The organism is uncultured Aquabacterium sp. (genome assembly GCF_947366995.1).
Taxonomy (GTDB): Bacteria; Pseudomonadota; Gammaproteobacteria; order Burkholderiales; family Burkholderiaceae_C; genus Aquabacterium.
Genome location: NZ_CANBCC010000007.1, coordinates 1 through 55,617 on the forward strand (window position 1 = coordinate 1; position 55,617 = coordinate 55,617).

Annotated in this window: 57 protein-coding genes (1 of these 57 only partly in view); 20 read left to right on the top strand and 37 right to left on the bottom strand. The window is 66.8% G+C overall.

Features of this window, described 5'->3' with window-relative positions; genetic code table 11:
• The 12 genes from Q0Z44_RS03505 to uvrB all read right to left on the bottom strand — a co-directional run.
• The coding region (locus Q0Z44_RS03505) for an Hsp70 family protein (RefSeq protein ID WP_298010394.1) at window positions 1-793 on the bottom strand (793 nt) is incomplete at its 3' end.
• 22 nt (window positions 794-815) lie between these two features.
• Window positions 816-1,340, bottom strand: a complete 525-nt coding sequence (gene hscB, locus Q0Z44_RS03510) for a Fe-S protein assembly co-chaperone HscB (protein WP_298010399.1) — start codon at window positions 1,338-1,340, stop codon at window positions 816-818.
• A 136-nt stretch (window positions 1,341-1,476) separates the two neighbouring features.
• Window positions 1,477-1,800 carry an iron-sulfur cluster assembly protein IscA gene (gene iscA / locus Q0Z44_RS03515; RefSeq protein WP_298010602.1) on the bottom strand — a complete coding sequence of 108 codons (324 nt, stop codon included), beginning with the start codon at window positions 1,798-1,800 and terminating at the stop codon, window positions 1,477-1,479.
• 76 nt (window positions 1,801-1,876) lie between these two features.
• Window positions 1,877-2,263 carry a Fe-S cluster assembly scaffold IscU gene (iscU, locus tag Q0Z44_RS03520; protein ID WP_109035149.1) on the bottom strand — a complete coding sequence of 129 codons (387 nt, stop codon included), beginning with the start codon at window positions 2,261-2,263 and terminating at the stop codon, window positions 1,877-1,879.
• A gap of 18 nt (window positions 2,264-2,281) precedes the next feature.
• Complete coding sequence (locus tag Q0Z44_RS03525) at window positions 2,282-3,502, bottom strand: IscS subfamily cysteine desulfurase (RefSeq protein WP_298010405.1); 1,221 nt, start codon at window positions 3,500-3,502, stop codon at window positions 2,282-2,284.
• Between the two features lie 154 nt (window positions 3,503-3,656).
• Entirely contained in the window at window positions 3,657-4,190 is a 534-nt protein-coding gene (gene iscR / locus Q0Z44_RS03530) for a Fe-S cluster assembly transcriptional regulator IscR (RefSeq protein ID WP_109035146.1), read from the bottom strand.
• A 270-nt stretch (window positions 4,191-4,460) separates the two neighbouring features.
• Window positions 4,461-4,718, bottom strand: coding sequence for a hypothetical protein (locus Q0Z44_RS03535; RefSeq protein WP_109035144.1), 258 nt, complete (start codon window positions 4,716-4,718; stop codon window positions 4,461-4,463).
• 90 nt (window positions 4,719-4,808) lie between these two features.
• Window positions 4,809-5,927, bottom strand: coding sequence for a PepSY-associated TM helix domain-containing protein (locus Q0Z44_RS03540; protein WP_298010411.1), 1,119 nt, complete (start codon window positions 5,925-5,927; stop codon window positions 4,809-4,811).
• A gap of 53 nt (window positions 5,928-5,980) precedes the next feature.
• Window positions 5,981-8,041: a TonB-dependent receptor gene (locus tag Q0Z44_RS03545; protein WP_298010416.1), complete on the bottom strand. Its 2,061-nt coding sequence runs from the start codon at window positions 8,039-8,041 to the stop codon at window positions 5,981-5,983.
• 144 nt (window positions 8,042-8,185) lie between these two features.
• Window positions 8,186-8,599, bottom strand: a complete 414-nt coding sequence (locus tag Q0Z44_RS03550; protein WP_298010419.1) for a DUF2946 family protein — start codon at window positions 8,597-8,599, stop codon at window positions 8,186-8,188.
• A gap of 65 nt (window positions 8,600-8,664) precedes the next feature.
• Entirely contained in the window at window positions 8,665-10,890 is a 2,226-nt protein-coding gene (locus Q0Z44_RS03555) for a PhoX family phosphatase (protein WP_298010422.1), read from the bottom strand.
• Between the two features lie 109 nt (window positions 10,891-10,999).
• A complete protein-coding gene (gene uvrB, locus Q0Z44_RS03560) occupies window positions 11,000-13,063 on the bottom strand; it encodes an excinuclease ABC subunit UvrB (RefSeq protein WP_298010425.1) in 2,064 nt (687 codons plus the stop codon).
• A 208-nt stretch (window positions 13,064-13,271) separates the two neighbouring features.
• On the opposite strand from uvrB, the gene Q0Z44_RS03565 reads away from it, so the two are divergent.
• Window positions 13,272-14,471 (top strand): amino acid aminotransferase, encoded by a 1,200-nt coding sequence (locus tag Q0Z44_RS03565; protein ID WP_298010428.1) that lies wholly within the window; start codon window positions 13,272-13,274, stop codon window positions 14,469-14,471.
• Window positions 14,472-14,563: 92 nt separating this feature from the next.
• On the opposite strand, the gene Q0Z44_RS03570 is transcribed toward Q0Z44_RS03565, so the two are convergent.
• The 15 genes from Q0Z44_RS03570 to Q0Z44_RS03640 all read right to left on the bottom strand — a co-directional run bounded on the left by Q0Z44_RS03570 (window position 14,564) and on the right by Q0Z44_RS03640 (window position 24,837).
• A complete protein-coding gene (locus Q0Z44_RS03570) occupies window positions 14,564-14,734 on the bottom strand; it encodes a hypothetical protein (protein WP_298010431.1) in 171 nt (56 codons plus the stop codon).
• Between the two features lie 35 nt (window positions 14,735-14,769).
• Entirely contained in the window at window positions 14,770-15,183 is a 414-nt protein-coding gene (locus tag Q0Z44_RS03575) for a signal peptide prediction (RefSeq protein WP_298010436.1), read from the bottom strand.
• Between the two features lie 5 nt (window positions 15,184-15,188).
• Window positions 15,189-15,695: a hypothetical protein gene (locus tag Q0Z44_RS03580; protein ID WP_298010439.1), complete on the bottom strand. Its 507-nt coding sequence runs from the start codon at window positions 15,693-15,695 to the stop codon at window positions 15,189-15,191.
• 36 nt (window positions 15,696-15,731) lie between these two features.
• Window positions 15,732-16,787, bottom strand: coding sequence for a hypothetical protein (locus Q0Z44_RS03585; RefSeq protein WP_298010442.1), 1,056 nt, complete (start codon window positions 16,785-16,787; stop codon window positions 15,732-15,734).
• A gap of 153 nt (window positions 16,788-16,940) precedes the next feature.
• Entirely contained in the window at window positions 16,941-17,570 is a 630-nt protein-coding gene (yfcF, locus tag Q0Z44_RS03590; RefSeq protein WP_298010445.1) for a glutathione transferase, read from the bottom strand.
• 80 nt (window positions 17,571-17,650) lie between these two features.
• Window positions 17,651-17,893, bottom strand: coding sequence for a hypothetical protein (locus Q0Z44_RS03595; RefSeq protein ID WP_298010448.1), 243 nt, complete (start codon window positions 17,891-17,893; stop codon window positions 17,651-17,653).
• 130 nt (window positions 17,894-18,023) lie between these two features.
• Window positions 18,024-18,380: a DUF1304 domain-containing protein gene (locus Q0Z44_RS03600; RefSeq protein WP_298010451.1), complete on the bottom strand. Its 357-nt coding sequence runs from the start codon at window positions 18,378-18,380 to the stop codon at window positions 18,024-18,026.
• Between the two features lie 73 nt (window positions 18,381-18,453).
• Window positions 18,454-18,990: a DinB family protein gene (locus Q0Z44_RS03605; RefSeq protein ID WP_298010454.1), complete on the bottom strand. Its 537-nt coding sequence runs from the start codon at window positions 18,988-18,990 to the stop codon at window positions 18,454-18,456.
• A gap of 35 nt (window positions 18,991-19,025) precedes the next feature.
• Window positions 19,026-19,337 carry a cupin domain-containing protein gene (locus Q0Z44_RS03610; protein WP_298010458.1) on the bottom strand — a complete coding sequence of 104 codons (312 nt, stop codon included), beginning with the start codon at window positions 19,335-19,337 and terminating at the stop codon, window positions 19,026-19,028.
• Between the two features lie 3 nt (window positions 19,338-19,340).
• Window positions 19,341-19,874, bottom strand: a complete 534-nt coding sequence (locus tag Q0Z44_RS03615; protein WP_298010461.1) for a hypothetical protein — start codon at window positions 19,872-19,874, stop codon at window positions 19,341-19,343.
• A 57-nt stretch (window positions 19,875-19,931) separates the two neighbouring features.
• Window positions 19,932-20,966: an ATP-binding protein gene (locus tag Q0Z44_RS03620; protein ID WP_298010464.1), complete on the bottom strand. Its 1,035-nt coding sequence runs from the start codon at window positions 20,964-20,966 to the stop codon at window positions 19,932-19,934.
• Window positions 20,963-21,550 (bottom strand): hypothetical protein, encoded by a 588-nt coding sequence (locus Q0Z44_RS03625; protein WP_298010467.1) that lies wholly within the window; start codon window positions 21,548-21,550, stop codon window positions 20,963-20,965. Before Q0Z44_RS03625 ends, Q0Z44_RS03620 begins: the two co-directional genes overlap by 4 nt.
• A 164-nt stretch (window positions 21,551-21,714) precedes the next feature.
• Entirely contained in the window at window positions 21,715-22,614 is a 900-nt protein-coding gene (locus tag Q0Z44_RS03630; protein ID WP_298010470.1) for a hypothetical protein, read from the bottom strand.
• A gap of 236 nt (window positions 22,615-22,850) precedes the next feature.
• Entirely contained in the window at window positions 22,851-23,297 is a 447-nt protein-coding gene (locus Q0Z44_RS03635; protein WP_298010473.1) for a hypothetical protein, read from the bottom strand.
• On the bottom strand, window positions 23,281-24,837 hold the full coding sequence (locus tag Q0Z44_RS03640; RefSeq protein ID WP_298010476.1) for an alkaline phosphatase: 1,557 nt from the start codon (window positions 24,835-24,837) through the stop codon (window positions 23,281-23,283). Before Q0Z44_RS03640 ends, Q0Z44_RS03635 begins: the two co-directional genes overlap by 17 nt.
• A 164-nt stretch (window positions 24,838-25,001) precedes the next feature.
• Between Q0Z44_RS03640 and Q0Z44_RS03645 the strand changes: the two genes are divergently transcribed.
• Both Q0Z44_RS03645 and Q0Z44_RS03650 read left to right on the top strand, forming a co-directional pair.
• Window positions 25,002-27,209, top strand: coding sequence for a PhoX family phosphatase (locus Q0Z44_RS03645; RefSeq protein ID WP_298010479.1), 2,208 nt, complete (start codon window positions 25,002-25,004; stop codon window positions 27,207-27,209).
• Window positions 27,210-27,241: 32 nt separating this feature from the next.
• On the top strand, window positions 27,242-27,898 hold the full coding sequence (locus Q0Z44_RS03650) for a PEP-CTERM sorting domain-containing protein (RefSeq protein ID WP_298010482.1): 657 nt from the start codon (window positions 27,242-27,244) through the stop codon (window positions 27,896-27,898).
• 88 nt (window positions 27,899-27,986) lie between these two features.
• Here Q0Z44_RS03650 and Q0Z44_RS03655 read toward each other — a convergent pair whose 3' ends face one another.
• Window positions 27,987-29,489: a galactose oxidase early set domain-containing protein gene (locus tag Q0Z44_RS03655; protein WP_298010485.1), complete on the bottom strand. Its 1,503-nt coding sequence runs from the start codon at window positions 29,487-29,489 to the stop codon at window positions 27,987-27,989.
• A gap of 324 nt (window positions 29,490-29,813) precedes the next feature.
• Here Q0Z44_RS03655 and phaZ point away from each other — a divergent pair, with 324 nt between their 5' ends.
• The 9 genes from phaZ to nth all read left to right on the top strand — a co-directional run bounded on the left by phaZ (window position 29,814) and on the right by nth (window position 39,054).
• On the top strand, window positions 29,814-31,070 hold the full coding sequence (gene phaZ, locus Q0Z44_RS03660) for a polyhydroxyalkanoate depolymerase (RefSeq protein WP_298010488.1): 1,257 nt from the start codon (window positions 29,814-29,816) through the stop codon (window positions 31,068-31,070).
• Between the two features lie 59 nt (window positions 31,071-31,129).
• Window positions 31,130-31,786 carry an electron transport complex subunit RsxB gene (gene rsxB, locus Q0Z44_RS03665; RefSeq protein ID WP_298010490.1) on the top strand — a complete coding sequence of 219 codons (657 nt, stop codon included), beginning with the start codon at window positions 31,130-31,132 and terminating at the stop codon, window positions 31,784-31,786.
• Window positions 31,787-31,994: 208 nt separating this feature from the next.
• Window positions 31,995-34,865 carry an ExeM/NucH family extracellular endonuclease gene (locus Q0Z44_RS03670; RefSeq protein WP_298010495.1) on the top strand — a complete coding sequence of 957 codons (2,871 nt, stop codon included), beginning with the start codon at window positions 31,995-31,997 and terminating at the stop codon, window positions 34,863-34,865.
• A gap of 44 nt (window positions 34,866-34,909) precedes the next feature.
• Window positions 34,910-35,638 carry a PEP-CTERM sorting domain-containing protein gene (locus Q0Z44_RS03675; protein ID WP_298010498.1) on the top strand — a complete coding sequence of 243 codons (729 nt, stop codon included), beginning with the start codon at window positions 34,910-34,912 and terminating at the stop codon, window positions 35,636-35,638.
• 134 nt (window positions 35,639-35,772) lie between these two features.
• On the top strand, window positions 35,773-35,991 hold the full coding sequence (locus tag Q0Z44_RS03680; RefSeq protein WP_298010501.1) for a hypothetical protein: 219 nt from the start codon (window positions 35,773-35,775) through the stop codon (window positions 35,989-35,991).
• A gap of 196 nt (window positions 35,992-36,187) precedes the next feature.
• Window positions 36,188-36,748: a LemA family protein gene (locus Q0Z44_RS03685; RefSeq protein ID WP_298010605.1), complete on the top strand. Its 561-nt coding sequence runs from the start codon at window positions 36,188-36,190 to the stop codon at window positions 36,746-36,748.
• Between the two features lie 8 nt (window positions 36,749-36,756).
• On the top strand, window positions 36,757-37,740 hold the full coding sequence (locus Q0Z44_RS03690; protein ID WP_298010503.1) for a TPM domain-containing protein: 984 nt from the start codon (window positions 36,757-36,759) through the stop codon (window positions 37,738-37,740).
• Between the two features lie 45 nt (window positions 37,741-37,785).
• The gene (locus tag Q0Z44_RS03695; protein ID WP_298010506.1) at window positions 37,786-38,322 is read left to right on the top strand and encodes a TPM domain-containing protein; all 537 of its coding nucleotides are present in this window, start codon (window positions 37,786-37,788) and stop codon (window positions 38,320-38,322) included.
• Between the two features lie 81 nt (window positions 38,323-38,403).
• On the top strand, window positions 38,404-39,054 hold the full coding sequence (gene nth / locus Q0Z44_RS03700; RefSeq protein ID WP_298010608.1) for an endonuclease III: 651 nt from the start codon (window positions 38,404-38,406) through the stop codon (window positions 39,052-39,054).
• A gap of 25 nt (window positions 39,055-39,079) precedes the next feature.
• On the opposite strand, the gene Q0Z44_RS03705 is transcribed toward nth, so the two are convergent.
• A complete protein-coding gene (locus Q0Z44_RS03705; RefSeq protein ID WP_298010509.1) occupies window positions 39,080-40,123 on the bottom strand; it encodes an SGNH/GDSL hydrolase family protein in 1,044 nt (347 codons plus the stop codon).
• 106 nt (window positions 40,124-40,229) lie between these two features.
• Window positions 40,230-41,150, bottom strand: a complete 921-nt coding sequence (locus tag Q0Z44_RS03710; protein ID WP_298010512.1) for an NAD-dependent epimerase/dehydratase family protein — start codon at window positions 41,148-41,150, stop codon at window positions 40,230-40,232.
• Between the two features lie 79 nt (window positions 41,151-41,229).
• On the opposite strand from Q0Z44_RS03710, the gene Q0Z44_RS03715 reads away from it, so the two are divergent.
• Window positions 41,230-42,276 (top strand): CDP-6-deoxy-delta-3,4-glucoseen reductase, encoded by a 1,047-nt coding sequence (locus Q0Z44_RS03715; RefSeq protein WP_298010515.1) that lies wholly within the window; start codon window positions 41,230-41,232, stop codon window positions 42,274-42,276.
• 32 nt (window positions 42,277-42,308) lie between these two features.
• The gene (locus tag Q0Z44_RS03720; RefSeq protein WP_109035091.1) at window positions 42,309-42,728 is read left to right on the top strand and encodes an HIT family protein; all 420 of its coding nucleotides are present in this window, start codon (window positions 42,309-42,311) and stop codon (window positions 42,726-42,728) included.
• A 16-nt stretch (window positions 42,729-42,744) separates the two neighbouring features.
• Here the strand turns inward: Q0Z44_RS03720 and Q0Z44_RS03725 are convergent, their stop codons facing one another.
• The 4 genes from Q0Z44_RS03725 to Q0Z44_RS03740 are packed head-to-tail and all read right to left on the bottom strand — an operon-like array spanning window position 42,745 to window position 46,327.
• Window positions 42,745-43,467 carry an ABC transporter ATP-binding protein gene (locus tag Q0Z44_RS03725; RefSeq protein WP_298010611.1) on the bottom strand — a complete coding sequence of 241 codons (723 nt, stop codon included), beginning with the start codon at window positions 43,465-43,467 and terminating at the stop codon, window positions 42,745-42,747.
• A gap of 49 nt (window positions 43,468-43,516) precedes the next feature.
• Entirely contained in the window at window positions 43,517-44,293 is a 777-nt protein-coding gene (locus Q0Z44_RS03730) for an ABC transporter ATP-binding protein (RefSeq protein WP_298010520.1), read from the bottom strand.
• Window positions 44,290-45,393, bottom strand: a complete 1,104-nt coding sequence (locus tag Q0Z44_RS03735; protein ID WP_298010523.1) for an ABC transporter ATP-binding protein — start codon at window positions 45,391-45,393, stop codon at window positions 44,290-44,292. The genes Q0Z44_RS03730 and Q0Z44_RS03735 overlap by 4 nt, the downstream gene beginning before the upstream one ends.
• Window positions 45,394-45,403: 10 nt before the next feature.
• Entirely contained in the window at window positions 45,404-46,327 is a 924-nt protein-coding gene (locus Q0Z44_RS03740; protein ID WP_298010526.1) for a branched-chain amino acid ABC transporter permease, read from the bottom strand.
• Window positions 46,328-46,597: 270 nt separating this feature from the next.
• Between Q0Z44_RS03740 and Q0Z44_RS03745 the strand changes: the two genes are divergently transcribed.
• A complete protein-coding gene (locus Q0Z44_RS03745) occupies window positions 46,598-47,041 on the top strand; it encodes a regulator (RefSeq protein WP_298010529.1) in 444 nt (147 codons plus the stop codon).
• 14 nt (window positions 47,042-47,055) lie between these two features.
• Here Q0Z44_RS03745 and Q0Z44_RS03750 read toward each other — a convergent pair whose 3' ends face one another.
• Window positions 47,056-48,528, bottom strand: coding sequence for an aldehyde dehydrogenase family protein (locus Q0Z44_RS03750; protein WP_298010532.1), 1,473 nt, complete (start codon window positions 48,526-48,528; stop codon window positions 47,056-47,058).
• A gap of 17 nt (window positions 48,529-48,545) precedes the next feature.
• Window positions 48,546-48,827 (bottom strand): hypothetical protein, encoded by a 282-nt coding sequence (locus Q0Z44_RS03755; protein ID WP_298010535.1) that lies wholly within the window; start codon window positions 48,825-48,827, stop codon window positions 48,546-48,548.
• A gap of 171 nt (window positions 48,828-48,998) precedes the next feature.
• On the opposite strand from Q0Z44_RS03755, the gene Q0Z44_RS03760 reads away from it, so the two are divergent.
• Together Q0Z44_RS03760 and Q0Z44_RS03765 are read left to right on the top strand one after the other, a co-directional pair.
• Window positions 48,999-49,250 (top strand): RNA-binding S4 domain-containing protein, encoded by a 252-nt coding sequence (locus Q0Z44_RS03760; protein WP_298010539.1) that lies wholly within the window; start codon window positions 48,999-49,001, stop codon window positions 49,248-49,250.
• Between the two features lie 126 nt (window positions 49,251-49,376).
• Window positions 49,377-51,035 carry an acyl-CoA synthetase gene (locus tag Q0Z44_RS03765; RefSeq protein WP_298010542.1) on the top strand — a complete coding sequence of 553 codons (1,659 nt, stop codon included), beginning with the start codon at window positions 49,377-49,379 and terminating at the stop codon, window positions 51,033-51,035.
• 25 nt (window positions 51,036-51,060) lie between these two features.
• Here the strand turns inward: Q0Z44_RS03765 and Q0Z44_RS03770 are convergent, their stop codons facing one another.
• The gene (locus tag Q0Z44_RS03770; protein ID WP_298010545.1) at window positions 51,061-52,545 is read right to left on the bottom strand and encodes a serine hydrolase; all 1,485 of its coding nucleotides are present in this window, start codon (window positions 52,543-52,545) and stop codon (window positions 51,061-51,063) included.
• 82 nt (window positions 52,546-52,627) lie between these two features.
• Here Q0Z44_RS03770 and Q0Z44_RS03775 point away from each other — a divergent pair, with 82 nt between their 5' ends.
• The 3 genes in view from Q0Z44_RS03775 to Q0Z44_RS03785 are tightly spaced (at most 36 nt apart) and all read left to right on the top strand, a layout consistent with a single transcriptional unit that may run on beyond the window.
• Window positions 52,628-54,175, top strand: coding sequence for a malonyl-CoA synthase (locus Q0Z44_RS03775; RefSeq protein ID WP_298010548.1), 1,548 nt, complete (start codon window positions 52,628-52,630; stop codon window positions 54,173-54,175).
• A 36-nt stretch (window positions 54,176-54,211) separates the two neighbouring features.
• Window positions 54,212-54,994 carry a class II aldolase/adducin family protein gene (locus tag Q0Z44_RS03780; RefSeq protein WP_298010551.1) on the top strand — a complete coding sequence of 261 codons (783 nt, stop codon included), beginning with the start codon at window positions 54,212-54,214 and terminating at the stop codon, window positions 54,992-54,994.
• Window positions 54,991-55,617, top strand: partial view of a hypothetical protein gene (locus tag Q0Z44_RS03785; RefSeq protein ID WP_298010553.1) — the 5' portion only. The gene runs 117 nt beyond the window's last position; only the first 627 of its 744 coding nucleotides appear in the window; its start codon is at window positions 54,991-54,993; its stop codon lies off the right edge, out of view. Before Q0Z44_RS03780 ends, Q0Z44_RS03785 begins: the two co-directional genes overlap by 4 nt.

Genomic DNA, 55,617 nt, shown 5'->3' on the forward strand with positions numbered 1-55,617 from the left:
GTGGCGTCACCGCCTGCATCTGCGCCTGGGCCAGCGCATGGTCGGCCAGCACATGGTCGATGTCGTCACCGCCCAGGGCCGAATCGCCGCCGGTGGCCACCACCTCGAACACGCCGCGGCTGAGTTGCAGCAGCGAGATGTCGAAGGTGCCGCCGCCCAGGTCGTAGATCGCGTAGAGCCCTTCGGCGCTGTTGTCCAGGCCATAGGCGATGGCGGCGGCCGTGGGCTCGTTGAGCAGGCGCAGCACGTTGATGCCGGCCATCTGCGCGGCGTCCTTGGTGGCCTGGCGCTGGGCGTCGTCGAAGTAGGCTGGCACGGTGATGACCGCGCCGAACAGGTCGTCGTTGAAGGTGTCTTCGGCACGCTGGCGCAGGCTGGCCAGAATTTCGGCGGAGACCTCGACCGGGCTCTTGCTGCCGGCCACCGTGTTCACGTGCACCATGCCGGGTGCGTCTTCCAGCTGGTACGGCAGGCGGCTGGTGTCGCCCAGGTCGGCCAGCTTGCGGCCCATGAAGCGCTTGACCGACACCACCGTGTTCACCGGGTCTTCGGCCTGCGCGTGCAGCGCGTCGAAGCCGATCTGGCGGCGCACCTGGCCGTTGGCCGGGTCGGTGAAATAACGCACCGCCGAGGGCAGGATCACGCGGCCCTGTTCATCGGGCAGGCACTCGGCCGAGCCGTGGCGCACGGCGGCCACGAGCGAGTGGGTGGTGCCCAGGTCGATGCCCACCGCGATGCGGCGCTGGTGGGGGTCGGGCGATTGTCCGGGTTCGGAGATTTGCAGCAGGGCCATGGGGATGAGGCGGTTGCGGTGCTCACGCACCGTCTTCGTAACGTTCGAGGCGGGCGTCGATCTCGTCGGTCAGACGGTCGATGAACATGAGGGCGCGCACTTCCTGAGCAGCCTGGGCGGGGTTGCCGTCGACATCGAGCAGTTGGGTGACGCGGGCCAGACGCGCCTTGCGCTGAGCCGACACCTCGTCGGCCAGCGTCTGCACGGCGTCGACGTTGTCGGCCTCTTCCAGCGCTTCGCGCCACTGCATCTGCTGCATGAGGAAGTCGCCCGGCATGGCCGTGTTGCTCTCGGACTGCACCGGCACGCCGGCAAGCTCGCACAGATAGGCCGCCCGCTTGAGCGGGTCCTTCAAACGCTGGTGGGCCTCGTTCACGCGCACCGCCCACTGCATGGCGATGCGCTGCGACGCGGCGCCATCGGCCGCAAAGCGGTCGGGGTGCACCTGCGCCTGCAGGGCTTTCCAGGCAGCATCGAGTTGCGCCCGGTCGAGCTGAAAGGCCTTGTGCAGGCCCAGGAGGGTGAAGTCGTCGGCGTCGATGTTCATGGCCACAAACCTGTCCGGTCGAAAAAGCGAAACCCCACCACAGGGTGGGGCTTCATCCGACGCAAGGCACTGCCTTGCCGGTGCGGGCGGGCCATCCCGGCGCCACGCGCGCACGGGGAGCCCGGATGCCCTCACCTCAGATGCGGAAGGACTCCCCGCAGCCGCAACGATCGCGCTCGTTGGGGTTGTTGAACTTGAAGCCTTCGTTCAGGCCCTCGCGCACGAAGTCGAGCTGCGTGCCGTCGATGTAGGGCAGGCTCTTGGGGTCGACGATGATCTTGACGCCCAGTTGCTCGAACACCTGGTCTTCCGGGTTCACCTCGTCGGCGAACTCGATCTTGTAGGCCAGACCCGAGCAGCCGGTGGTCTTGACGCCCAGGCGCACGCCCACGCCCTTGCCGCGGCGGGCAATGTAGCGGGTGATGTGGCGTGCGGCCGCCTCGGTGAGACCGACGGACATGGTCTCGGAGACCGGGGCGATCTCGGCGAGCGGCCCGTTGCCCGGGCCACTGGTGCACGAAGCAGCGGTGGCAGTGTCAGCCTGCATTCTTGGCCTTGTAGTCGTTGACGGCGGCTTTGATCGCATCTTCCGCCAGGATGGAGCAGTGGATCTTGACCGGAGGCAAGGCCAGCTCTTCCGCGATGGCGGTGTTCTTGATCTCGAGCGCCTCGTCCAGCGTCTTGCCGCGCACCCATTCGGTGACCAGCGAGCTCGACGCGATGGCCGAACCGCAGCCGTAGGTCTTGAAACGGGCGTCTTCGATCACGCCGGTGGACGGGTTGACCTTGATCTGCAGCTTCATCACGTCGCCGCAGGCCGGGGCGCCGACCATGCCGGTGCCGACCGACTCGTCGCCCTTGTCGAACGAGCCCACGTTGCGGGGGTTTTCGTAGTGGTCAATGACCTTGTCGCTGTATGCCATGGTGATACTCCGGTTCGATCAGTGCGCCGACCACTGAATGGTGTTCAGGTCGATGCCATCCTTGTACATGTCCCACAGGGGCGAGAGCTCGCGCAGCTTGGCGACGCGCTCCTTCAGGGTCGTCACCACGAAGTCGATTTCTTCTTCGGTGGTGAAGCGGCCGATGGTCATGCGCAGGGAACTGTGGGCCAGCTCGTCGCTGCGGCCCAGGGCGCGCAGCACATAGCTGGGCTCGAGGCTGGCCGAGGTACAGGCCGAGCCCGACGACACGGCGATGCCCTTGATGCCCATGATCAGCGACTCGCCTTCGACGAAGTTGAACGAGACATTGAGGTTGTGGGGCACACGGCGCTCGAGGTCGCCATTCAGGAAGATCTGCTCGATTTCCTGCAGGCCATTCCACAGGCGCTGGCGCAGGGCCAGCACGCGGGCGTTCTCGGCCTGCATTTCTTCCTTTGCGATGCGGAAGGCTTCGCCCATGCCGACGATCTGGTGCGTGGGCAGGGTGCCCGAGCGCATGCCACGCTCGTGGCCGCCGCCGTGCATCTGCGCTTCGATGCGGATGCGCGGCTTGCGGCGCACGTACAGCGCACCGATGCCCTTGGGGCCGTAGGTCTTGTGCGAAGCCAGGCTCATCAGATCGACCGGCAGGGTGTTGAGGTCGATCTCGACCTTGCCGGTGGCCTGGGCGGCGTCCACGTGGAAGACGATGCCCTTCTCACGACACAGCGCGCCGATGGCCGGGATGTCCTGGATCACGCCGATCTCGTTGTTGACCATCATCACCGAGATGAGGATGGTGTCCGGGCGGATGGCGGCCTTCAGCACGTCGAAGTCCAGCAGGCCGTCTTCCTTGACGTCGAGGTAGGTGGCTTCGAAACCCTGGCGCTCGAGTTCACGCACGGTGTCGAGCACGGCCTTGTGCTCGGTCTTGACCGTGATGATGTGCTTGCCGCGGGTCTTGTAGAAGTGCGCGGCGCCCTTGATGGCCAGGTTGTTCGACTCGGTGGCACCCGAAGTCCAGACAATCTCGCGCGGGTCGGCACCGATCAGGTCGGCCACCTGGACGCGGGCCTTCTCGACGGCCTCTTCCGCTTCCCAGCCGTAGGCGTGGGTGCGGGACGCCGGATTGCCGAAGTGCTCACGCAGCCAGGGAATCATGGCGTCCACCACGCGCGGGTCGACCGGGGTCGTCGCGCCGTAGTCCATGTAGATCGGGAAGTGCGGGGTCATGTCCATGATGGGGACTCAAACAGGCTGGCGCCAGGGCACCTGCGGCCATCGGCCGACGGCGCACACGTCGCTGGTTCTTCTTGTGGGCTGTGGGGCAGCGTAAAACGTTCGATTATCGCGTCTGGCGTCCGCCGGCAGGCACCGGCGGCGGCCAAGGCCCTCATTTTGTGAGGGCCGCTCCGAGCGCAAAAACGGAATTCGGGGCGGTGACCTTGATCGGTTTGACCACCGGCTGCGTGGAAATCGCGCGCTTGATGGGCTGGGCTTCGACCGACACACCCTTGGCAATCTGGTCTTCCACCAGCTTCTTCAGGCTGATCGAGTCGAGGTATTCGATCATCTTGTTGTTGAGCGCCGTCCAGAGGTCGTGCGTCATGCAGCGGCCGCCGTCGTCGCCCATGCAGTTTTCCTTGCCGCCACAACCGGTGGCGTCGATGGGCTCGTCAACCGCGACGATGATGTCGGCCACGGTGATGTCTTCGGCCTTGCGGCCCAGCGAATAGCCGCCGCCGGGGCCCCGCGTGCTTTCCACCAGTTCATGGCGGCGCAGCTTGCCGAACAGTTGCTCGAGGTAGGACAGCGAAATCTGCTGGCGCTGGCTGATGGCCGCCAGGGCCACCGGGCCGGTGTGCTCGCGCAGGGCCAGGTCAATCATCGCGGTGACCGCAAAACGGCCTTTGGTCGTCAAACGCATGGCTAACTCCTTGGTCAGGAACTCGGAAAGGCGCGGGAGACGCCCAGGTGACCGTCGTGCGACCCAGCAGGATCACTGCCAGTTCCGGATAACCCTATTTCCGAGTGATTAGCTCGATTATAGAGATCCCCACTGTTTTTGTCAACTACACATGCGGGGTTACCCCTGCAATTGATGTCGATTGCGCCGATAGCCTGACTCAATGGTCGCGTCAGGCCCCCCCTGCATGCCAGCAAATGGCGATCCCGAGGGTGAAGTCGTCAGCCGAGGTCAGGCCGCCTGCTGTGCGCGCTCGACGCGCGTCAGACGCAGGTCGCGGCCGGGCGCCACAAACACGCCCTCTTCGGGCATGTCGAGCCGCTCTCCGTTGGCGAGCCGGAACTCGACCAGCCCGGTCGGCTCCCATTGCCCGAACGGGTCGGAGCCAACCGGCAGTCTGACGAGGTGTTCAAAGGCGTGCACAGTGTGCAGACGTCCTTGCGGGTCGCGGGCACACAGGGTGTCCAGGCGATGCAGTTGCTTGTCCATGATGGAACTCCTGCCTGAACGGCTGGCCCACCACCGCGACGGGCCATGACCGGAGGACGACTGTACGCCCGCGTGCGGGCCTGCACAACGTCAGTCAGTGTGCGCAGTGCGGCCATGTACGCGCCGCGCTGCCTGCACGCCCGCGGCACGGCGTTTGTGCCGCCACCGCCAGAATCCTGTCACGCCGAGCAACAGCGGCAGCACCCCGCTGAGCAGGATGAGGATGCGCCCCGGCCAGCCGGCCACTTCGCCGTTGTGCAGGGGGTGGAGCCAGGCAAACAACGTGTCGGCAGCACCGGCGCTCAAGCCGTCTCGCACGCCGATGACCTCGCCGGTGGCCGCATCCAGCCATACCTGGGTGCGCGGAAACCGCCGGCTGGGCTCGCCCGCCTGCCACAACTGCACCCGCAACAGCCCGCCCGCGCGGGGTGCCGACTCGACCCAGCGGGGCTGCGCGCCGGGAAAGATGCCTTGCGCCACGTTCACCGCCTGCGTCAGCGCCATCACCGGCAGACCGCTGACCTGCACCGGCGGCGGCTGGAACACCGGCGACACGTGGTTCAGCCAGGGCGTGATCTGACGCTGCCAGGTCAACAGCACCCCGGTCAGGCACAGCATCAGCAACAGCACGGCCCCGCCGGCCCCCGCCAGCTTGTGCAGGTCGTACACGCGGCGCTCCGGAGCGGCATCGCGCTTGAACGACCACGCCTGGGCCCATCGCCCCGAGCGGGGCCACCACAGCACCAGCCCGCTCACCAGCGACACCGTCATGAGCACGCCGAGCACACCGACGGCATGCCGCCCCGGCGTGTCGAGCAGCAGGCTGTAGTGCAGGTCGTAGAGCCAGGTCCACGGCTCCTGGCCCCAGAAGGCGGTGTGGTGCACGCGCTGCCCGGCGGTGTCCAGCCAAACCATGCGCGGCGCGAAGCTCTGGCCGCGGGTTTCAGCGGGGTGCAGGTAGCGGACCACCACGGGGTCGCCCGCATTCAGCGGCAACTCGATGCGCCAGGGGCCATCGCGCGTGGGCTCGCTGGCGTGCAGCGTCGTCAGCACGGCGTCGAGATCGACGGGTGCGGGCTGCCCGTGCGCTGCCGGCACCGGTCGACCTGCGTTGAGCAGCTCGCGGTACACCACGAGCACGCTGCCGCTCAAGCCCATCAGCACCCAGAACACCAGCAAGGCCAGCCCCAGCCAGCGATGGATCTGCATCCACCGCCCCCGCGCCCGATTGCCAGGCGCACCTTTGCGCATCCCGTGCATGGTCAGAAGCCCAGTTGCGCGGCCAGCGTCACGGCCCGGCCATCGGCCGGCGCATGCAAGCTCTGGCTGCCGTCCCACCACACGTATTCATGCCGACGATCGAACAGGTTCTTCACCTGCAGATCCAGGGTGAGCGTGGGTGACCAGCGATGACGCACCTGCAGGTCGGCCACCACGAACTGGCCATATCGGCCGTGGCTGTTGCTCTGTTCCAGGTGGTAGCTGCTCTGTGCCCGGGCAGCCAGTGTGCCTTCCCAGTCATCGCGCGGCTGCCAGCGCAAGCCCAGCGCTGCCAGCGCATGGGGCACGTGGTCCACCTCCTTGCCGCGGGTCAGGGGCGCGGAGGGGTCCGGGTCGACGATGCGGGCGCGCTGCAGCGTCAGGCTGGCCCAGGCACTGAGGCGCTCCTGCAAACGGGCGTTGAGCTGCAGGTCCTGACCGTCGCGCCGCGTGCGGCCCAGGTTGGCGGAGTCGTTGGAAGGGTCGTTCAAGCGGCGATAGACCTCGTCCGAGGCGATCTGCGTCCAGCTTGCCAGGCGCCCCTCCAGCCAGTCGGCCACGCGGAACTTCCAGCCCAGCTCCCACCCTTCGTTGATCGAGGGCGCGAGGTCCGTCGTGCGCGGGGGCACAAGGTAGCTCGCGGCGCCCACGCCGATCTGGAAAGTGCGACCCCAGTTGGCATACACGCTGTGCGCCTTCACGGGCGCATAGACCACGCTCAGTTTGGGCTGCCGGATGTTGCCGTAGTCGTTGATGCCCAGCGTGCGGCCGTTCAGGCCATCGCGCAGGCTGCCTGAGAAGCGATCGACTCGCCAGGCTGGCAAGACGGTCCATGCCGGATGAGGTTTGATCACGGCCTGGACATATGCCCCGGTGTTGTCGAGCGCGAAGGCCTGATCGCGCGTCTGGCTCTGGCGCTGCTGGCTTGCGGTGAGGTAGCGCAGGCTGGCGTTGTCCTGCCACTCACGCTGCACCCCGGCCTCAAGCTGCAGCAGGGGGTGAACCCGCCATGTGACGCTGCCCAGCATGCCGCGGTGGGTTTCCTGCACCCGCCTTTCCTGCTGGCTCACGCTGCCCGAGAAGGTCACGTAGCGGCGATCGTCGAGTTCGTTGCGCCAGGCGCGTGCCGACCAGGTGACACCGCCCGCGCCCTCTCCTTCTGCGTGCAGGCTCAGCTGGTTCATGCGCCGCAGGTCGTCATCGGTGGCGTTCCATGCGGCCGATTGCCGGCGGTCGGCAAGGCGCTGCGCCCGCGTCAGGTATCCGGGCTCGTCGGCATGGGCCTCATGGCTGCGTGCCACCAGCCCAGCCCGCCAACCGAGGCCTTGCGGCTCGTAGAACCACTTCCCTGCAAAGGTGCGCTTGTCGCTCTCTGCGTGGTCGCGGTAGCCCGCACTGCGGCGTACTCCGAGAAAGTAGTTCTGCTGCCAGCCGGTATCGGTCTGCAAGGCCTTGGCAACCTGCACCTCGCCGGCACCGAACTGCCCGACGCTGACACGGGCCGCGCCGTCGTTGCCCCCCTGCCGCGTGATGACCTGCGCATGGCCGGCGATGGCATGCAGCCCCCAGCGGGGATCGTTCGTGCCGCGCACCACCTCGATGCGCTCGATCTCCAGCGGCGACACCATGTCCAGATACGGCATGTTGCCGTCGTTGCTGTTGGACGGAATGCCATCGATCAGCAGCTTGACGGCATTGATGTTGCCTTCGCCGTTGAAGCCGCGGAAGGAGGGCTTGCCGGACGTGGTGCCCTGACGGAACTCGGTGAGCATGACGCCCGGCACGGCGCTGAACAACTCCCATGACTGGTCGACGCTGCGCGCCTGGATCACGTCGGCGTTGACGAGGTCGACCGACGCGGCCAGTCGCCGGCTGGCCAGCAGACTGGGTCGGCTGGCCGTGACGCCGACTTGGCCCAGGGTGAGCGAGCCGGCGTCACCCGGGGCCAGGTCGGCAGAAGGCGAGGAAGGCGTTGCCGGGTCGGCGGCAGACGCCCGAATGGGCTGGATGGAGAGCAGCGCGGCGGCCCACAGGGCCGTGATGCGGCAAGAGGCAATGGACATGGTGGTAGCAAGCTGAATGGCCACGGACCGGGGGCGGCCTCGTGGGCCGGCGGTCGCGTCGAGCGCGGTCATGCAGTCGGCAACAGCCGGCATGACGGCGAGCAGACGCCAGCGCCCAGGCACCCGCGCCCGGGGCGGCGCACATCAGGCTTGCAAGGGTGGGCCTGTGGACCAGGGCGCGGCCCACGCGAACAGCGGCCGCGGCGCCTGAAGGAACAAGGCAGGCAGGTGCCCGCCCGAACCGAGCCACACCGGAACCCGGGGCACCGCGGGCGGCGGGGCCCACCCCGCGTGCTGGAGCCCGCACAGCGGGCAATCGTCCTGGGCCGCATAGAGGGCCGCACGGGATTCGTCGCCGCCCCCATCGACCCGCATCAGGCGCACCGACTGGTGGGCTTCGCTGCTGCCACACACCACCTGCCACACAGGCACACCGGCCGCCGACTGCAGCAGCCGCGTCAGCGTGGGGGCGAGCACGGCCACGCACACCCAGGCCAGCACCAGCGGGGCGAGCCAGCGGGCGCGACGCAGCGGTGATGAAGGCGGGGCCAAACGCATGAGGGCAGTGTAGCGGGCTCACGCCCACCCACTGCCCTCTTCGCTCAAGACGCTAACCGCGTGGCTCAGCTGCCGATGCGGCCGCCGTCGTCCTTGGTGATCATCACCGTGGCCGAACGCGGACGCGCCGTGTTGCCACCTGCGCCGTAACCCGAGTTGCCGGGCCAGTGGCTGCCGTAGGTGCTGCGGTTGTTCACGTCGGTGGTGTCTTCGCCCGGGTGCTGCACGTTGATGAACATCACCTTGCCGTCCGGCGTTTCAGCCAGGCCGGTGATCTCGCACTGCGACGGCCCCACCAGGAAGCGCTTCAACGTCGACTCGGTCGGCTTCTTGCCCACCTTGGTCGTGACGGAGGTCGCGCCGTAGTTCAGCGTCACGTTGCTGCCGTCACCTACCGTGCCCGGCACGCCCGCCAGCATCATGCAGTTCGTGACGTCGGTGTAGGCGCCGTCGTCGGTCTGGATCCAGCAGATACCGGTGGCCTTGCTGAACACCAGGCCGTCCGGGCTGGAGAAGTCCTGGTCGTCGGTCAGGCTCGACAGGTTGATCAGCGTGGGCGAAGCGGCCGATTCGGCACCGAACAGGTACACGTCCCACGTGAAGGTGAGCGCGCCCGGCTCGCCGCCGGCTTCCTTGATGCGCACGATGTGGCCGTTGACGTTGCCCGACTGGGTGGTGCTCACGCCCTTGATGTCGGTGTAGCCGCGAGGGTTGGCGGCGTCCACACCCAGCTGGCTGCCGGTGGGGCTGACACGGCGGTTGCTGTTGTTCGTCATGGTGAAGTACACCTCGCCCGTGGTCGGGTGGGTGCCACACCATTCGGGGCGGTCCATCTTGGTCGCGCCCACGGCATCGGCTGCCAGGCGGCTGTGGATGGCGACATCGCCCTCGTCATCGAAGACGTAGGTGGTGTAGCCGGCCACGGTCGGGTTGTTCAGGCTCAGCTCGACCCAGTCGCCCGAACCATCGCTGTTGAACTTGGCGACGTACAGCTTGCCGCTGTCCAGGTACTTGTCGCCGGTGGCCACGCGGTTGGCGGGGTTGGCATCGGCAGCAGACCAGGTGGCCGTGCTCACGAACTTGTAGACATACTCGCCACGCGAATCGTCGCCCATGTAGACGGCCAGCGGCTTGCCCACCACCGGGTTGGAGAAGGCTGCGCTTTCGTGGGCGAAGCGGCCCAGGGCGGTGCGCTTCTTAATCACCGAGGTGGCGCTGTACGGATCGATTTCGGTCATGTAGCCCTGACCGTTGATCTCGAAGCGGTAGTCTTCGCTGCCATCGGCCGCCGCGGCCGGGTTCAGCGTCATGTCCCAGCGCGCGTACTTGTCGTCCGAGCCAGCGGTCTCCCAGTTGTAGCGGCTGGCACCTTCGCCACGGCCATAGCGGTTGAGTGCCACGTTGGCGTCTGCGCCCAGCACCGTGGCGCGGTTGGTGGCGTCGCCCGCGGTGCGCTTGAAGTAGCCCGCCCAGTTCTCTTCACCGGTCAGCAGCGTGCCCCACGGGGTCTTGCCGGTGCCGCAGTTGTTCAGCGTGCCACGGGTCTTGGTGCCGTCGGCCGAGAACTTCGTCACCAGCTTGGCGTTGCCACGGGCCGGGCCGGCGATCTCGATCTCGGTCAGGCCGGTGATGCGGCGGTTGAAGGCCGAATCCAGCACCAGGGCGAACTTGCCATTGGTCTTCTTGAACTCGGTGATGGCCACGCCATGGGCGTCGACCTCGATGTCGACTTCAGAAGCCACGCGGTTCGCGCCAGCGGTCGGCCCGTTGGCGTGCAGGAACAGCGGGGTGATGTACTCGTGGTTCATGCCCAGCAGGCAACGGTCGCTGCTGTTGGCGTCCGGCGTGCCGGTGGCCGACAGGCCAAAGTAGTCCATGCCGTCGTGGCAGTCGCCGCTGCGGCGGTCGTAACGGGTGTTCAGGCCGTCGTCGGTGTAGGCGGGCACATCCGAGAACAGGCGGTCGCCCGTGGCCAGCACCACGGTGGCGGTGTAGCCGGCCGGCACGGTCACGGTGTCGGCCAGCGTCTTGGCCACAGCACCGAAAGCCAGCAGGCGTTCCGTGGAGCCGGCCGGCGCGGTCGTCGCCGGGGTGTCATCGCCCCCACCGCCACCGCACGCGGTGAGCGACAGGCCACCGAAGGCCGCCGTCATCGCGGTGCCCAGGCTGCCACGCAGGATGCTGCGGCGGCTCAGGCGCGCCTGAAGCACGGCATCGAACGTCGGGTTGTTCGTGGTGTTGGAATCTTCGTTGTCGAAATCGGGGACGGACAGGTCGGTTCGTTTGTTCATGACTGCGTGGTTACTGCGGTGAGGAGCCCGCAGATTAGTAACCACACATGGGTGACACCTCGGTGATGGTTTCATGACACCACCGAGACAGCCCCGTCTTCCGGACAGATCACGCCCGTTTGGCTGCCTGAATGGGCACGATGTGGTCGCCGCCCGGGGCGCCAAACGCCTGCTCTTTCAGCAAGGCCAGCTGATCGCGCAGGCGCGCGGCCTTTTCGAACTCCAGATTCCGGGCTGCTTCCAGCATGTCCTTTTCCAGCTGCTTGATGCGCTTGCCCAGGTCCTTCTCCGACAGGGCGCCCGCGCCTTCCATCGACTTGGCCAGCGCCTCGGCCGCGCGCAGGTCGTCCTTGGCCGCGTTGGACATCACGCCGTCGATCAGCTCCTTGACCTTCTTGTTCACGGTGCGCGGCGTGATGCCCAGCGCTTCGTTGTGCGCGATCTGCTTGGCACGGCGCCGCTCGGTCTCGCCAATGGCCTTGCGCATCGACTCGGTGATCTTGTCGGCGTACAGGATGGCCATGCCGTTCTGGTTGCGCGCGGCCCGACCGATGGTCTGGATCAGGCTGCGCTCGGCCCGCAGGAAGCCTTCCTTGTCGGCATCCAGAATGGCCACCAGCGACACCTCGGGGATATCGAGCCCCTCGCGCAGCAGGTTGATGCCCACCAGCACGTCAAAGGTGCCCAGGCGCAGGTCGCGCAGGATCTCGACGCGCTCGACCGTGTCGATGTCGGAGTGCAGGTAGCGCACCTTCACGCCGTTCTCGGTCAGGTAGTCGGTCAGCTGCTCGGCCATGCGCTTGGTCAGCGTGGTGATCAGCACGCGCTCGTTCTTCTCGACGCGGATGCGGATTTCCTGCAGCACGTCGTCCACCTGGTGCGTGGCCGGGCGCACTTCCACAATCGGGTCGAGCAGGCCGGTGGGCCGCACCACCTGCTCGACCACATTGCCGGTGTGCGCCTTCTCCCAATCGCCCGGCGTGGCCGACACGAACACCACCTGCCGCATCTTGCGCTCGAACTCCTCGAACTTCAGCGGGCGGTTGTCGAGCGCCGAAGGCAGGCGGAAGCCGAACTCCACCAGCGTGGTCTTGCGCGCGCGGTCGCCGTTGTACATGCCGCCCAGCTGGCCGATCATCACGTGGCTCTCGTCCAGGAACATCAGCGAATCGCTGGGCATGTAGTCGACCAGCGTGGGCGGCGGATCACCCGGCTTGGCGCCCGACAGGTGCCGCGTGTAGTTCTCGATGCCCTTGCAATGGCCGACCTCCTGCAACATTTCGAGGTCAAAGCGGGTGCGCTGCTCGATCCGTTGCGCCTCTACCAGCTTGCCGGCGGCCACGAACTCCTTCACGCGGGTGTTCAGCTCGTGCTTGATGCCCTCAATGGCATTGAGCACCTGCTCGCGCGGCGTCACGTAGTGGCTGGAGGGGTAGACCACGAAGCGCGGGATCTTCTGGCGGATCTTGCCCGTCAGCGGGTCGAGCAGCGACAGTGCATCCACCTCGTCGTCGAACAACTCCACACGCAGCGCCAGCTCGCTGTGTTCGGCCGGGAAGATGTCGATCGTGTCGCCCCGCACGCGGAAGGTGCCGCGCGTAAAGTCCATGTCGTTGCGCTTGTACTGCATGCGGATCAGCTGGGCGATCACGTCCCGCTGGTCCATCTTGTCCCCCACCCGCACGATGAACCGCATCTGCGTGTAGTCCTCGGGCTTGCCGATGCCGTAGATGGCCGACACGGTGGCCACGATCACCACGTCGCGCCGCTCCAGCAGGCTCTTGGTGGCGCTCAGCCGCATCTGCTCGATGGCCTCGTTGATGGCGCTGTCCTTCTCGATGAAAAGGTCGCGCTGCGGCACGTAGGCTTCGGGCTGGTAGTAGTCGTAGTAGCTGACGAAATACTCGACCGCGTTCTTCGGAAAGAACTCGCGGAACTCGGCATACAGCTGCGCCGCCAGCGTCTTGTTGGGCGCGAACACGATGGCCGGCCGCCCCACACGGGCAATCACGTTGGCCATGGTGAAGGTCTTGCCCGAACCCGTCACCCCCAGCAGCGTCTGGTAGCTCAGTCCGTCTTCCACGCCTTCCACCAGCTGTGCGATGGCCGTGGGCTGGTCGCCCGCCGGTGGATAGGGCTGGAACAGCTCGAAGGGCGAGTCGGGGAAGGACACGAACTGCCCCGCCGGTGCCCCCGTCTCATCCCCCTGCGCCGTGGATTCCGCACCCCGTGTGCGGGCTTCGCGTTGACTTGGTTCTGACATGAGGGCCACAGTGGGAATAAAATAAAGGGTTTGCCCGATTCCTCTTTCGTTACAGAGGTGGCCACAAGCCTCGGGACAAGACCCTTCAGATTACCGCAACCGACCGGAGACTGCTTGCATGGCCTCGTTGTTCGCTTCCGTTGAAATGGCTCCCCGTGACCCCATCCTGGGCCTCAACGAACAATTCAATGCCGACACCAACCCCAACAAGGTGAACCTGGGCGTGGGCGTCTACACGGACGATCAGGGCAAGCTGCCCCTGCTGAAGTGCGTGGCCGCTGCTGAAAAGCAGATGTCCGAGACCCTGAAGCCCCGTGGCTACCTGCCCATCGACGGCATTGCCGCCTACGACAAGGCCGTGCAAGGCCTGGTCTTCGGTGCCGAGCACCCCGCCGTCAAGGGCGGCCGTATCGCCACGGCCCAGGCCATCGGCGGCACGGGCGGCCTGAAGCTGGGCGCCGACTTCCTCAAGCGCCTGCAACCCAATGCCACCGTCCTGATCTCGGACCCGAGCTGGGAAAACCACCGCGCCCTGTTCGAATCGGCCGGCTTCCCGGTTGACACCTACCCGTACTACGACGCAGCCAACCGCGGCATCAACTTCGAAGGCATGCTGGCCAAGCTGAAGGCTTCGCCCGCCGGCACCATCGTCGTGCTGCACGCCTGCTGCCACAACCCGACCGGCTACGACCTGACCGACGCCCAGTGGGACGAAGTCATCAACGTGGTCAAGGCCCAGGGCCTGGTCGCCTTCCTCGACATGGCCTACCAGGGCTTCGGCAACGGCATCGCCGAAGACGGCGCCGTGGTCCTGAAGTTCCTGGAAGCCGGCCTGAGCTTCTTCGTGTCCACCTCGTTCTCGAAGAGCTTCTCGCTGTACGGCGAGCGCGTGGGCGCCCTGAGCATCGTGAGCGAAACCGCCGAAGAGTGCGCCCGCGTGCTGAGCCAGCTCAAGCGCGTGATCCGCACCAACTACTCGAACCCGCCCACGCACGGCGCCCAGGTGGTGGCCACCGTGCTGAGCACGCCCGAGCTGCGCGCCATGTGGGAAGACGAGCTGGCCGGCATGCGCGACCGCATCAAGCTGATGCGCACCGCCCTGGTCAACGAACTGACCGCCGCTGGCGTGCAGGGCGACCTGAGCTACATCACCCGCCAGAAGGGCATGTTCAGCTACTCCGGCCTGAACGCCGCCCAGATGCAGCGCCTGCGTTCCGAATTCGGCATCTACGGTGTCGATTCGGGCCGCATCTGCGTGGCCGCGCTGAACACCGGCAACATCAAGGCCGTGGCCGCCGCCATCAAGGCCGTGATGTAAATCGGCTAACGGGGCGGCCTGACGAGGCTGCCTTCACAGCAAGACAAAGGGCTCCCGCGGGAGCCCTTTTTGTTGGCTTGCCGAGCGCCTGCTCAGCAGTTGCCCTTCTTGGCCTGCCCCGGTGGGCAATGCTGCCCCTGCCCTGCGGGCACCACGACCCCACGGGGGTCGACGACGACCGCTGCGTTCGGCGTATAGACGGCACAGCCGTTCAGGGCGACCACGGCGGCACACAGGGCGAAAACGATGCTGGCGTACTTCATGACGAGAGGCGATGGGGGGCTGCGATCGCCGGATTCTAAAGCGATGCATCTTTTCTGTCCGGGCGGCTTTCTGCCCGGTAGGCCTGCCGCTCGAAGGGGTTGTCGAGGTACATGCGCCGGCCACGCAGCCACTGCCACAGGCTGGCCAGCACATAGGCCGGCAGGAAGAACGGCCCCCACACCTCGGCCTGGCGCACGTGAACATGCTCGTGGCGGCGCACGCGGCGCAGTTCGGCGGCACTGACGCCCAGGATGACGTGGCCCAGCGTGATCGCGCTGAAGCTGAACGGCGCCGGCGCGCGGGCCACAAAACGCCCGAGCCGGCCACCATGCACCTCACAAGCGCCCTGCACCCATTGCACGCGGGCGCCAAACGCCACGCAGACAAGCGCCACCACCGCGCCCACCAGGGTGGTCGGCAGGGCCCAGAGGTAGGCAAGCAGGCGCATGGGGCTCAGGCGGCGGGCAGACTCCGCCAGCGAAAGAAAGCCACGATGTACCCCAGCAAGCCCAGCCCCAGGGGAAACAACCCCACCCACGGGTAGACGGCGGCGTTGGCCGAGGCGATGTCGGTGGCCAGCGCGCGGCGGGCATGCCCGTCCACCACCATGCCGTAGGCCCGCACCGGCAGCTCGGCGCCAGGCTCGCCCTCGGGCTGCAGCACGTAGAAGGACAGCGCCGTCTGCCCGGGCCGCCAGGAAGCGGCCTGCTCGGCGGCGCCCAGGTGGTTCAGCTCGAAGGTGCGTGCGTCGTTCGCGACGCGGAACTGAACCCAGTCGCCACGCCGTCCTGCGCTGGTGGCGGTGATTTCATGCAAGGTGCCGCCCACCGCGCGATAGGCCCTGGCTTCATCCGGCAGAGGCTGGGGCGGCCGCGCCAGAAAGAGCAAGCCCATGCCGAAGATGAGCGTGCAGATGACGAGGAAGAAGACCAGATCGCGGCGGGTACGGAGTTGGAACATGGCTTGGTGGGACAACCCGGCCCAAGCATAGCCGGATCACCGCCACCCAAGCGCAGGACGGCGACCGCGTTGCCTGCGCACCATGGCCGCCACGCACGCCAGCCCGCTGATCACAAGGGCCGTGCTGGCGGGTTCGGGCACCGGCACAACGCCATTGGGCCCCAGCACGTTGCCCACCGCGTCGGTGCCGGTGAAGTCGGTCACGCGGCCGCCCTGCCAATAGGCCTCGATGCCTGTCAGTGCCGCCGTCTGGCTGAAGTCCGACGTGATCGATGCACCCAGGCAGCACGGATACACGTCGGTGAACAGTGCCACCTCCACTTCGAAGGGCACGCCCCACTGCATCGCGAAATTGGCGGTGGTGGTGACCTCTGCTGAGCCAGAGAACGCGCCCGGTGCAGTCACGAAACCGCCCGGCAGGCCGGTGCTACCGCCGCGCAGGTAAGGCTCGCCGTCGTTCACCACCGTGCCCATGAAGGCATTCCAGGTGCCGGCCGGCGAGCCATTGACCCGGATGCCAAGGCGCACGTCGCCCTGCTGCGTATAGGGCGCGTTGGGCAGGCTGCCCATCAGGCCTTCGACCAGAAAGCGGAAGTTGACCTGCCCGGGCGAGCCGGTTGCAATGCCACTGCTCATCAACGTCACAGGCACGCTGAAGCGGGCAAAGGCAGATGACTGGTGGTAGGTGAAGGCCGATGTGCTGCCCGTCATGGTGCCCTCGGCCACTGCGCCGAGGTTCCAGTACCCCGCCCTGGCCATGGCGCTGCCGGTGTAGCTGCCCCCGCTGACCGACCCCGCCGCAGTCTGCGTGGCGGTGAGCGGGCCCGCAGTGCCCGTCTGGTTCTGGATGCCGCCCTGAAGGTTGCAGCCCGCAAAGCCCTCCGTCGGCATCCTGAGGCCGGCAAACCAGCCGTCGCCGATGGTGGGGCCGCTGGTGGCGCAGGCGAAGGGGCCGGTGCCCTGCGCCACGCCGGCTACGGCCCCGGCGTAGGCTTGCAGCGCCTGAGCGGAGGCCGCGCCGGAGGCGAGCACCCATGCGACCCCCACGATGAGGCCCGGCAAAAGGTTGACGCTGGAGAATGCTCTTGTCATCGCGTGCCCCTCGGCCGCCGGGATGGCGGCCCCTGCCGATCAAGTTTAGGAAGCGGGCGGGCGGGCGATATCCCTAGGCGTAGGGGCGCACATCGGAACGGCGCTTGCCCTGCGTTCCCAGCCCCGGCGCAGATCGGCAGTGGGGGGTGGCGATCAGCCGGTTGTGCGCGCGGCAGGCCGAGGCGTGTTGACCCATTCCTGCACGCTGGGGCGCTGCCACTGCTCGTTGGCGTAACGGGCCAGGTGCTCGGGCACCGGGTCGCCGGCCAGCACCAGGCGGTTCAGCATCAGCGCGAGGTCGGTGTCGGCAATGCACCATGTGCCGAACAGCGTGCTGCCGTGCTCGCGCAGCCAGCCATCGGCTGCCTTGAACAGCCGCTCGGCCGCCGCCCGCGCCTCATCAGACAGGGGCGGCACCGGCGTGCGCAGAAACACCACTTCGGTGGTGCGCTCGGAGCGGATGGGCATCAGGTCGCTGCGCAGCCAGGCCTGGATCTCGCGCGCCCGGGCCCGATCCTGCACGTTGGCCGGGTAGATGGGCGTGGCGGGAAACGCCTCTTCCAAGTACTCGCAGATGGCCGAAGACTCGGACAGGTTGAAGCCATCGTGGCTGAGCGTGGGCACCCGCAGCGTGCTGGAGACGCCGGCATAGCCCGCAGCCAGATGCTCGCCGCGCTGAAGATCGACCAGCGCCAATTCGAACGGGATGGCCTTTTCGCGCAGGGCGACGAACGCCGACATGGCGTAGGGAGACAGGTGGTTCGAATCGATGAAGAGTTTCATGGTGGTACGCGTGATTGCAGTAGCGAAATCGCCAGCGGAATGAAGCCGAGGCAGACCAGGCCATAAAGCAGATGGTTGCCTTAACGGGGTTTGAAGTCCAGCCAGATCTTCCGCCATGGCTTGCGCATCAGCAAGCGGCCCACGCCCACATCGAACGCTGCCATGAAGAGCGACAACCCCAGGCCCAACGCCAGGTGCGCCACGGGCGAGCGAAGGCCGATCCCGGGAACCTGCCACAGACACAAGGCAAAGGCCAGCATCGTTCCGGTGACGGCGCTGAGCTTGAGGGCCCGTTCCTTGCCGATGCGGGGTGTGATCCACACGGTTCTGACGATGCCATGCAAGGTCTCGGCTGACGCCAGCAAGACGCAGAGCGCGCCAACACGAAGAAGCGTTTCACCATCCATTCGCTGCCTTTGCCGCACTATCGGGACGGGCACTGAACGGACGGCTTCAGCTGAGCACGACCAGCGCGATGCCCACAGCAGCAGGCATGCCCTGAATGAAGAGAATCTTGCGACTGGCCGTCAGGGCGCCGTAGATGCCTGCAATCAGAACGCAGCCGAGGAAGAACAGCTTCACCGGCGTGCCTGCGCTACCCAGCGCAATGCCCCAGACCAGCCCAGCGGCCAGAAACCCGTTGTACAGCCCCTGGTTGGCAGCAAGCACCTTGGTGGCCTCCGCTTGCTCCGCACTGAGCCCGAAAGCCTTGCGGCCCGCCGGTTTTGTCCACAAGAACATTTCCAGCACGAGAAAGTAGAAATGGAGCAGCGCCACAAGCGCCGTCACGATGTTGGCTGCCATGGTCATGGTCGGTCATCCCTGATGGAATCTGGCACCGGGTCAGGCCCCGGCGCATTGGCACGGTGATGAAGAACCGGCTTCATGGCTGGTTCGGAATGAGGACGATGAGGTCGGTGGCGCCCACATCGATGCCCAGTTGCGAAAACAGCGTGGTCACCTGCCCCCGATGATGGGTCTGGTGATTAAAGAAGTGCAACAGCACCTCACCCAAGCGCTTCTTGCTCTGGATGCCCTTGGTCGAGGTGTATTCAAACGGCGCGTCCAGATCCTCTTGCGAGAGCGCCTTGCTCAGGTTGACGATCACGTCATCCAGGGATGCCCGCAGGTCTGTCAACGCGGCAAAGTCAGCGCAGATCGGTTGATCGAGCGCCGTGGGCTCGGGCATGTCTTGCAAGGGCGCCAGGGACGCAAGGCCGGGGAGGCGAAGGGCCATGCGCTTGAGCCACAGGATGTCAGCCACTGCGATGTGATTGAGGGTTCCCAGGATGGACCCGAAGAAGGCGCCGCGATCCTGTGCCAGTTGCTCATCGGACAGAACGGACGCCGCGGTGTACAGCTTCCGGTTCATCCATTGGTTATAGGCAGCCAGGTGAATGAAGTGGGATGTCCAGGTCATGGTGGGATGGGAAAGGCGCGCTGGCCCGGAGGCGATCAGACGCTGCCCTCGCGCTCGATGACCAGAACGTGAGCCGCGCCGACGGGGTGGGCCACGTGTTCACAGCCCGTTGAAGCATAAAAGACATCGCCGGTCTTGAGTCGGGCAACCTGCTCTGTGCCCGCGTTGCGGTGGTGCATGTCGACCTCACCAGACAGCACGACGAACACCTCTTCCCCATCGTTGACATGCCACTTGTACGGCTGGTCTGTCCAGTGCAGCCGCACCGTGGTGCCCTGGATGTTGGCGATGTCGAGCGCCTGCCAGGCGCGTTCCGGCAGGAAGTCCTTGGGGCGGATGACTTGCATGGATCAGTATCGCGGCTCAAAAGTTTCCCACCCGTATGCCTCGTCTCGCATCGGGGCGGCCAGCCATCCACAAACCGCGCCAGCGACCAGGGGAATGACGTAGAAGACCGGCGATCGGGGCAGTGGTGCTCCGGATACAGCCATTGAGAACATCGTCAGTGCGGCGACACCAGACACGCATCCGAGCAGCGCGCCGAACTCATTGATGCCAAGGCCCTTCAGGAAGGCTCTTGCGTTCCACATGAGCACGTAAATGACACCGCCCAAGGCTGCCGGAACGATCCCGATGCCATAACCGAACGCCAGCATAAGACCGATGGCGGTGGGCTGTGGAATGACACCGGTGCCGGAAAGCAAGAAGACCAGCGTGCCAATGCCCGGGCCAACGAGTGCGAACAGGACCACGGGCACGAGGTATGGCTTTATTCGCATGGTTGTCATTTCGAAGAGAGAGAAGAATCTAACACCCAGGTTAACCGGCGCCGGAGCGCGAAGCGCGCAGGGCACCAACACTGGCCATAAAAATGGCGAAGCCATGGCCAGTGTTGGCGTCCGCGTTGAACCGTCAGTTAGCCCATTCTCGAATAGAGAAAACTATGCTCGCGGAATTGAGAGTATGAACCGATTTCTGGCGTAATCGGGGTCCCGCAACTTTGGAATTCCAGCAATCACCGATAGCCGTCCGCCGTTTATACTGGCCAGTTGCCTTGCAATGTATAAGCCAATGCCTGACCCTTGTAGTCCGTCTCGCACGGACCTGAACCCGGAGTACCCTTCATAAAATATCTTTTCGGATTCGTCTTGATTTATTGCGAGGCTCTCCATTTCAAATATTATTTCTATGGAGTCCGGGGATGTTGATGTACTCACCGAAAATGCTCCGCCCTGGCGAATATATTTGGCAGAGTTTTCCGCAATGTGATAGATGCAAACATGGATTGATTCATAGTCGAAGACCGCTTTTGCCTGGGTAGCTTGAACATCCACTGTTACCCCTTTGTCTGTGAAATCCCCGAAAAACAGGTAAAAGACATTCATCAGCACCTTATGGATTGAATGACTTTCCTTCTTGATCTGGCCGACATCTCCGCTTAACTTGTTAAAGGCGGAAAATTCAGCATTCTGTGCGGCTTGATGCTTCAATATTGAAATGAAGGCCGAAGCTGCATCATCAGGGTTCCTTACTATTTCATCCTTTACATAGTCTTTTGCGCGCTTGCCATAGGAAAGCATGTTGTCCTGCCGCGCCACATAAAATATCTCCTGCATTGTCTTTGCAGTTAGACTCTTGAGGTTGTGTATAAGCCGCTTCGTGTGCGCTTCTTCTTTTTTCGCGGCAAGCATTGCTTTCTGCTCAAACTCTTCAGCGATGGCCATCAGCGTCGCGGCTTCAGTTGCAAGCATACGCTTGCTTTTTATTCGGTCTTCATCGAAGGCTAATGCAAATATGGTGTGCGAAGCGCTTTGAATTTTTGCAATTCTCGCTTGTTTTCCTGATATGTGAAATTTTGTATTGCCGCTTGAGCCGGGTATCGCCTTCTTTATCTCTGTTAGCCAATCTTCCGGTATTTCGTTGATGATCGCTTTTGGGCTCCCGTTTCTTTTGAGCCAGAAATGTGCATCTTTCATTTCTTCAGCACTTTGAGAATTGTTTCCTCGAAGCGAATTGGTTCTGCATTTTTGGGGAGGCTGTAGTCTGCCTCTTGCAGGGCCTCATCAAATCTCTTGCCCTCTTCTTGGGCTGAGTAGATGATCACTTTCTTGTCTCTATAGCGACGCTTGATTGCAAGAGCCAAGCCGAGACCTTCATCTTTCAGCTGCATCTGACGGCCAACTCCTTGTATATCGATGAACAGGACATTGGCCGAAAGAATGTTGGGGTCATCGATTGATTGAACGTCCTTGATAAGCTTTGTTTGTAGCCACCCCATTTTCTTTAGAATTCCCACAATTTTAAAGCCTTTGTCGTCGTCAATGAACAATATGCTCGTTTCATTCTTGATGGTCGCAATGTTTGCTTGATCGACTTTCGGCTCGTCAATTAGTCCCTGGCCTACGTTTAGTGTTATGTTTTGCGTATTTGTATTTGTTGGGTGAGGAAATGAGGCGTCGGACTTGTCGTTCCGCCACTTGTAAAAGATAAATCCACCGATGGCAATGGCGCTTGCTATAAGCGAGGCAATCTTTTCGCTGTTGTCCAGATCAAAGCCCATTGAGTTTCCTAATTCTTTGTTTGCGTGACGTGGCAAGGCGTGAGGCTAACGCCCAAGGTAAGCGGCGCCGGAAGGAGCGCAGCGACTGAAGGGCACCAACAAGGGCCAGGACAATAGCGAAGCCATGGCCCTTGTTGGCGTCCGCTTGACCGACCAGTTAGGCATCATTTTTTTAGCTCACGAAGGAATATTAGATTTGGGACCTTTGCCCCCGTGTCGTCGTAGCGGAAGATGACCGTTATGTCGCCGTTGATTGCTGTCTTTCCCAGCAAGTCGTGAACCTTGATGTGCGGATCAAGGTGCATTTTTGCTCGGCGGCCACTGATGCTTGGAACGACAGCAGCCCACCCTCTCTTGGTGCTATCGAGATCGATTGCGCGTATTTGAATTTCGACGTCATAGAAGTCATCGATGGCCTCTGGAGGCTCATCGTCTGGCGGGCTCGTCGGCATGGCCCTGATTGCAGAGTTGTCGATCGTGGTCTGCGGGTCTTGGTTGAGCACGATGAATGTTTCACCCTCGCGTTTAGCGGGCCGGACGACTTTGACGGCTTCCTTGGGAAGATGCTCATTCCTCGCGAGCGTTCCTTGGATGACTGAGCGAAATTGCTCTTCGTTTACGCCAGCAATGTTTGCTCCGTTGAGGATGAACACGTTTTGACTGCCTTGAAGCGCCTGTTTTTGCTCTTCTGGTCCTTTGAGCTTGTTAAGAAGGAGAATGCCTCCACCAGTGATCAGCGCACCAATGATTGCGCCAACTAGTTTTTTGTTGGAGATGAGTGAATCTACGCCAATGTCCTGCCGCAGCGATTGGAGGCTGTTGTCCAGCTTCTCTTGATTGCCAAAGAGAAACTTGACAACCAAGTCTTCCCAAAGGCTGCCGGCTTTGATTTCATTGACGAATACGTTGACCTTCTGAATGTGCAAGCCTGGTTGCAGCCGTTCAAGGACATCAGGCGTTGCTTCGATAATTGCTTTAAGCGCAAGCAACGACTCAGCTACATCTTCAAGAGGCAGATGATTTTTGTTGCTGTAGTAAACAGACTGACCGGTGACAAGTTCCACTTAGATGCTCCCTTTTTCTTGTGATGCCTACCTGCAAACTAGGCAACCTAGCGCCCACACCCGCGTTGGCCTAAGCCAAAAGCGCAGAACTGGCCCCACCGCGCCAAACGCCTCAAACACAACAACTTGGCCACCCTCATCCCCCTTCCCTCCCCCTCTTAGCCCACCTAACCCACACCCCAACTCCCCATCCTAAAAACCGCCACCCCACCTGTCCATCACCCAAACAGCCACCCTCACTCCCCGGGCCCCGCGTGTTCGTGCCCGTGTTCCACCCGCCACCCTGCCCCCACATCCAGCCGGCTGGCTTTGCGCACCACCGGGTCTTTCGGCATGTCGCCAAAATCGGCTGCATCCAATTGCCGGTACACGGCCACATCCCGCCACGGCGGCCCCTGCATATTCACCGGTGCCCCCTGCTTGCCCACCGCCTGCAGGCGCACCCAATCCACCTGCACACCCAGGGCACGCAATTCCCCGGCGGAGTAATGCACCACCGCCCGGTCGGCATGGAACACGCGCTCCAGCGTGACCTCGCCGCGCGCATCCCGCCGCCACACTTCGGCGGTGTCGCCGCGGCTCAGCACCACGGTGTCATCGGCCCACGCGGCGGGCGCGCCCAGCGCCCACGCCATGCACAGCGCCCAGGCCAGCCGGCGCACCGCGTCAGAACCCGAACGCATCGCGCATCACGTGAAAAACCCAGTTCTGCTCCATGCTGCCGCGCACCAGGTGGGCCCGCGGTCCGCGCGCCCAGATGGTCACGTCTTCGCCGCCATGGGTTTCCGATTGCAGCGGCACGGCGGCCTGCTGCAAAAAGGGCAGCGCGGTGGTGTCCACCCGGCTCAGGTCGGGCCGGGCGCCGGCGGCCAGCGTGGCCGGTGTCACACCGGGGCCGTTCTGGTAGCCCAGGGTGGTGTAGGGCTTGCCGTCGTCGGCCAGGGTCACGGTGGGGTGCTGGCCGTCTTCGTCGGGCACGCCTTTGACCAGGCCCAGGATGTCGTTGCCGCGGTGGGGGTAGCCGGCCATCGTGAAGGTGTGGCTGTGGTCGGCCGTGACGACGATGAGGGTGTCGGCCTCACGCGTGAGCGCCATCGCGCGGCGCACGGCGTCTGACAGGGCAATGGTGTCCTGCAGCGCGCGGCGGGCGTTGCCAGCGTGGTGAGCGTGGTCGATGCGGCCGGCTTCCACCATCAGGAAGTAGCCCCGGCGTTCACGCTGCAGCAGGCGGATGGCCTTCTCGGTCATCTCGGCCAGCGAGGGCTCGCCGGCCGGGTCGGTGGGGCGGTCGGCCTCGTACTGCATGTGCGAGGGCTCGAACAGGCCCAGCACAGGGCCTGTGTGCCGCACGTCCAGCGCGTCGAAGCCGGCGCGGTTCCAGATGTAGCGGGCGCCGGGGCCGCGGGTCTGCACCCATTCGGCGGTCAGGTCGCGGCCGTCCAGGCGGCGGCCGGTGCGCGCAGCGTATTCGGGGTCGGCCACGCCGCGGGGCATGAACATGCTGCGGCCGCCGCCCAGGGCCACCTTCAGGTTCTGGCGCACGGCGGGCGGCGCCTCGATCAGCTGGCGGGCAATGTCCTTCACCGGGGTGGCGTGGCCGGGGCAGGCGGCGGTCACTTCGGCATCGGATTCCCAGTCGCGCGCGGCGGTGTGGGCATAGGTGGCGCCCGGCGTGGCGTGCGTCAGGCGCGCGGTCGAGACAATGCCGGTGGCCTTGCCGCGCGCGGCCGCCATTTCAAGCAGGCTGGGCACGGCGTGGGCCGCCACCACGCGGGCGTCGCAGGCGTTGCGCGGCGTCAAGTGGTTGACGGACAGCATGCCTTCGCGCGTCTTGTAGCCGGTGATCAGCGCCGTCATGGTCGGGGCCGAATCGGGCGTTTGCTGGTCCCACGCATAGGTCTTGGACAAGGCCGAGTACGGGAAGGTCTCGAAGGCCAGGCGGTTTTCTTCGCCGGGCTGACCGCGTTGCTGGCCTTCCAGGATGCGCGCGGCGGTCTGGGTCGAGATGCCCATGCCATCGCCCACGAACAGGATGACGTTGCGGGCGCGGCCGGTGATGGGCTTCAGCCGGTGGCCTTGCTGGATGAAGCGGGCGCCGGCGGCATGCCAGTCGGCCACGGATTCAGGGCCCTGGACGACCGGGGGCGCGGCCATCGAGGATGCGGCAAGGGTGGTGGCCAGGCAGGCGGCCAGCGCGACAGGCAGGGTGCGGTTCGGGCTCATGCAGGCGATGTTAGCGGCGGGGTGCCCCCGGGATCGAGGGGTCGCATTCCGCATGGCATCCCGAATGGCCCGTTCGGATCACAGGCGGCCGTCAGGTGTAAGCGACCGTGTCACGGCCGCTGGGGATAGTGAGCTGCTTCTGCTCAACCCCACCGGAGATCCACATGAAGGGTGCTTCCCATCCGACGAACGACGTGACGCTGGCCGAGTCGGCCTCGCCGTCGATTCTTGACGTCATCGCCCACGTTGACACCAGCCGCCGCCAGTTCATCGTCAAGAGCGGCATGGGCGCCACCGCGCTGGCTTCGGCCGGCGGCCTGACCCTGGGCGGCCTGGTGTCGTCGGTACAGGCAGCCCCGGTACCGGCCAGCGTTGGCTTCCCGGGCATCGGCTTTGAATCGGTGCCGGCCAACACCCGCGCGGCCAACATGGCCCAGGGCGGCGTGGCCACCTCGGTGATCGACCGCATCACCGTGCCGGCGGGCTACAGCGCCCAGGTGTTCGTGGCCTGGGGCGACCCGATCATGCCCGGCGGCACCGCCTTCGCCGGTGACGCCCGCGAAACCGCCGCCCAGCAGCTCAAGCAGTTCGGCATGCACAACGACGGCATGCACTTCTTCCCGTTCACCGGCCCCAACGGCCTGCCTTCGAGCGATCGCGGCGTGCTGTGCGTGAACAACGAGTACACACACGAAGAAGTGCTGTTCCCCGACGGCCAGGTCGGCACCGGCTACAGCATCGCCAAGACCCGCAAATCGCAGGCCGCACACGGCGTGTCGGTGCTGGAAGCCCGCCGCGTGAACGGCAAGTGGAGCGTGGTGAAGAACTCGCCCTACGGCCGTCGCATCACCGCCAACACCAAGGCCCGCGTTTCGGGCCCGGCCGCCGGCCACCCGCTGATGCGCAGCAAGGAGTTCACGATCACCGATGGCGCCTCGGTGCCCACCGGCCGCATGCTGGACGGCTTCACGGCCTACGGCACGATCAACAACTGCGCCCACGGCATCACCCCGTGGGGCACCTACCTGACCTGTGAAGAGAACTGGAACGGCAACTTCGGCAGCACCACGGCCGTGGACACCAGCGCCACCACCGAGATCGGTAAGCTGAACCGCCGCTATGGCGTGAGCGCCGCCGGCTTCGGCTACCGTTGGCACGAGACCGACCCGCGCTTCGACGTCAACACCAACCCGAACGAGCCGCACCTGTTCGGCTGGGTGGTCGAGATCGATCCGTTCAACCCGACCGCCGCGCCCGTGAAGCGCACCGGCCTGGGCCGCTTCAAGCACGAGAGCGCCCAGTACGTGGTGGACGCCGACAACAACGTTGCCTTCTACATGGGTGACGACGAGCGCAACGAGTACATCTACAAGTTCGTGTGCGCGGGCAAGTTCAACCCGACGAACAAGGCCGCCAACCGCGACCTGCTGGACAGCGGCACGCTGTACGTGGCGCGCTTCGACAGCGACCTGAACGGCCAGTGGCTGGCCCTGACGCCCGACACCCTGGGCGTGGACGGCAAGGCCTTGCGCGACAACCCCAACTTCGCGGGCGCCAACGACGCCGAAGTGCAGGCCAAGATCCTGATCAAGACCCGCATGGCCGCCGATGCCGTGGGCGCCACGATGATGGACCGACCCGAGTGGACGGGCGCCCGTCCGCGCATCAACGGCTTCCAGGAAGTCGAGGTGTATTGCACGCTGACGAACAACAACCGTCGCGGCACCAACACCGCCTCGGTCAACGCCGCCGATGGCTCGACGGCCGCCGCCTCGGCCCGCCCGCCGGTGGACGCCGCCAACCCGCGCGCCGACAACGTCTACGGCCACATCATCCGCTGGCGCGAAGCCGGCCGCACCGTGCGCGCCACCCGCTTCAACTGGGACCTGTTCGCCCAGGCCGGCGACACGCAGACCACCAAGTCGAATGCCGCCAACTACGTCGGCAACATCGTCGACACCCCCAACGGCAGCGCCGACTACGGTGCACCGGACGGCCTGTGGTTCGACCCGTTCGGCCGCCTGTGGGTGCAGACCGACCAGATCGGCGATGGCTCGGGCGACTTCGCCCACATCGGCGGCAACATGATGGTGTGCTGTGACCCGAACACCGGCGAGACCCGCCGCTTCCTGACGGGCCCGAACAAGTGCGAAGTGACCGGCGTGACCATGACCCCGGACGGCAAGACCCTGTTCGTGGGCGTTCAGCACCCGGGCGAAGACAGCACCGCAGCCAACCCGACGCAGTTCTCGAACTGGCCGCAGAACCAGTGGACGGTCGAGGCCGATGGCGTGACCCCGCTGCCCGCTGGCCGCCCGCGTTCGTCCGTGGTGGTCATCACCAAGGACGACGGCGGCGTGATCGGCTCGTGATCCCTCCCTTGCACATCAACCGGAGTTTGCACATGACTTCCAAACTGCTTGCTGCGGCCGCCCTGCTGGCCGCCTCCCTGTCGACGCACGCTGCGTCCATCGTCGCCCCCACCGCCACGTTCGCCGGCACCGTGATCACGTTCAACGAGTTCGACGGCCTGGTGACCGCCGGCGCGCTGGACCTGGGCCACGGCGTGACGCTGACGGCCACGCCGAACGTGGTGGTCGGCCAGAACGCCTTCGACCTGGGCGACAACGGCCTGTGGACGGGCTTCGCGAGCACCCCCGACCACGACGGTCACTTCGTGTCGACCGCTTTCACCACCCCGCGTGGCGAAGTGGGCTTCAGCTTCGCCGCCCCGGTGTCGTCGGTGGGCGCCTTCGTGAACCAGTTCCAGGGCTATGGCAAGACCAACAACAGCATGCTGGTGGTGGCCTATGACATGGACGGCAACACCCTCGAGAGCTTCAGCGTCTCGCCCAACACCGCGGCCGATGGCTACGACGAAGGCGTGTTCGTGGGCTTCCACCGCGCCCAGGCCGACATCTACGGCTTTGGCCTGGTCAACGGCAGCTTCGTGGTCGACAACCTGACCATCGCGGCCGTGCCCGAGCCCACCACCACCGCGCTGGCCCTGGCCGGCCTGGGCGTGGCCGGTCTGGTCGCGCGCCGTCGTCGCACGGCTTGAACGGCCAGCAGGCTCATTCTCTGAGCCTGCCCTGACGTGACAAGGGGCCTGCTTGCAGGCCCCTTTCCTTTTGCGCGTCAGGACAACGTCAGCCCAGACGCAGCACCTTGGCCACAGACGGTACACCCGCGCTGTTGAACACGAACAGCATGTAGTACCCCGGTGGCGCCAGGTTCGGGTCGGACGGCATCGTCACGTTGACCGTCGTGCCGCTGGTGGTGTGCGAAACCGGCACGAGGCGCTGATCGAAATCCACCGTGTGGGTGGCCGAGCCGGTGCGCACGAGCGTGACCTTGCTGACGCCCGTGACGTTGGTGCCGACGGTCAGCGTGCTGCCGAAGGCCGCGGTGGCCGGCATGGCGGTGATGACCGGGCGCACGGCCAGGCGGCCACTGGTGTTGCGCTCGAACAGGTAGGGTGGGCTGTAGACCTCGGCATTGAGGTTGGTCTGCGGGCCCGGCGCGCCGCCGCCACCGGTGAGTACCCGCCCGTCGGGCAGCAGCATCGACACCGAGTGATACAGCCGCATGCGCTTGGCCGTGGCAGCCGTGGCCCACGCACGGGTGTCCGGGTTCCAGATCTTGGCGGCGTAGGCCACGCCCCAGGCCACGTTGGACACGAACGAGCCGCCGCTGACGAGCACCTTGCCGTCGGCCATCACCGTGGCCGAGCCATGGAAGCGGTCCTGGCCCACCCCGCGCAGGCTGGTCGCCTTCGGCGTGGCGGCGGTGAGGTCGATGTCGACCGCCTTGTTCAAGGTGCGGAGCGACAGGATGCGCCCCGGCCGGTACATCACCGCAGGCAGGTAGTAATCGGTGGCCGACAGCGTGAGCGGCGTGCGGCCGACCGAGCCGGTGCCGGCCGCGCTGAGGAAGAACGTGCCACCCCAGATGGTGTCGACGAACACCTTGCCGTTGGGCGCCTGCCAAGCCCGCGGGTAGCTCCAGTTGCGGGCGCCATAGGCGTCGTCGCTCACGGCGGTGCTGAGGGTGCGCCAGCCGCGGCCCTCGGTGTAGACCTCGGGCGTGGGCACGGGGGTGTTCGGGTCGGCCCGGCCGCCCAGCACCAGCACCTCGCCCTGTGCGGTGGTCAGCACCGTGGGATACCAGCGCAGAAAGGCCATGGGCTGGTTGGCCGAGTACAGGGTCGTGCGGGCCGGGTCGAACAGGTTGACATCGTTGACCGAGTAGTTGCGCACGCCGTTGACGGTCTTGTCGCCCCCGGTCAGCAGCACCGCGCCGCTGTACGGCAGCACCGACTGGCCGCTGCAGAAGGTGTCCGTGCCGGTGGTGTTGGGCAGCGTCAGGTGCGAGGCGGCGTCCGTGCCCTTGGCAGGGTCCCACACGTCGTAGATGAACTGGCCCGTCTGGTTGCCCTTGCCGTCGGTGCCGTAGCTCAACACCCGGCCATCCGGCAACAGAACCACGTGGATCGGGATGAGCGGCCAGTTCACGACCGGGTCGAAGCGGCCTTTGAGATAGGCGTCGTCGGCGTGGGCGCCCCCGGCGACGCTCGCCGCCGCCAGCGCCACGGCCAGCAGACGGTGCGCAGGGCGCGAAGTGCGACGAAAGACGGCTGAGGCTGCAGGCATGACGTGATTTCTCCCTTGGTTTTCCGATTTGCAACCCATGGTAGGGAGGCGAACGTGTCTTCACCACCGTCACGCCCTGTTGCACTGCCCGTCTGTGGGGGGCGTTCCCCTCACCCAGGGGAAGGAAACGCGACCAACCGATTCCGCGTTAAACCCGCGGCAAACCGAAAAATGCACGGTGAGGGGGGGCTTCCTGATCGGCTCAAGGGAATTGCACCCGTGTCACGATGGGGCGAAGTACGCTATGCTGCAGTGCACCAATTGAATCGCCCGGTGCCTGATGCGTCTCACAAAGATGCGCCGCCATCGACCAGAGGTAAGACCATGCTCTATCAGATCTACGAAACCCAGCGCGCCTGGATCAGCCCCTTCTCCGAATTCGCGAGCGCGGCGTCCAAGCTGTACAGCCACCCGCTGTCGCTGATGGCCCACTTGCCTGTCGCCCAGCGCGTGGCAGCCGGCTTCGATCTGGTGCACCGCCTGACCAAGGAATACGAGAAGCCCGAGTTCAACATCAACAAGGTGAACGTGCACGGCACCGATGTCGTGATCCAGGAGCAGGTGGTCGAGGCCAAGCCCTTCTGCCGCCTGCTGCGCTTCAAGCGTTTCACCGACAACGGCGCCCTGCTCGAGAAGCTGCGCGCCCAGCCTTCCGTGCTGGTAGTCGCGCCGCTTTCAGGCCACCACAGCACGCTGCTGCGCGACACGGTGCGCACGCTGCTGCAGGATCACAAGGTCTACATCACCGACTGGGTGGACGCCCGCATGGTGCCGATGGAAAGCGGCGAGTTCCACCTCGATGACTACATCAACTACGTGCAGGAGTTCATCCGCAAGATCGGGCCGGACGTGCACGTGATTTCGGTGTGCCAGCCGACCGTGCCCGTGCTGGCCGCCATTTCGCTGATGGCCAGCCGCGGTGAGACCACCCCGCGCACCATGACGATGATGGGTGGCCCGATCGACGCCCGCAAGTCGCCGACCGCGGTGAACAACCTGGCGATGAACAAGTCGTTCGAATGGTTCGAGAACAACGTGATCTACCGCGTGCCTCAGAACTACCCGGGCGCCGGCCGCCGCGTGTACCCGGGCTTCATGCAGCACACCGGCTTCGTGGCCATGAACCCCGACCGCCACGCCAACTCGCACTACGACTACTTTCTGGACCTGGTGCGTGGTGACGAAGAAAGCGCCGACGCGCACCGTGCCTTCTACGACGAGTACAACGCCGTGCTCGACATGCCGGCCGAGTACTACCTCGACACCATCAAGACGGTGTTCCAGGACTTTGCGCTGGTGAACGGCACGTGGATGGTGCGCAACCCGCAGGGCGTGCCCGAACTCGTCAAGCCGGCCGACATCAAGACCACGGCGCTGCTGACGGTGGAAGGCGAGCTGGACGACATCTCGGGCGCCGGCCAGACCCGCGCCGCGCACGAGCTGTGCACCGGCATCCCGTCCAGCAACCAGAAGCACTACGACGTGATTGGCGCCGGCCACTACGGCATCTTCTCGGGTCGCCGCTGGCGCGAGATGGCCTATCCGGAGATCCGCAGCTTCATCCTGGCCCACAACAAGTGAGGCCGGACGCCGCCGCCGACGCGCGGCGGTGGCCAGGGGCTGTAGACTGCGGCGCCACCATGGATGCCGACCGGATCAACGCCCTGTTGCCGCAGACGCAATGCACGCGCTGCGGCTACCCTGACTGTGCCAGTTACGCCCGGGCCATTGCCGCGGGCGAGGCCGACATCAACCAGTGCCCGCCCGGCGGGGCAGAGGGCGTGGCCCGACTGGCTGCGGCCACCGGCTTGCCGGCCAAGCCGCTGAACCCGGTGCACGGTGAAGAAGGCCCGCTGCGGCTGGCCGTCATCGACGAGGACTGGTGCATCGGCTGCACGCTGTGCATCAAGGCCTGCCCGGTCGATGCCGTGATCGGCACGAACAAGCACCTGCACACCGTGATCGAGGCCGACTGCACCGGCTGCGAGCTGTGCATTCCGGTGTGCCCGGTCGACTGCATCAGCCTGGAGCCTGCACACCCCGCCCCCGAACCCACTGGCTGGGCCGCCTGGACACCGCAGCAGGCCGACGCGGCGCGCACCCGGTATGAGCGGCGCACGGTGCGACTGCAACGAGAGAAGGTCGAGCACGATGCGCGGATGCTTGCCAAGGCGGAGCACAAGCTCGCCCATCTGGCCGAGGAGTCGCGCCTGACCGACCCGGTGGTGCTCGACACCAAACGTGCCGCGATCGAAGCGGCCCTGGCTCGCGCCCGGGCCCGCCGACAGGGGAACTGACCCCCGGACTGCAGGGTCGGACGCACGCCGCGTCCGGAATCCGGTGTGGATGGCGTGTGCCGTCACGCACCATGAGCCGAACGGACCACATCAAGGGCGACCGTGCCCCATGGCGGTGCCACAGTGCCCCGCCAGACTTCAGCCACTTTCCGTGCTGAGGTACAAGATGTTCCGTATTCCCTCCCTGCCCTGCTCCCCCCAGCGGCCCTTGAGCGCCGCAATTCTGCTCGGCCTGGCCGGCCTGGCTCACGCCTCGTCCAGCGGCCTGGTCATCAGCCAGGTGTACGGCGGTGGCGCAGCCACCAGCGGCACCCCCACCTTCCGCAACGACTACGTCGAGCTGTTCAACGCCGGCACCGCGCCCGTCAGCCTGGCCGGCCTGTCGCTGCAGTACGCCTCGGCCACCGGCACGGGCACCTTTGCCTCCAACAGCGTGCTGGCCCTGCCCGCCGTGTCGGTGCAACCCGGCCAGTACTACCTGGTCAGCCTGCCCACCAGCAGCACCCTGGGCGCCCCGCTGCCCGTGGCGGCGGACTTCTCGCCCACCAGCGGGCCGAACTTCAGCGCCTCGGGCGGCAAGGTGGCGCTGGTCAACAGCGCCAGCGGTCTGGCCTGCAACGGCGGCAGCGCCGCATGCAGCGCCGCCCAGCTGGCCCTGATCGAAGACCTGGTGGGCTATGGCTCGGCGAACTTCTACGAAGGCAGTGCCGCAGCCCCGTCGGCCAGCACCACCCTGGCGGTGCTGCGCGCCAACGATGGCTGCACCGACACCAACGCCAACGCCAGCGACTTCGCCACCGGCACGCCACAGCCCCGCCACAGCGGGAGCGCACTGAAGACCTGCAGCGGCGGCAGCACCGGCGGAGGGACAGGCGGTGGCACGGGCTCCGATTCCCAGTCGGTCACGATCCCGCAGATCCAGGGCAACGGCGCCACCAGCCCGCTGGTGGGCAAGAAGGTCAGCACGCGCGGCGTGGTCACCAAGCTGCTGAACAACGGCTTCTACCTGCAGGACCCGACCGGTGACGGGCTGCCCGACACCTCGGACGGCATCTTCGTGTTCACCAGCTCGGCGCCCACCGTGACCGCGGGCCAGGCCATCACGCTGACCGGCACCGTGGCCGAGTTCAACACCGGCGCAGCCGGCAACCCGGCCACCGCCACCCGCACGGTCACGCAGCTCACGAGCCCCTCGGCCATCACCGTGGTCGGCGAGAACCAGCAGGTCATGCCCACGGTGCTGACCCTGCCGGCCACCAGCGCCCAGCTCGAGGCCCACGAGGGCATGCTGGTCACGATCGACACGCAGCTCACGGCCTCGCAGAACTACTTCCAGGGCCGCTTTGGTCAGGTCACGCTGTCGGCCCAGGGCCGCTTGATCAAGCCCACGAACGTGCACCGCCCCGGCTCGGCCGACGCCCTGGCCATGGCCGCCAGCAACGCCCAGCGCCAGATCCTGCTGGACGACGGCACCAGTGCGCAGAACCCGGTGAAGACGCCCTACATCGGCGCCGACAACACGCTGCGCGCCGGCGACACGGTGGACAGCCTGACCGGCGTCATCGACTTCGGCTTGGCCACCAGCAGCAACACCGGCCTGGCCAGCTACAAGATCCACCCGACGCAGCCGGTGAACTTTACCCGTGCCAATGTGCGCACCACCGCCCCCGCTGCCGTGGGTGGCAACGTGAAGGTGGCCAGCTTCAACGTACTGAACTACTTCACCACCTTCACCAATGGCCAGACAGCATCCGGCCAGACCGGCCAGGGCTGTACGCTGGGCGGCGCGGTGTCGGCCAGCAACTGCCGCGGCGCAGACAACCTCGACGAGTTCCTGCGCCAGCGCACCAAGATCGTGAAGGCACTGGCCGCGCTGAACGCCGACGTGGTGGGCCTGATGGAGATCCAGAACAACGGCAACACCGCCGTGCAGAACCTGGTCGATGCGTTGAACGCCGAAGTGGGCGCCAACACCTACGCCAGCATCGCCCTGCCCACCGCGGGCACCGGCACCGACGCCATCCGTCTGGCCATGATCTACAAGCCCGCCGCCGTGACGCCCGCTGGCGCCCCTCTGAGCGACACCCACGAAGTCAACAGCCGCCCCACGCTGGCTCAGACCTTCGCCGCCCCCAATGGCGAGAAGTTCAGCGTGCTGGTCAATCACTTCAAGTCCAAGGGCAGCTGCCCGTCTTCCAGTGATGCCGACAACGCCGATGCTGGCGACGGCCAAGGCTGCTGGAACGGCAAGCGCGTGGAACAGGCCAGCCGCCTGCTCGCCTTCATGCAGACCGTGACCGCCACGGCCGGTGACAACGATGTGGTCGTGATCGGCGACCTCAACGCCTACGGCAAGGAAGACCCCGTGGAGGTGCTGACCGCCGCCGGTCTGGTCAACCTCAGCGAGGCCTTCGAGGGCAGCCAGCATTACTCGTACGTGTTCGATGGCGAAGCCGGCTCGCTCGACCACGCCCTGTCGAACGCTGCCCACCTCGTCAGCGGTGTGGCCCACTGGCACATCAACGCCGACGAGCCCAGCATCATCGACTACGAGCGCAACTTCAAGCGCCCGAGCGCCACGGCCGGCTGCTACGTCAGCACCGAAACGAGCTGCAGCGTCGACCTCTACAGCGCCACGCCGTACCGCTCGTCGGACCACGACCCGGTGCTCATCGGGCTCAACCTGATCAAGGCCATCAACGGCAGCACCCGCGGTGACACGCTGGTGGGCACGGCCGGCGATGACCGCCTGACCGGCGGCGAAGGCGCCGACCTGCTGACCGGCGGTGCCGGCCGCGACGTGTTCGCCTACGCCAGCCTGCGTGACGCGCTCGACACCATCTCGGACTTCACCCCGGGCACCGACCGCATCGACCTGAGTACCCTGCTCGCCGCCATCGGCGCTGCAGGCACGGACGCCGTGGCCAGTGGCCGCGTGCAGATCGTGGACACCGCATCGGGTGCCCAGATCCGCATCGACACCGACGGCCCGGCCGGCTCCGCCGCCCCGCGGGCCCTGGTCACGCTGCGCGGCGTGACCGCCGGCCAGATCGTGCCCGCCCGCGACCTGATCCAGTGAAGCCTCTTCCCGAACTGACCCGACCTGCCCCAGGCACCCACACCATGCAAAACACTCCCTTCCTGCGCGCCCTCGTGGCCTCCGCTGCCCTCGCCCTTGTCACCCCGGCCATGGCCGCCCCCGTCGGCGGCGTGCTGACGCTCGGCGACGTGGCCCAGGCCTCTGCCCTCGGCTCCATCGACCTCGGCGGCCCTGCCCTGCTGCTCGGCACGGCCAGCACGCTGTATGAAGACGACGCCCCGCTGACCGCCGGCGCCCTGAACCTCAGCGGCACGGCCGCCGCCGACGTGGCCACCCTGACTCACGACATGGGCCTGCCCGGCGATGCGTTCGACGACATGGACAACGCGGCATACGCCTACGAGGGCGCGGCCGCCTTCGCCAACGTCGACGTGCGCGCTGGCGACACATTGCACTTTGACTGGCGCCTGTTCGGCCAGCTGGCCACGGGCCCGCTGCCCACGTTCGACGCCGCCTGGCTGGTGATCGGCCAAGACATCGTCCGTCTGGGCGATACCTCGGCGGCCGGCACCCTGCAGGGTGACTGGCTGGACTTCGGCCTGCGGCACGTCAGCCACACCTTCACACAGGCCGGCTCGGTGCGCATCGGCGTCGTCCTCACCGACGTCAACAGCTTCGACGGCACCAGCGTGCTGGCTGTGCAGAACCTGGCCCTGACCCCGGCCGTGCCCGAACCGGAAAGCGTCGCCCTGCTGCTGGCCGGCCTGGGCGTGGTGGCGGGCGCACGTCGGCGCCGTCAAGCCGGCCAATAAGCCGAGAGGCAGCCGGGTTTACGCAGGTTTACCCGGGGTCGCGGGTCATTCCGCTGTCATTGCTGGCCCGCAATATGCATGCTATCGGGGTGGGCGGCCTCTGCGCCGTCGCCCGCACGAAGTGGAGTGAACCCATGCGCGCCTTGATGAACCTTGCGATTGAACCTGCCCTGCGCCTCTTCGAGGTGTCGACCCTTGTGGTCATCAACCCCTCTCACCAGGCCGTGAAACGCGTGCTGAAGGTGATGGCGGACACGCCCATGGGCGCGATCCAGATCGTGCGGGACCGCTACCCCCGCTCGCGCAGCCACCAGGTCCTGTCCTGCGGGCCGCTGGCCATGGTCGCCTACTGAACCGGGTCCGGCTGGCAAAACCTGCAGCCAGTTTGACCGGCTCCATCCTGTGTGGCGCCCATCCGGTGCATCATGATGGCCGGTTGCGGGCCTGGGGGCCCGCCAGGAAGGAACCTTGTCCGTGCACACCTCACTCGATTCCGCTTCCCTGTTCACCCGCTGGCGCCGCCCGGCATTCGCCCTCGCCGCAGGGGCGCTGGCACTGCAGCTCAGCGGCTGCGGCTACAACGACTTTCAGCGCCTGGACGAACAGAGCAAGGCCGCCTGGTCCGAAGTGCTCAACCAGTACCAGCGCCGCTCCGACCTCATTCCCAACGTGGTGGCCACCGTCAAGGGCGAGGCCAACTTCGAGCAGGAAACGCTGACCAAAGTGGTCGAGGCCCGTGCCAAGGCCACCAGCATCCAGGCCACCCCCGAGCTCATCAACAACCCCGAGGCCTTCAGCAAGTTCCAGCAGGCCCAGGGCGAGCTGTCCGGCGCGCTGTCGCGCCTGCTGGTCGTCACCGAGAACTACCCCAATCTGAAAGCCAACCAGGGCTTTCAGGATCTGCGCGTGCAGCTTGAAGGCACCGAGAACCGCATCACCGTGGCCCGTAACCGCTACATCCAGACGGTGCAGGAGTACAACGTGCTGGCGCGCAGCTTTCCCACCAACCTGACGGCCAAGGTCTTCGGCTACGACGCCAAGCCGCCCATGCCGGTGCCCAACGAGGCCCAGATCACCACGCCGCCCAAGGTCGACTTCGGCACCAAGTGAGCCGTGCCATGCAAGCCCTCGTACGGAACGGGCTGAGCACCGCCACCCTCGTGGTCGGCCTGCTGACCGGTGCCGTCCAGGCAGCGCCTGCGGCCTCCGCGCCGGCGAGTGCCCTGCCGGAGATCACGGTGCACGGCGCCGACCTGCCGCCCACTACAACGCCCGCCCGCGTGGGGAAGGATGGGCTGCAGGCCGTGCCCGCGCTGACGGCGCCCGTGATCGACGAGACCGGCACGCTGAGCGCCACCGAGCTGGCCGGGCTGACCGACAAGCTGCTGCAATTCGAGCGCGAGCGGGGCACCCAGATGGCGGTGCTGGTCGTGGCCACCACCCACCCGGAAGACATCGCCGCGTACGCGCATCGTGTGGCCGATCAATGGAAGATCGGGCGGCGCGAAGTGGGCGACGGCCTGCTGCTCGTGGTGGCGAAGAACGACCGCACCGTGCGCATCGAGGTGGCGCGCGCCCTTGAAGGGGCCGTGCCCGATCTGGCCGCCTATCGCATCATCGACGGGGTGATCGTGCCGGCCTTCCGCGCGGGCGACTTTGCCGGCGGGCTGACGCAAGCCGTGGAGCACCTGCAAGCCCGCGTGCGTGGCGAGAACCTGCCCCTGCCCGAAGCCCGCACGTCGACGCAGAACGAGCGGGTCGACATCAACATGCTGGTGGTGTTCGGCCTGTTCATCGTGCCTTTCGTAAGCGGCGTGCTGCGCGCCCTGCTGGGCAAGACGCTCGGCACGCTGGCCACGGGCGGTGTGGGGGGTGCTCTGGTGTGGCTCGTGACCGGCAGCCTGCTGCTCGGCCTGGTCGGGGTGGTGCTCGCCATGATGCTGGGTGTTGCCTTCTCCAGTGGTCGCGGCATGCGCGGCGGCTGGCCTGGCGGTGGCTGGGGCGGCGGTGGAGGCGGCTGGTCTGGTGGTGGAGGCGGCGGAGGCTGGTCTTCCGGCGGCGGCGGCAGCTTTGGCGGCGGCGGCGCGTCGGGACGCTGGTAAGCCCGCTGTGCCGGTACCTTGCAAATCCTTCCAGCCCCTTCTGCCATGACGAACACATCACGCCCTGCCCCGCTGCCCTCGCCCCTGGCCCGCTGGTGGGGCCACGCTTGGCTCGATGCCCGCAGCGTGAAACGCCGCCTTCCGCCCGCCGCCGTGCAGCGACTCGAAGCCGCGGTGCGCGAGAGCGAAAGCCGCCACCGTGGCGAACTGCGGCTATGCATTGAAGGCGGGCTGGGGCCGATGCGCCCGGGTCGCGCGGTGTCACCCCGCGCACGGGCCATCGAGCTGTTCAGCCTGTTGCGGGTGTGGGACACCGCGCAGAACAACGGCGTGCTGATCTACCTGCTGCTGGCCGAGCACCGCATTGAGGTACTGGCCGACCGCGGCCTGGCCGACAAGGTGCCGCCCGAGACCTGGAGCACCCTGGCAGACAGCCTGGGCCAGGCCCTGCGCGGCGGCCAGTGGGAAGCCGGCCTGCTGCAGGCGGTGAATACCGTGGGCGACCTGCTGCGGGCCCACTACCCGCGCATCGAGGGCGACGCCGACGACAACGAACTGCCGGATGCCGTCGTCATCCTGTGATGTGCACGGCGCAGCAGGCACAATCCGACCCGCCTCTGATCTGTCCCGGCTGCCACGCCGCCCTCCCCGATGACCACGCCCATGAAGCTGGCCGAGATCCAGCCGTTTTTTGCGACCCTGCAGGCCGCCAACCCGCACCCCGAGACCGAGCTGGTCTACAGCACGCCGTTCGAGCTGCTGACCGCGGTGCTGCTGTCGGCACAGGCCACGGACGTGGGCGTCAACAAGGCCACGGCCCGGCTCTTCCCGGTGGCCAACACGCCCCAGGCCATCCTCGATCTGGGCCTCGACGGACTGTGCGAGTACATCCGCACCATCGGGCTGTACAAGAGCAAGGCCAAGCACCTGCTGGAAACCTGCCGGATGCTCATCGAGCAGCATGGCGGCGAGGTGCCCCGCAGCCGCGAAGCCCTCGAAGCCCTGCCCGGCGTGGGCCGCAAGACCGCCAACGTGGTCCTGAACGTGGCCTTCGGCGAGGCCACCATGGCGGTCGACACGCACATCTTCCGGGTGGGCAACCGCACGGGCCTGGCCATTGGCAAGACGCCTCTGGAAGTGGAGCTCAAGCTGCTCAAGCGGGTGCCGGCCGAGTTCATGGTGCATGCGCACCACTGGCTGATCCTGCACGGGCGCTATGTGTGCCAGGCCCGCAAGCCGCGCTGCTGGGAATGCAGCGTGGCCACCTGGTGCCACTACAAGCCCAAGACGCCCGCGCCGGCGAGCGGCCGATAAGGCCGCGGGCCGGCGAAAGCGCAGATCAGGCGCCGTGGCCAGCGTGGGCCGGTGCGCCGCCCGTGCGACGGCGCGACGCCATCACAGCCACACCGAGCAGGCCGACCAGCGCCAGCCCCGAAGCGGACGGTTCCGGCACCGCGGCGGCGAAGGCCGTTCCCATCGCCCGATGCACGGCCGATGTCGGGTGCACGCCGTCGAACAGGAAGTGGCTGTCCGGATTGCTGCAGGCGGTCATACCGGGCGACGCCAACACCCCGGCATAACTGCCGCCCCAGCAGCGCGCGGTCAGCGTGCCGCCGTCGGCCACGAGGTCGGCGCGGTAGGCTCTCAGCGTGGCATTGGTGTCGAAGCGGTGGATGGTGATCCCGCTGAGGCTGGTCTCCAGCTTGTCGAGCGCCATGTCCATGCCCATGTTGAACTTGGCCGTCATCCCGCTGAGCGCCGCCTGCCCCTCGGCCGACTGCTGCTGTGCCACGTAGGTGAACGAGAAATCAGCCAGATCGGGCACGAAGAAGTCCCGGGCGCCGGCCGCATACAGGGTGCCGATGTGACCCGCGATGTTCTTGATCGCCTGGGCGCCAACGGCCTGCAGGGTCTCGCTGCTCACGCCGGGCATAAGGACATCGAGAAAATCATTGCCCCCACCCCACACCATGTAGAGCGAATCGGTCTTCAACGGGCCGCCGGCCGTCTTGATGTAGCTGCTCACCTGGTCGGCCATGCCGGTGTCATTGAGCAGCGGGGTGATGTCCTTGAACTTGCTGCCGGTGCCCGAATAGGCGCCGCCATAGGCGCGGTCGTTCAGCGTCACGCCCAGCGTCGTCGCCAGCACTTCGGCGGCCGTCGGGCCGTTGGTGAAGCGCCCGCCCACATAGGGCGTGATCGGCAGGGGCAGCGGGAAACCGCGTGCCACCAGGGCTTTCTGCGCATTGCCGTTGTCGGACAGGCTGTCGCCGAACACGACCAGCTCGCTGTACGCCTGGGCCGGCGCGGTGGCGAACACGGCGGCCGCGGCCAGGGCCACGGTCGTGCAGACACGCGACAAGGTGAAAAGGGCGGTTGTCATGGGTGCTCCTCCGATTTTCGAACCGTGACAAACCACACACCTTATCAGCCAACGTTCAGCCCGGGCGTCCGCATCGACCCGCACCCACCTGACCGAGCGGGGTGCCTCAACCAGGAGCGGGCAGGCCGGCCATCACGTCGGGGTAGCGCAGCGTCACCCGCAGCTCGGTCTTCAGGCGGGCGTTGCGCAGCTGGCGCGACTCTCCCATGAAGGACAACTGCATGGGGCTGAGCACCGCGGCCGCCTCGGCCCGGCTCAGGCGGGGCGGACGCGGCAGGCCGAACCGGTCGGCCACGAAATCGAAGTAGTCGCCCATGCGCAGGCGGGTGTCGTCGGACACGTGCACCACCCGGCCCGGCCGCGCACGCCACAAGGCCGCCACACAGGCGCGGGCCAGGTCATCGGCGTGGATGTGGTTGGTCCACACATCGTCTTCGGGGCGCAGGACCGGGCTGCCACGGCGCACCCGCTCACGGGGATCGCCCCCCACACGGTCGAGGGCGTAGATGCCGGGGATGCGCAGGATGCAGGCGCGCGTGCCGGCTGCGGCGTGCCGGCGCCCGAAGCCCCGCACGGCGGCCTCGGCGTGCACCCGGCGACGCGCGCGGTCGGTGGTGGGGGCCACGGCGCGCGTCTCGTCGAACTCCGCGCCGCCCGCATCGCCATACACCCCGGTGGTGCTGCCATACACCAACGTGCGCGGTGCCCTACCTCGCGACAGCGCCTGCAACAGACGCATGGTGCGAGGGTCGGAGGGGCCTTGCCCGGGTGGCGGGGCCAGATGCAGCACGCGGTCGACCAGTCCAGCGAGACGGCGCACGGCGCGCGGGTCGTCCAGGTTCACGTGCAGCGGCCGCACGCCGGCAGCGCGCAGCGCAGGCATGCGCGCTGCCTGCGAGGTCAACGCCAGCACGCGCAGGCCCGCCGGCAGCATGGCAGCAGCCCGCTGCCCCACATCGCCAAACCCCACCACCAGCACACGGGTGCGCCGGAACACGGCAGGACGGACAGGAGAAGGAGCACGCATGGCAGTCTGGGCGAGAATCGAGGTTTCGCGATTCTGCCCGGCTCCACCCGGGCTTGTTGTTTGCGTCACCATCGCCATCATGAGCCTGACCGTTTCCATCCAGCCCAGCGGCCGCCAGTTCGACGTCCAGCGTGACGAAACCGTGCTGAGCGGCGCCATCCACGCCGGCATCGGCCTGCCCTACGGGTGCAAGGACGGCGCTTGCGGCTCCTGCAAATGCCGCCTGCTGGAAGGCCGTGTCATCCACGGCGCGCACCAGACCAAAGCTCTCACGCCCGAGGAAGAGAGCCAGGGCTGGATCCTCACCTGCTGCGCCACCCCGCAGACCGATCTGGTGATCGAAGCACGTCAGGTGGTGGGCCTGGGCGACCACCCCGTGGTGAAGATGCCCACGCGCGTCACCAGCCTCACGCGGGCGGCGCCCGATGTGATGGTGCTGCGCCTGCAGCTGCCGGCCAACAACAGCTTCGGCTTCCGCGCAGGCCAGTACATCGAATTCATCCTGAAGGACGGCCAGCGCCGCAGCTATTCGATGGCCAATGCGCCCCACCTGGTGCAGGAAGCCGGCGTCAACGGGATGGAGCTGCACATCCGCCACATGCCCGGCGGCGTGTTCACGGACCACGTGTTCGGCGCCATGAAAGAGAAGGACATCCTGCGCGTCGAAGGCCCGTTCGGCACCTTCTTCCTGCGCGAGGACTCCGAGCGCCCCATCGTGCTGCTCGCCTCGGGCACGGGCTTTGCGCCCATCAAGGCCATCGTCGAGCACATGCGCTTCAAGGGCATCCGCCGCCCCACCGTGCTGTACTGGGGCGCCCGCGCCCGTGCCGACCTCTACCTGCACGACTGGGCCGAACAGCAGGCGGCCGAATGCAGCGACTGGCTGCGCTACGTGCCCGTGCTGTCGGACGCCCGCCCCGAAGATGCCTGGACAGGCCGCACGGGCTTCGTGCACGAGGCCGTGCTGGCCGACCTGCCCGACCTGTCGGCGCATGAGGTGTACGCCTGTGGCGCGCCGGTCATGGTGCACGCTGCCCAGCGCGACTTCACCGCGCGCGCCGGCCTGCCCGCCGAGCACTTCTACGCCGACGCTTTCACGAGTGCCGCCGACAAGCTCGGCGCCTGAGCCACCCGAACCGCTTCACACGAGGAGACCAGATGGCCTACGACACGAACAACGTTTTCGCGAAGATGCTGCGCGGCGAGATCCCGTGCTTCAAGCTCTACGAGGACGAGCACACCCTGGCGTTCATGGACATCATGCCGCAGGCTGAAGGCCACGCGCTGGTGATTCCGAAGGAGGCCGCCACCACGCTGTTCGAACTGTCGGATGAGGCCGCCCAGGCCGTGATGCGCACGGTGCGCCGCATCGGCAATGCGCAGAAGCAGGCGCTGGGCGCCGAGGGCATCGTGCTCATGCAGCTGAACGGCGCCGCGGCCGGTCAGAGCGTGCCGCACTTCCACGTGCACGTCATCCCCGGCTCGATCGCCGACCTGCGCCGCCCGCACGCCACGGTTGCCGGCGACATGGCGCAGATCCAGGCGCTGGGCGAGCGCATCCGCGCGGCCCTCGCCTGATGCGATCCTGGGCGCGTCAGGCGCCCAGGTAGGCGGCCTGCACCTGCGGGTCGCCCAGGAGTTCGGCGGCGGGGCCGCTGAGCGTCATTTCGCCGGATTCGAGCACGTAGGCGCGGTCGGCCATCTCGAGCGCACGGTGGGCGTTCTGCTCGACCAGCAGCACGGTCACGCCCTGCTGCGACACCTCGCGCACCACCTCGAAGATCAGGTCGACCATGATGGGCGACAGGCCCATCGAGGGCTCGTCAAGCAGCAGCAGCTTGGGGCGTGCCAGCAGTGCGCGGCCCATGGCCAGCATCTGCTGTTCACCGCCCGAGAGGGTGCCGGCCAACTGCTTCATCCGCTCCTTCAAGCGCGGGAAGCGGACGTACACGCGCTCGATGTCGGACTCGATGTCCGCGTCCTGGCGCAGGTAGGTGCCCATGCGCAGGTTCTCGTCGATCGTCATGCGGGTGAAGATGCCGCGGCCTTCGGGCACCATCACCAGACCCTGGGCGGGCAAGTCCCACGCGCCCTGCCCCTTGAGGCTGCGGCCCTGGTACAGGATGTCGCCCGCGCTCGGGTGCAGCAGGCCACAGATGGCCTTGAGGGTCGTGGTCTTGCCGGCGCCGTTGGCACCGATCAGGCTCACGAGCTCGCCTTCGTGCAGATCAAGATTCAGACCCTTGACGGCCTGGATCCCGCCATAGGCCACGTGCAGGTCGCGCACGGCCAGCAGCGGCTGGGTGGTGGTCGTCATCGAGACGCTCACAGAAGTGGTCACGGACACAACAGTCGACATCGCGGCCTCACGCAGGCAGGTGGGACTCGCCCAGGTAGGCGGCAATCACCGCGGGATCACGCTGCACGTCGACCGGGGTACCGGAAGCGATGAGCTTGCCCTGGTCGAGCACGGTCACGTGGTCGCACAGGCCCATCACCAGCTTCACGTCGTGCTCGATCAGCAGCACGGCGCGGCCCTGCGCGCGGATCTTCTCGATCAGCTCGCGCAGCTGCACCTTCTCGGTCGCGTTCATGCCGGCGGCGGGCTCGTCGAGTGCCAGCAGCTTGGGCTCGGTGGCCAGCGCGCGGGCAATCTCCAGGCGGCGCTGGTCGCCGTAGCTCAGCGTGCGGGCGGTCTGGTGCGCCTTGCTGTCCAGGCCCACGAAGGCCAGCAGCGCCATGGCATCACGCGTGATCGCGGCTTCCTCGTCGCGGAAGGACTTTGAGCGCAGCACGGCATGCCACCAGCTCACCTTGGTACGCACGTGGCGCCCCACCCGCACGTTGTCGAGCGCGGACATGTCGGCAAACAGGCGGATGTTCTGGAAGGTGCGGGCAATGCCGGCGCGCGCCACCTCGTGCACCGCGGTCGGCTTGTAAGGCTTGCCGTCCAGCTCGAAGCGGCCCTGGTCCGAGGGGATCAGGCCGGTGATCATGTTGAAGAAGGTGGTCTTGCCGGCGCCGTTCGGGCCGATCAGACCGTGCACCTGGCCCTCGGGGATGCTCAGGCCGACGCCCTTGAGCGCCTGCACGCCCCCGAAACGCTTGGCCACGCCCTCGACATTCAGCAGCAAGCGGCTCATGCCTGGCCCTCCTTCAGTGCGGCTTCATCCGGGATCAGGCGATCCTCGTGCGCCGGGGCGGGCCACAGGCCACGCGGGCGAGCCAGCATGATGCCGATCATGGCCACGGCCACCAGCAGCTGGCGCAGGATGGCGGCGTCCAGGCGGCCATCGGTCATGGCCTGGAGCGGACCGGCCACGTGGCGCAGCACTTCGGGCAGCGCGGCCAGCAGGAAGGCGCCCAGGATGACGCCGGGGATGTGGCCCAGGCCACCGAGCACGACCATCGCCACCACCAGGATGGACTCCTGCAGGCTGAACGATTCCGGCGACACAAAGCCCTGGAAGCTGGCGAACAGCACGCCCGAGACACCACCGAAGGTCGCGCCCAGGCCGAAGGCCAGCAGCTTCAGGTTGCGCGTGTTCAGGCCCATGGCCTTGGCCGCCACCTCGTCTTCTCGGATGGCCATCCAGGCGCGGCCCAGACGGGAATCATGCAGCCGCATGCACACGATGACGGCGAGGATCACGATGCCCAGGAAGAGGTAGTAATGCAGCGTGACGGGCGGCAGCGTGAAGCTGCCGATGTGCCAGGGCTCACCCAGGTTGATGGGGCCGACACGGAAGGGCTCGATCGCATTGATGCCCTTGGGGCCGTTGGTGATGTTGACCGGCGCATCCAGGTTGTTCATGAACACGCGGATGATCTCGCCGAAGCCCAGGGTCACGATGGCCAGGTAGTCGCCACGCAGCTTCAGCGTGGGCGCGCCCAGCATCACGCCGGCGAGCGCGGCCAGGCCGGCACCCAGCGGCAGCGCCAGCCAGATGGGCGTGTGCAGCCCATTGGGGAACATGGCGGCTACGGCCGGCAGGTTCTCGGCCAGGTGCGGCGAGGCCAGCAGCGCGAACAGGTAGGCCCCGACCGCCGCAAAGGCGATGTAGCCCAGATCGAGCAGGCCGGCAAAGCCCACCACGATGTTGAGGCCCAGCGCCAGCAGGATGTAGAGCAGCGCGGTGTCGAGGATGCGGACCCAGGCCTCCCCCACGCCCTGCAGCAGCAGGGGCAGGACGGCCAGGGCCACGGCGGCGCCCAGGAAGGGCAGCAGTCGGTTCTTGTTCATGGCGTGGTCCTCAGGGGCGGTCGGCAACGCGTTCACCCAGCAGGCCCTGCGGGCGCAAGGTCAAAACGAGGATCAGCACGGTGAAGGCGAAGATGTCCTGGTAGTTGCTGCCCAGCACGCCGCCGGTGAAGTCGCCGATGTAGCCGGCGCCCATCGATTCGATGATGCCCAGCAGGACGCCGCCCACCATGGCACCACCCAGGTTGCCGATGCCACCGAACACGGCCGCCGTGAAGGCCTTCAGGCCGGGCAGGAAACCCATGGTGTGCTGCACCGAGCCGTAGTTGGCGGCCCACATCACGCCGGCCAGCGCGGCCAGCGCAGCGCCGATGGCGAAGGTGGCGCTGATGACGCGGTCCGGGCGAACGCCCATCAGTTGCGCAACGCGCGGGTTCTCGGCCGTGGCCCGCATGGCGCGGCCCAGCTTCGTGCCGTGGATCAGGGCCATCAGCCCGGCCAGCGTCACTGCAGTGACCACCAGGATCAGGATCTGCACGAGGTTGATCGTCGCGCCCATGAATTCATAGGGCTCGTCGTTCAGCAGAATCGGATACGGCTTGTAGTCCGGCTTCCAGATGATCATCGCGAGCGTTTGAAGCAGCAGCGACATGCCCATGGCAGTGATCAGCGGCGCCAGACGCGGAGCATTGCGCAGCGGCCGGTAGGCAAGCTTTTCGATCGCCATGTTCAGCAGCATGCACACCGCCATCGCAATGACGAGCGACAGCGACAACAGCGCCCAGCCCGGGATGCCGCTGCCCTCCAGAGATGTCACCACCGTCCAGCTCACCAGCGCCCCCACCATGAGCACCTCGCCATGGGCGAAGTTGATGAGGTTGATGATGCCGTACACCATCGTGTAGCCAAGGGCGACGAGGGCATACATGCTGCCCAGCACCAGGCCATTGATCAGTTGTTGAATGAAGATGTCCACGGTGTGAGCGATAGCAAAAAGCCCGCCAGCTTGTGTTTGCACACGGAGCCCAGTGCAGCAGGGGCTCGACCATTCGGATTATCGGATAGCTGTGTGGCCCGGCATCCGGTTCGCCGTACAGATCTACCCGGGGGAGGGTTGATCCACCCCTGAAGATGCAGCGGGCAAATCTCCCGGCATGCGTCGGGGCCCCTGCCCTGGCCGGGAAGGGAGCCATGGGCTTCAATGCCCTGGCCCTCGCGGCCTTTGCAACCCACCAGGAGACGACCCATGGCCCACCCCCACTTCGACCCGGACACCATCGACTGGCAGCCCTTCGGCGATTTCCCTCATTTTTCCTTCGCGATCCAGCACCTTGACCGCGCCAGCCGCATCGCCGACATCCTCTTTCGCTTCAAGGCGGGAGAGCAGATCGTCCTGCACCGGCATCTGGCCCTCAACCACACGTTCGTGGTCGCCGGCGAGCACCGCATCCACGATGCCGATGGCACGCTGCGAGAGCGCCGGCCGACGGGCTCTTACACGGTGAGCCCGCCCAGCCCCACCCCGCACCGGGAGGGAGGTGGCGCGGAAGACGCCATCGTGCTCTTCAGCATGCGGCCCCAACCGGGCGAGCTGCTCTATCAGATCCTGGATGACCAGGAGAACACGGTGGCCGAAGTGACGTTCGAGATGCTGGAGGCGATCGAAGACGCGCGGCGTGCCGCGGCCTGAGCCCGCCGCCTCGTTCAGAACAACGAAGGCAGACGCAGGCTGTCGACCGTCCAGCGCACCAGCTTCTGCTTGAGGCCGGTGTAGGGCGGGAAGAACATCCGGGCCAGCATGATGGGCCCGGACTTGAGCACCGCCCGCTCGTGCGAGAAGGCCTTGAAGCCGAACTCGCCGTGCGCGCTGCCGATGCCCGAATTGTTGACGCCGCCGAACGGCAGGTTGCCGTGCGCGTAGTGCAGCACGCAATGGTTGATGGCCACGCCGCCCGAGCTGGTGCGCTCGATCAGGTCGCGCGTGCGGCGTTTGTCGCGGCTGAAGATGTACAGCGCCAGCGGCTTGGGCTGCGCGTTGATGGTGTTCACCACCTGATCCAGGTCGGTGTAGGTCACCACCGGCAGCACGGGGCCGAAGATCTCTTCCTGCATGATCTCGGCCGACTCGGGCACCTGGTCGATCAGCGTGGGGGCGATGTAGCAGGTGCTGACGTCGACCTCGCCGCCCACCAGCACGCGCGCACCCTTGTCCCTGGCGTCGGTCAGCAGGCTGGCAATGCGCTGGGTGTGACGCTGGTTGATGACGCGGGTCAGGTCGGGGCTCTGGCGAACGGCGTCGGGGGTGCGGCCGAAGCGCTGGGCGACGACGCGGCGGCAGGCCTCGACGAAGTCTTCCTTGATGGACGCGTGCACGAACACATGGTCGGGCGCCACGCAGATCTGGCCGCAGTTGGTGAACTTGCCCCACAGCAGTGTCTCGGCGGAGGCCTGGATGTCGGCGGTTTCGTCGACGATCACGGGCGACTTGCCGCCCAGTTCGAGCGTGACGCTGGTGAGGTGCCGGGCCGCGGCCGTCATCACGACCTTGCCCACCGCCGGCGAACCGGTGAAGAAGATGTGGTCGAAGGGCAGCGCCAGCAGCGCCTGCGAGGTCGGCAGGCTGCCTTCGAACAGCGCCACTTCGTGTGGTTGGAAGACGCTGGCGATCACCTCCGCCATGACGGCGCTGACCGCCGGCGTCATCTCCGACGGCTTGAGGATGACGGTGTTGCCCGCCGCCAGCGCCGAGACCAGGGGCCCGAAGCACAGGTTCAGCGGGAAGTTCCACGGCGCGATGATGAGACAGCGGCCGCGCGGCTGGTACTCGATCCAGGCACTGGTGAAGGCGGTGGTCATGGTGGGCCACACGCGGCGCGGCTGGGCCCACTTTTTCAGGTTGCCGATGGCGTGGCGGATCTCGTCGAGCACCGGCATGAACTCGGTGCCCTCCACTTCGACGACCGGCTTGCGGTAGTCCTTGGCGAACGCTGCGTAGAAATCCTCGCGGCGCGCCAGCATGGCCTCGCGCAGGCGCTTGAGCCGCGCGATGCGCTCGGCAATCGTCGACTGCCGCCAGGCCAGGGCCGTGGCCTGCTGGGATTCAAAGACCCGACGAATCTGCTCCGGATCGGATTCACCGGTTGCAGGATCAACAAGGTGCATCGCAGGGCGGTTCATCGGGGGTCTCCGTCAGGTCAGTCGGCCGGTGGGGCAGCGAGCGCCGCGTCAAGGAGGGCCGCGGTCAGCTCATGAAGGGGACGGTGTTCCGCTTCGGCCCGTTCACGCAGGCGCGTGACCAGGTCCTGAGGCAGCTTCACCGCGAACGGCACCAGGCCCGCAGCCTGGTCGAGCTTGCGTTGTTCACGGCGGTCGGGCACGGCCTGGGCAGCAACACCAAAGCGGCTCGGGGAGCCCGCCTGGCGCATCTGACCCATGATCTTCAGGCCCTTGTTCTTTTCAAGGTCGGTCTTTTTCATGGGCGGACTGTACTGCAGGGGAACACACCGCGCGACAATGGGCACCGCGTGACACCGGTCTCGACCAATGTGAAAACACGCGAACTCACAATCAGCCGCCATTGTGCCCTGATGCCGGCCGCCCGTGGGGTTTCTGCGCGACACCCCGACTCCGTATCTTCCCTGCTCACCATGCCCCCCCTGCAACAGATCACCTTCCCCCTGCGCGGCGACTTCATCACGCTGGACAGCCTGCTCAAGGCCTGCGGCCTGGCCGAGAGCGGCGGCCGCGCCAAGACCATGGTGGCCGAAGGCCTGGTGCAGGTGGACGGACAGGACGAACTGCGCAAGACCGCCAAGATCCGCGCGGGGCAAGTGGTCAGCGTGCACGGCGCACGCATTCGGGTTATCCCCGAGGATCAGGGTCGCTCGCCGGCGGCCTGATTGCTGCGTGTCGCTTCAGGACAGCGCCTGCCGCGCACCTGTACCAGCCTGACACAGGGGGAATCCCGCGGCGCGACAGAAACCACTGGGGCAGGATGGGCGCAAACCCGTCAGGAGAACCCCGCCATGCCGAACATCTACGAACAGGACCTGCCCCGCAACCCGGCCAACCATGTGCCGATGTCGCCGCTGTCCTTCATCGAGCGCACCGCCCTCGTCTACCCCGACCGCCTGGCCATCGTGCATGGCGCCTTGCGCCAGAGCTGGGGCCAGACCTACACCCGCTGCCGCCGGCTGGCCAGCGCGCTGCGGCAACAGGGCATTGGCGTGGGCGACACGGTGGCCGTGATGCTGCCCAACACGCCGCCCATGGTGGAAGCGCACTTCGGCATCCCGATGGCCGGCGCGGTGCTGAACGCGCTCAACACCCGTCTGGACGCGGAGGCGCTGGCCTTCATGCTTGACCACGGCGAGGCCAAGGCCGTCATCGTGGACCCCGAGTTCAGCGGCGTGATGGCCCAGGCGCTGGCACTGCGCACGCGCAGCGAGCCCATCCTGGTGGTCGACGTGGAGGATGTGCTGTACACCGGCAAGACGGAACGCATCGGCACCCTGACGTATGAACAGCTGGTGGCCCAGGGGCAGGCCGACTACGCGTGGGAAATGCCGTCGGACGAGTGGAACGCGATCGCGCTGAACTACACGTCGGGCACGACGGGCAACCCGAAGGGCGTGGTCTACCACCATCGCGGGGCGGCGACGAACGCGGTGTCCAACATCCTCGAGTGGGACATGCCCAAGCACCCGGTCTACCTGTGGACGCTGCCGATGTTCCACTGCAATGGCTGGTGCTTCCCGTGGACGGTGGCCGCCCGCGCTGGCGTGAACGTGTGCCTGCGCCGCGTCGACCCGAAGTCCATCTTCGAGGCGTTCCGTCAGCATGGCGTCACGCACTACTGCAGCGCCCCCATCGTGCATGCCGCGCTGGTGAATGCGCCGGCCGAGCTGAAGGAGGGCCTGAACCTGCGCCAGGGTCAGGGTGTGAAGGCCATGGTGGCCGGCGCCGCGCCGCCCGCCGCGATGATCGAGGGCATGGAGCAGCTCGGCATCGACCTGACCCATGTCTACGGCCTGACCGAGATCTACGGCCCGGCCGCCGTGTGTGTGAAGCACGAATCGTGGAACGAGTTGCCCGTGGGCGAGCGCGCCCGGCTGAATGCCCGCCAGGGCGTGGCCTACCACCTGCAGCGTGGCATCAGCGTGATGGACCCGCTGACCATGCAGCCGGTGCCGTCCGATGGCGAGACCATGGGCGAGATCATGTTCCGGGGCAACATCACGATGAAGGGCTACCTGAAGAACCCCAAGGCCACGCAGGAGGCCTTTGCCGGCGGGTGGTTCCACACAGGTGATCTCGCCGTGATGTACCCCGATGGCTACGTGAAGATCAAGGACCGCAGCAAGGACATCATCATCTCGGGCGGCGAGAACATCTCGTCGATCGAGGTGGAAGACGTGCTGTACCGCCATCCGGCCGTGATGGCCGCGGCGGTGGTGGCCAAGCCCGACGAGAAGTGGGGCGAGACGCCGTGCGCCTTCATCGAGCTCAAGCCGGGCGCCCAGGTGACGGCCGAGGAGATCATCCAGCACTGCCGCGCGCACCTCGCGCACTTCAAGGCGCCGCGCGCCGTGGTCTTCGGCGAGCTGCCCAAGACATCGACCGGCAAGATCCAGAAGTTCGAGCTGCGCAAGGTGGCCGGCTCGGTGGCGGCGATCAACGTCTAAAGGCAGCCCGGCGCGGTCCGGGTGTTCAGCGCCCGGCGGCCTGGGCCAGCACAGGCTCGCGCGGCTCCTGGCTGGCGCGCACCAGCGCCAGCGCCGCATCGAACACGCGACGGCGTGTCTCTTCCTTGTCGAGCGACACGCCCATGCGCAGCAGTACCAGCTGCTGGCTCGGCAGGATGACCATGAACTGGCCCATCAGGCCGGTGAAATAGGCGACGTCCCGCGGCACGGTGGCGGGCATCAGCGCCGGGTCGTACAGGCGCAGGCCCGCGCCGTATCCCGCGTTGGCCGGTGACGGTGCCCGCATGAAGGCGACAAAGCCGGGCGGCACCACCGTGCGCCCCTGCCACTGCCCCTCCCGCCGCACAAGTTCGCCCAGCCGGAGCCAGTCACGCGGCCGCAGCACCCCGCGCGCCCCGGCGGCCGGCGTGCCCGTGGCGTCGGGTTCGACAAAGCCCGCGCGCACGCCCAGCGGTGCCAGCAGGTCTTGCCACAGGCTGTCGAGGGCGCGCTGCGCGTCACCGCCCAGCCGGTGGCGGATGGCAGCCCCCAGCAGGGCGCTGGTGCCGGTGGAGTAGTTGAAGCGGGTGCCCGGCGCGGCCTCCATCGGCATGGCCGCGGCATAGGCCGCGTGGTCGCCGTGCGAGAACAGCATGTCCGAGACGGAGCTGAAACCCGAGTGGCCTTCGTCCCACGCCAGGCCGGGCGCGAGGTTCAACGCGTGCCGCCACGTGATCCCCGCTTTTTCCGTGCCGGCCCACACGGGCAGGCCCAGAGGCTGGTCGAGCGCCAGCACACCCCGCCCGAGCAGGGCGCCGGCCCACAGCGCGGTCAGCGACTTCGTCATCGACCAGCCGGGCAGCAGGCTGTCAGGGCCATAACCGGGCGCATAACGCTCGTGGATCAGGCGGCCCTGGTGCAGCACCAGCACAGCCTGGGTGTTCTGACGCGCACGCGGGTTGTCCGTCGTTTCGGCGAAGAGTGCAGCCGACGCGCGCTCGAGCGCGATGGGCAAGGCCGTGTGCGCAGGCGGCGCCTCGGCCGGGCCGTCTCCCTGGGGCCAGGGACGGCCAGCCTGGATCGCACCCGGCGCAAGCGACATGACCGGCGGCTTCAGGGCGGGACTGGTGCGCAACCAGGTGGCCCGGTCCACCCCCGGGGGAAGAAGCGTGCAGCCCAGCCCGGGACGGTGCACCGCCAGGCGTCGCCATCCGGGCACGTGCAGCCAGGTCTTGACCTCGACCTCATCCGCGCCCTGCCGCACCCGCCAGATCCAGGGCAGCGGGCTGACCTTGGGCCCGGTGTAGCGTGTGCGCACCCGCCCGCCGTCATCCCCGATGGCCAGCACCCGGGTGCACAGATCCCAGGCCGCGAAGCCGAGCCCCACGGGCACGTCGTCGAGCAGGCCCGCGCGCGCAGGCGCGGGATGGGCGAGCGCACTCATCGCCAACGCCGCTCCGATGAGGCGGCGACGAGAAAGCAAGGGAAGCAAGGTCTGCAACAACGGCATGCGGGAAACCATGGAGGCGAGAGCGCCCAGACTGTAGCCTGACCCGCACGGTGCCGTGCGCGCGATGCGTTACCGTTACGGCATGAACCTGTTCACTGCCTTGCGCGCCGCCTGGCCGGCCACCCTGGACGATGCGGCCATCCTCACCGACGCCGGCATTTACACGTGGTCCGACCTCGATCGGGCCAGTGCCATGCTGGCCAACCTGCTGCAAAGCCTGCATCTGCAGGGCGTGGACGGGCGACCGCCAGTGGTCGCCGCCCACGTCGACAAATCGGTCGAATCCCTGCTGTTGTACCTGGCCACGCTGCGGGCAGGCTGCGTCTACCTGCCCCTCAACCCGGCCTACCGCGCAGCCGAACTCGAGTACTTCATTCAGGACGCACAGCCGGCCGTGCTGGTGTGCCGCCCGGAAGACCAGGAATGGGTGATCCCGCTGGCGGGCCACGGTCAGGTGGAGCACCTGTTCACGCTGGGCACGGATCGCCGCGGCAGCCTGCTGAGCCACGCGAGCCTGTATGGCGACGAGCAGCAACCGGTGCCCCGCCGCGCCGACGACCTCGCGGCCATCCTCTACACCTCGGGCACCACCGGGCGCAGCAAAGGCGCGATGCTCACGCACGGCAACCTGCTGAGCAACGCGCGCACCCTGCTGCGCCACTGGGACTGGCGCCACGACGATTGCCTGGTGCACGCCCTGCCGATCTTCCACATCCACGGGCTGTTCGTGGCCTCGCACTGCGCGCTGCTGTCGGGCACACCCATGCGCTGGCTGAATGCCTTCTCGCCCGCAGCCGTGCTGGCGCAAATCACGGACACCGCCGCCCCGCAGGCCACCGTGTTCATGGGCGTGCCGACGATGTACGGGCGACTGCTTGCGCACGACGGGCTGAACGCCGAAGCCACCGCCGGCATGCGGCTGTTCGTCAGCGGCTCGGCCCCCTTGCTGCCCGCGGCGTTCAGCGCCTTTGCCGCGCGTACCGGCCACACCGTTCTGGAACGCTACGGCATGAGCGAGACCGGCATGCTGTGCTCCAACCCGTGTCGCGCACGCGAAGGCGAGCGCATCGCGGGCACCGTGGGCCGACCCTTGCCGGGCGTGGGCGTGCGCATCGTGGGCGACGAGGGCCAGCCGCTGGGCACCGGTGAGCCGGGTCACGTCGAGGTGCGCGGCCCCAATGTGTTCATCGGCTACCTCGGCATGCCCGACAAGACCGCCGAAGCCTTCACTGCCGACGGCTGGTTCCGCACCGGCGACGTGGGCCGCATTGACGAACAGGGCCACGTGCACCTCGTGGGGCGCGCCAAGGACCTCATCATCTCGGGTGGCTTCAATGTCTACCCGGCCGAAGTGGAAAGCCACATCGACCGGCTGCCCGGCGTGATCGAATCGGCCGTGATCGGCTTGCCCCACCCCGATTTCGGCGAGGGCGTCGTGGCCGTGATCGTGGCCGAAACCGGCAGCACCCCGGACGAAGCCACTGTGATCACCGCACTGAAGGCCAGCATCGCCAACTTCAAGGTGCCCAAGCGCGTGATCGTGGTCGACGAACTGCCGCGCAACGCCATGGGCAAGGTGCAGAAGAACCTGCTGCGCCAGGCCCACGACGGGGTGTTCACCGCCTCGTGATGCGAACACTGTGATCACCCTCAACCGGAGACCGCCATGCCCGACACCGCCAGCACCCCGCTCGACATCCCCTCGCTGAAGGACCGCGTCAGCGCCGAAGAGTGGCAGCTGCGCGTCGACCTGGCCGCCGCGTACCGGCTGGTTGCGCTCTACGGCTGGAGCGATCTGGTGTTCACGCACATCTCGGCACGCATCCCCGGGCCGGAGCACCACTTCCTGATCAACCCCTACGGCCTGATGTTCGACGAGATCACGGCCTCGAGCCTGGTGAAAGTCGACCAGGCCTGCAACAAGCTCGACGACTCGCCCTTCCCGGTCAACCCGGCCGGCTTCACCATCCACAGCGCGGTGCATGCGGTGCGCGAAGACGCGGGCTGCGTGTTGCACACCCACACCCGCGCCGGCGTGGCCGTGTCAGCCCAGCGCGATGGTGTGCTGCCAATCTCGCAGCAGAGCACCTTCGTGCTCGCCTCGCTGGCATACCACGACTATGAGGGCGTGGCCTTCCGCGAAGACGAGAAGCCGCGCCTGCAGGCGGACCTCGGCGACCGGCGCTTTCTGATGCTGCGCAACCACGGCCTGCTGACCGTGGGTCGCACCATTGCCGATGCCTTCCTCAACATGTATGTGTTCGAGAGCACCTGCCAGATCCAGATTGCTGCGCAAAGCGGTGGCTCGGCCCTGACGCACGTCAATCCGCAGATCGTGGAAGGCGTTTCGCACGCGATGAAGGTGCAGACTGGCGGGCTGGGCGGCGCCTTCGCGTGGCCGGCCCTCATCCGCAAGCTCGACCGCATCGACCCCTCTTACAAGACATGAAGCAGTTCAAGATCGTGCTGGCCATGGTGGCCGCCGCCCTGGGCCTCAGTGCCCTGATCGTCTACCTGGGCCAGCGTGGCGACGCCACCGCCCCGCAGACCGAGGCCACCGGCCTGCCGTGGCAGATCGAAGCGCTGCCCGGAGGCGGCAGCCGCGTGTTCGGTCTGACGCTGATGCCCGCGGGCCAGCCGGGTGGCAGCACCTTGGGCGATGCACGCCAGCGCTGGGGCGACACGATGCAGATCGCCGTGATCGCCGCGCCGGGAGAGGATGGCACGCTGGAGGCCTATGTCGACCCGGCGCCGGCCGGCTTCATCAACGGCAAGCTGGTGATCACGGCCCGCATGGCACCCGAGGCCATCCGCGGCCTGCGCGAGCGGGCGCTGAAGGCCGAGTTCATGGAGAGCACCACACGCAAGTACCAGCTGGCCCCGGCCGACATGGCGCAGGCGCTGGCTGCCCCGGTGGCCGCACTGGGCTTCATTCCCTCGGCCAACCTGGACGATGTCGCGGTGCAGCAGCGTTTCGGCCCGGCCGCCGAGCAGGTGCGGCGCAATGCCCACATGGTGCACCACCTCTACCCCGCGCGCGGGCTCGACCTGGTGCTCGACACCGAAGGCAAG

Bases quoted from the DNA above. Each gene is read 5' to 3' on its own strand.
- Q0Z44_RS03540 (WP_298010411.1), bottom strand. From the start codon at position 5,927: ATGCAGATCCATCGCTGGCTGGGGCTGGCCTTGCTGGTGTTCTGGGTG.
- Q0Z44_RS03555 (WP_298010422.1), bottom strand. From the start codon at position 10,890: ATGAACAAACGAACCGACCTGTCCGTCCCCGATTTCGACAACGAAGAT.
- Q0Z44_RS03605 (WP_298010454.1), bottom strand. From the start codon at position 18,990: ATGACCTGGACATCCCACTTCATTCACCTGGCTGCCTATAACCAATGG.
- phaZ (WP_298010488.1), top strand. From the start codon at position 29,814: ATGCTCTATCAGATCTACGAAACCCAGCGCGCCTGGATCAGCCCCTTC.
- Q0Z44_RS03720 (WP_109035091.1), top strand. From the start codon at position 42,309: ATGGCCTACGACACGAACAACGTTTTCGCGAAGATGCTGCGCGGCGAG.
- iscU (WP_109035149.1), bottom strand. From the start codon at position 2,263: ATGGCATACAGCGACAAGGTCATTGACCACTACGAAAACCCCCGCAAC.
- Q0Z44_RS03565 (WP_298010428.1), top strand. From the start codon at position 13,272: ATGGCCTCGTTGTTCGCTTCCGTTGAAATGGCTCCCCGTGACCCCATC.
- Q0Z44_RS03525 (WP_298010405.1), bottom strand. From the start codon at position 3,502: ATGGACATGACCCCGCACTTCCCGATCTACATGGACTACGGCGCGACG.
- Q0Z44_RS03760 (WP_298010539.1), top strand. From the start codon at position 48,999: ATGCCCCCCCTGCAACAGATCACCTTCCCCCTGCGCGGCGACTTCATC.
- Q0Z44_RS03585 (WP_298010442.1), bottom strand. From the start codon at position 16,787: ATGACAAGAGCATTCTCCAGCGTCAACCTTTTGCCGGGCCTCATCGTG.
- Q0Z44_RS03680 (WP_298010501.1), top strand. From the start codon at position 35,773: ATGCGCGCCTTGATGAACCTTGCGATTGAACCTGCCCTGCGCCTCTTC.
- Q0Z44_RS03575 (WP_298010436.1), bottom strand. From the start codon at position 15,183: ATGCGCCTGCTTGCCTACCTCTGGGCCCTGCCGACCACCCTGGTGGGC.
- Q0Z44_RS03725 (WP_298010611.1), bottom strand. From the start codon at position 43,467: ATGACGACCACCACCCAGCCGCTGCTGGCCGTGCGCGACCTGCACGTG.
- Q0Z44_RS03775 (WP_298010548.1), top strand. From the start codon at position 52,628: ATGAACCTGTTCACTGCCTTGCGCGCCGCCTGGCCGGCCACCCTGGAC.
- Q0Z44_RS03655 (WP_298010485.1), bottom strand. From the start codon at position 29,489: ATGCCTGCAGCCTCAGCCGTCTTTCGTCGCACTTCGCGCCCTGCGCAC.
- Q0Z44_RS03705 (WP_298010509.1), bottom strand. From the start codon at position 40,123: ATGACAACCGCCCTTTTCACCTTGTCGCGTGTCTGCACGACCGTGGCC.
- Q0Z44_RS03695 (WP_298010506.1), top strand. From the start codon at position 37,786: ATGACGAACACATCACGCCCTGCCCCGCTGCCCTCGCCCCTGGCCCGC.
- Q0Z44_RS03730 (WP_298010520.1), bottom strand. From the start codon at position 44,293: ATGAGCCGCTTGCTGCTGAATGTCGAGGGCGTGGCCAAGCGTTTCGGG.
- Q0Z44_RS03780 (WP_298010551.1), top strand. From the start codon at position 54,212: ATGCCCGACACCGCCAGCACCCCGCTCGACATCCCCTCGCTGAAGGAC.
- Q0Z44_RS03675 (WP_298010498.1), top strand. From the start codon at position 34,910: ATGCAAAACACTCCCTTCCTGCGCGCCCTCGTGGCCTCCGCTGCCCTC.
- Q0Z44_RS03600 (WP_298010451.1), bottom strand. From the start codon at position 18,380: ATGACCATGGCAGCCAACATCGTGACGGCGCTTGTGGCGCTGCTCCAT.
- yfcF (WP_298010445.1), bottom strand. From the start codon at position 17,570: ATGAAACTCTTCATCGATTCGAACCACCTGTCTCCCTACGCCATGTCG.
- Q0Z44_RS03745 (WP_298010529.1), top strand. From the start codon at position 46,598: ATGGCCCACCCCCACTTCGACCCGGACACCATCGACTGGCAGCCCTTC.
- Q0Z44_RS03615 (WP_298010461.1), bottom strand. From the start codon at position 19,874: ATGGCTTCGCCATTTTTATGGCCAGTGTTGGTGCCCTGCGCGCTTCGC.
- Q0Z44_RS03770 (WP_298010545.1), bottom strand. From the start codon at position 52,545: ATGCCGTTGTTGCAGACCTTGCTTCCCTTGCTTTCTCGTCGCCGCCTC.
- Q0Z44_RS03650 (WP_298010482.1), top strand. From the start codon at position 27,242: ATGACTTCCAAACTGCTTGCTGCGGCCGCCCTGCTGGCCGCCTCCCTG.
- Q0Z44_RS03580 (WP_298010439.1), bottom strand. From the start codon at position 15,695: ATGTTCCAACTCCGTACCCGCCGCGATCTGGTCTTCTTCCTCGTCATC.
- Q0Z44_RS03545 (WP_298010416.1), bottom strand. From the start codon at position 8,041: ATGTCCATTGCCTCTTGCCGCATCACGGCCCTGTGGGCCGCCGCGCTG.
- nth (WP_298010608.1), top strand. From the start codon at position 38,404: ATGAAGCTGGCCGAGATCCAGCCGTTTTTTGCGACCCTGCAGGCCGCC.
- Q0Z44_RS03755 (WP_298010535.1), bottom strand. From the start codon at position 48,827: ATGAAAAAGACCGACCTTGAAAAGAACAAGGGCCTGAAGATCATGGGT.
- Q0Z44_RS03610 (WP_298010458.1), bottom strand. From the start codon at position 19,337: ATGCAAGTCATCCGCCCCAAGGACTTCCTGCCGGAACGCGCCTGGCAG.
- Q0Z44_RS03710 (WP_298010512.1), bottom strand. From the start codon at position 41,150: ATGCGTGCTCCTTCTCCTGTCCGTCCTGCCGTGTTCCGGCGCACCCGT.
- Q0Z44_RS03570 (WP_298010431.1), bottom strand. From the start codon at position 14,734: ATGAAGTACGCCAGCATCGTTTTCGCCCTGTGTGCCGCCGTGGTCGCC.
- Q0Z44_RS03750 (WP_298010532.1), bottom strand. From the start codon at position 48,528: ATGAACCGCCCTGCGATGCACCTTGTTGATCCTGCAACCGGTGAATCC.
- iscA (WP_298010602.1), bottom strand. From the start codon at position 1,800: ATGTCCGTCGGTCTCACCGAGGCGGCCGCACGCCACATCACCCGCTAC.
- Q0Z44_RS03735 (WP_298010523.1), bottom strand. From the start codon at position 45,393: ATGAACAAGAACCGACTGCTGCCCTTCCTGGGCGCCGCCGTGGCCCTG.
- iscR (WP_109035146.1), bottom strand. From the start codon at position 4,190: ATGCGTTTGACGACCAAAGGCCGTTTTGCGGTCACCGCGATGATTGAC.
- Q0Z44_RS03635 (WP_298010473.1), bottom strand. From the start codon at position 23,297: ATGCGTTCGGGTTCTGACGCGGTGCGCCGGCTGGCCTGGGCGCTGTGC.
- Q0Z44_RS03645 (WP_298010479.1), top strand. From the start codon at position 25,002: ATGAAGGGTGCTTCCCATCCGACGAACGACGTGACGCTGGCCGAGTCG.
- Q0Z44_RS03620 (WP_298010464.1), bottom strand. From the start codon at position 20,966: ATGAAAGATGCACATTTCTGGCTCAAAAGAAACGGGAGCCCAAAAGCG.
- hscB (WP_298010399.1), bottom strand. From the start codon at position 1,340: ATGAACATCGACGCCGACGACTTCACCCTCCTGGGCCTGCACAAGGCC.
- Q0Z44_RS03535 (WP_109035144.1), bottom strand. From the start codon at position 4,718: ATGGACAAGCAACTGCATCGCCTGGACACCCTGTGTGCCCGCGACCCG.
- Q0Z44_RS03625 (WP_298010467.1), bottom strand. From the start codon at position 21,550: ATGGGCTTTGATCTGGACAACAGCGAAAAGATTGCCTCGCTTATAGCA.
- Q0Z44_RS03550 (WP_298010419.1), bottom strand. From the start codon at position 8,599: ATGCGTTTGGCCCCGCCTTCATCACCGCTGCGTCGCGCCCGCTGGCTC.
- Q0Z44_RS03690 (WP_298010503.1), top strand. From the start codon at position 36,757: ATGCAAGCCCTCGTACGGAACGGGCTGAGCACCGCCACCCTCGTGGTC.
- Q0Z44_RS03640 (WP_298010476.1), bottom strand. From the start codon at position 24,837: ATGAGCCCGAACCGCACCCTGCCTGTCGCGCTGGCCGCCTGCCTGGCC.
- Q0Z44_RS03715 (WP_298010515.1), top strand. From the start codon at position 41,230: ATGAGCCTGACCGTTTCCATCCAGCCCAGCGGCCGCCAGTTCGACGTC.
- rsxB (WP_298010490.1), top strand. From the start codon at position 31,130: ATGGATGCCGACCGGATCAACGCCCTGTTGCCGCAGACGCAATGCACG.
- Q0Z44_RS03765 (WP_298010542.1), top strand. From the start codon at position 49,377: ATGCCGAACATCTACGAACAGGACCTGCCCCGCAACCCGGCCAACCAT.